Below are 42,277 nucleotides of genomic sequence, written 5' to 3'. Positions count from 1 at the left end.
CGAAGCTTGTGGCTCTGGATCCCGGGTTCACGCTAAGCGTGCCCCGGGATGACGCGCGCTTAGCGCACGTCAATCCGCCACGATCTTCACGCGATCGCGCACCTTCACCTGCGCGGTGCGATCGAGGCCGTTCAGCACGCGAAAACGCTCGGCGGGATGATCGACGCCGGCCATGCGGTGGGAGAGCGATTCCACGGTGTCGCCGGGTTGCACGGTGATGACCTTGATGCGCAGCGGTCGCGCGGCCTGGATCTCGTCCAGCGTCAGGCGGCGGAACGAATTGACGGTCTCGCGCGCATTGCGCTCGCTCTCGGTCGACTTCTGCCGGGCCGCGAAGATGAAGCGATAGACGTCGCTGCCGAAGCGCAGCGCATAGACCTTGAACTGCCACTGGTCGCCCTTGGCGGCGGCGGACGCGGCCGGGAAGCCGTTGATGGTGATGTCTTCGGTGGACGCCTTCTCGACGCCCTCCATCCAGCCGGAATTGAGATAGTCGCCGAGCGACTGCTCGGCCGGCACCCGCACCACGTCGAAACGCATCGCCTGTGCGCCGCCCTCGCGCACGCCGATCACGGCCTGGGCGGTGTTGTCGAGCGTGAAATTGTCCGGCGCCTGGAAAGTGAAGCCCAGCTTCGGATGCAGGAAGCGGCGGCCGCGGACGAAACCTTCGCTGGGGTCTTCGCCGTAGACGAGATTGTCGATCGCAGCGAGATAGGTCTCGCGGTCGCGCTCGGCGCCTTCAGGCGCAGTATATTGCCGCGCAATGGTCTGCGCGTTCTGCACGCGCTCCGGGGTCGCCGGATGCGACGAGGTGAAATCCTGCGCGCGCGGATCGAGCGAGCTCTTGCCGGCCTTCAGCTCGGCATTGCGTTCCATCGCCGAGAGGAAACGCGCCGCGCCGTAGGGGTCGAAATGCGCCTTGGCCGAAATGCCGACGCCGATGCCGTCGGCCTCGAACTCCTGCTTGCGCGAAAAGCTCGCCATGGTGAGCTTGGTCTTGGCCAGCGCCAGCGCGGTGAGGTCGGGGTCGTTGCTCATGTCGGTGACGACGCGGGTGACGATCGCGGCCTGGCGCGCCTGGTCCTCGCGCATCGCGGCGTGCTTGGACAGCACATGGGCCATCTCGTGGCTGAGCACGGAGGACAATTCCGAGGTGTCGCTGGCGAGCGCGAGAAGTCCGCGCGTGACATAGAGCTGGCCGTTCGGCAGCGCGAAGGCGTTCACGGCGCCGGAATTGAGGATGGTGACCTTGTAGCCCTGATCGGGACGGTCGGACGCAGCGACCAGCCGGTCGACGGTCTTGCTGACGAGTGATTCGAGCCTGGGATCGTCATAGGTGCCGCCATAGCTCGCCAGGATGCGCTCGTGCTCCTTCTCGGTGGCGGGTGTCTGCGCGACGGCCGGCTTGGGCTTGGGCATCGCAACGGTCGGCGGGGTCGCGGCGGCCTGGAACCGGCCCATGTCGCCACAGCCGGCGAGGGCCGTACCCAGCACGAGGCAAAGCGCGGCCGGCGCAGCCCGCAGGCGGCGGCCTTCATTCCGTACGTGCCGTTCTAGCACCCCATTCACGTCGCTTAACCCGTGCCTGGCCTGATTTAAGGCCTTACCCCTGTCGGCTCGTTTGCGCCCAGCAACTCGACCTGCCCCACGAGCCGCACATCAATCCGCGGCCCCGTACTTCCCTCGACCCAGCCCCGGACTCGAATACGCTTACTTTCCAATGACTTAAGGGTGATTCCAGCGCTTTCGAACGCCGGCAGCGTGCGCTTTGAAATAGTCACGGCAAAGCCACGTGTCCAGTTCCGTCCGAAGTTGAGGTAGGTCATTGCCCCAGCTTGCCGGACCGACAGGACTTTACCCTCGACCACCACAAAGCGCCCGATCCCCGCCAAAATATCGTCCGGACTTTCCGCGTTTTTTATGGCCGACGGGTCAGCCCAGCTGCCCTTTTTTTGGCGCCGCGCCTCGGCCTCCGACGTCATCAGGGCCGCCGCGCAGTCCTTGTCCGTGATTTCGGCGGAGACCATGGCGTCGCCCTGGGCGAGCAGCACGGCCTGCACCGGGGTGTCGCTTTCGCCGATGAACACCAGTGCGCCTTGCCGGCCGTAGCGGTCGGGCGTGTCGTTGCTATCGCGGAGTGTGACGTCGCGGCCGGCGAGCAGCGCAGCCAGCGCCTGCTTCGTGGTCGCCGTCGGTTCGATTCCGGCGAGGCGGATTTCGCGGCCGTCATCGAGACGCACGCTGCGGGCATCGACGATGGCAGCGACACGGCCTTCGCCCTGTGCTTCGAATTGGCACGGCGTCGCGAACGCGGTGCGACCCGCGATGAGAAGGAATGCGACGATGAGGTGAAGCCGTTGCGCCACGTGACCCGGAAAGGTTGTGTTGTGCGTCGATCTTAACTCAAACGATGCCAACGACGAAGGGGCCTTCGTAGGGTGGGCAAAGGCGCAACGCGCCGTGCCCACGATCTCTTCGTGGCCGTAATCGAAGTCGTGGGCACGGCGCGAAGAGCGCGCCTTTGCCCGCCCTACGGCAGCGCGTGTGGGGATTTGCTGTTACGTCACACGCTCGCAATGACGCGGAAAGATCTTGCGTCATTCCACCATTCCGCTTTGCGGAAAACATGACGCAATCGCAGGACGCGCATCGCAGCCCGCGCTTGCTGCGCTCTTGCGCATGCGGCATGATTGCGGCAACAGCGATTGCCAATAACGATTGCCAAGAGCAACAACCAAGCCGCCATCAGAGTACGGCGCGATAAGGGAGATCGTTTTCCATGAAGACTGTTTTGTCGGGCATTTTTGCCGCCGCGTTTGCCCTCAGTGCGAGCGCCACCGCGCAGGCCCAGGACAAGCCACCTCTCAAGATCGGCGGCATCCTCGACATGTCGAGCCTCTATGCCGACATCACCGGTCCCGGCAGCGAGACCGCGGCCAAGATGGCGGTGGAGGATTTCGGCGGCGAGGTGTTGGGGCGCAAGATCCAGGTGCTGGCGGCCGACCATCAAAACAAGGCCGATCTCTCCGCCAACATCGCCCGCGATATGCTCGACAACCAGGGCGTCGAGATGATCTACGACGTCGCGGCTTCCGCCACTGCGCTTGCGGCCGGCGAGATCGCCAAAGCGCGCAACAAGATCATTATCTTCAACGGCCCGGGCTCGATCCGTCTCACCAACGAGGCCTGCGGTCCCTATACCATCCACTACGTGTTCGACACCTACGGCCAGGCCAATGTGACCGGCCTTGCGGCCGTGAAGTCTGGCCTCGACAGCTGGTTCTTCCTCACCGCCGATTACGCCTTCGGCCAGGACCTGGAGAAGGACACCAGTGCCGTCGTCATCAAGACGGGCGGCAAGGTGCTGGGCAGCGTGCGCCACCCGCTCAACACGTCGGATTTCTCCTCGTTCCTGCTCCAGGCCCAGGCCTCCAAGGCCAAGGTGATCGGGCTTGCGAATGCCGGCGGCGACACAGTCAACGCGATCAAGCAGGCGGCCGAGTTCGGCATCACCAAGGGCGGCCAGAAGGTCTCGCCGCTGCTCGCCTTCGTCACCGACATCGACTCGATCGGTCTGGAGACCGCGCAGGGCCTGCTGCTGGCGGAAGCCTTCTACTGGGACCTCAACGACGACACGCGCGCATTCTCGAAGCGCTTTCAGGAGCGCGTGAAGCGGCCGCCGACCTCGGCACAGGCCGGCGTCTACTCCTCCGTCACGCATTACCTGAAGGCGGTGAAGGCGGCCGGCACGACCGATGCAGCGACCGTCATGAAGGTGATGAAGGAGACGCCGATCAACGACTTCTTCGCCAAGGGTGGCAAGATCCGCGAGGACGGCCGCATGATCCACGACATGTACCTGTTCGAGGTGAAGAAGCCGTCGGAATCGAAGGCCCGCTGGGACGACTACAAGCTGCTCGCCACCGTGCCCGGCAGCGAGGCGTTCCAGTCGCTGGAGCAGTCGCGCTGCCCGCTGGTGAAGAAATGACGCGAAGCGTCATCCCGGGGCGCGCATGAGCGCGAACCCGGGATCCATCGGGCCGCAGTGATCGTCGACAAATGGATTCCGGGCTCGCGCTTCGCGCGCCCCGGAATGACGAAGGAAACAACGAGGGAGGCGCCCCATGAACGACATGGTCCTGCAAAAGCTCGAAGGCGGGCTGCTCACCATCACGATGAACCGGCCGGAGCGGAAGAACGCGCTCAACCCCGAGATGGTGGCCGGGCTGGTCGAAGCGGCACGGCGGGCGGCTGACGATGCGGAGGTGCGCGCGGTGCTGCTCAAGGGCGCTGGTGGCTCGTTCTGCGTCGGCGGCGACGTCAAGTCGATGGCCGCGGGCCGCGCGCCGCTGCCGTTCGAGCAGAAGCTTGCGAATCTGCGCCGCGGCATGGAGGTCTCGCGCATCCTGCACCAGATGCCGAAGCCTGTGGTGGCGCAGCTCGACGGCGCCGCGGCCGGCGCCGGCCTGTCGATGGCGCTGTCCTGCGATCTCCGTATCGCCTCGGAATCCTGCAAGATCACCACGGCCTTTGCCAAGGTCGGCTTCTCCGGCGATTACGGCGGCACCTATTTTCTCACCCAGCTGCTCGGCAGCGCGCGGGCGCGCGAGCTCTATCTGATGTCGCCGGTGCTCACCGCGAAGGAAGCGCATGCGATCGGCATGGTGACCAAGGTCGTGCCCGACGCCGAGATCGACGCCGCGGCCCACGAGCTGGCACTGTCGCTGGCGCAGGGGCCGTCGATCGCGCTCGGCTTCATCAAGCGCAACATCAACAATGCCGAGCATCTGGCGCTGGAGGATTGCTTCGACGGCGAGGCGATCCACCACACCCGCTGCGGCGACACCGAGGACCACAAGGAGGCCGCCAAGGCCTTCGTCGAGAAGCGCAAGCCGACCTTCAGGGGCGCCTGACCATGGCGCCCTATATGCGGTTGCGGCAGATCTGCCTGGTTGCGCCGCAGCTCGCGCCCGTCATCTCCGATATCGCGGAAATCATGGGCCTCGCCGTGTGCTACCGCGACGGCAATGTCGCCAAATACGGCCTGGAGAATGCGCTGCTCCCGGTCGACACGATCATGCTGGAGGTGGTGGCACCCTTCAAGGGCGGTACTACGGCCGGCCGCTTCATCGAGAAGACCGGCGGCCGCGGTGGCTACATGGCGATCTTCTGCTGCAATGATCCCGACGAGCGTGGCCGCAACGCCAATGCGCTTGGCGTGCGCACCGCCAACGTCATCGATCATGCGCCCTATCATGGCGTCCAGCTCCACCCCCGCGACTGCCGTGCCGCCTTCATCGAGTTCAACCACACCGAAGGCAGCGACGACATTCTTGGCGCCTATCCGCCGGCAGGACCGGACTGGCAAAAGTTCATCCGCAAGGATGTGACGCAGGCGCTGACGGACGTGGAGATGCAGAGCCCTGATCCGCAAGGCCTGGCCGAGCACTGGGGCAAGATCATCGGCGTTGCGCCTGAAGGTGCCGAGCTGAAGCTGCCCAATGCGACCTTCCGCTTCGTGAAAGGCGCCAGCGAGATCATGAGCGCGCTCGAGTTTCGGGTGGCGGATCGGGCGAGCGTGCTGCATGCCGCGAAGGCGAGGGGGCTTGCGGTTGCCGGGAGCGAGTTCCTGTTGGGTGGGGTGACGTTCCGCGTCGGTTGATGGTCTTCTCGTTGTCCGCCACCCTGAGGTGCTCGCCTCTTCGGCGAGCCCCGAAGGGCGACGGCCACCGGCGGGGCCGTTCATCCTTCGAGGCTTCTCATGGGACGCGTTGCATCCCATGCCTCGCACCTCAGGATGACGGCGAGAGAGAGCACGTCTCTGCGAAGAAGGACACATCCGCCATGCCACATCCGCTCGACAGCTTCTTCGCGCCCGCCAGCATCGCGCTGATCGGCGCCTCGCGCGATCACGAGAAGATCCCGGGGCGGCTCTTGTCCATGCTGCGCAAGAACGAATATCCCGGAAAGATCTATCCGGTGAACCCGAACTACGCGGATATCGACGGGCTGGCCTGCTACAGATCGATCGGCGACATCGGCGCGCCCATCGACCTCGCCGTCATCATCATCCCGGCCCGTGCCGTCCTGTCCGCGCTCGAGCAATGCGCCGCCGCCGGCGTCAAGAATGCCGTGATCATCTCCTCCGGCTTCGCCGAGGAGGGCGGCGACAGCGCGGCGATGCAGGATGCGATCGCGGCGCTGGCGAGGCGCACCGGCATGCGGATATCCGGGCCGAATGCCGAGGGCTTCTTCAGCCAGGTGCAGCGCGTGGCGGCGACGTTCAGTCCGGCGGTCGATGTCAAGCCAAGTGTAGTGCCGCTTGTCGCCACCAAAAAGCGGATCGGCATCGTCGCGCAGAGCGGCGGCATCGGCTTTGCCTATTATCACCGGGCGCGGGCCCTCGGAATCGCTGTCAGCTATGTCGTCAGCGCCGGCAATGAATCCGATCTCGGCGCCGGCGAGTTCCTGGATTACATGGTGCAGGATTCCTCGACCGAGGTGATCCTGCTGTTCATCGAAGGCATCCGCGACGTCGACAAATTTCTGGTCGCCGCCCGGCGCGCTGCGGAGATGAAGAAGCCGGTGATCGTGACAAAGGTTGGACGCTCCGGCGCAGGCCAGCGCGCGGCGGCCTCGCATACCGCGAGCATGGCCGGCTGGTCGGCCGCCTATGACGCGGTGTTCGCGAAATACGGCTTCATCGTCTCCAACGACCTGGACGAAGCGCTGACGATCGCCGCGGTGCTTGCCAGCAATCCGCTGCCGAAGGGCGATCGCGTTGCCGTCGTCACCGTTTCCGGCGGTGCCGGCATCTGGGGTGCCGATACGGTGGCGCTGCAAGGCTTGCAGGTGCCGGAGCTGTCCGAAAAGGTCCAGGTTGGGATCAAGCAGTTGATGCCGTCCTATGGCACGGCGCGCAACCCGATCGACGTCACCGCGCAAGGCGTCACCTCCGGCGGCTTGCAGAAGAGCGTCGACGTCCTCGCCGCCTCGGACGAGGTCGATGCGATCCTGGTGGTGCTGTCGCTGTCGAGCGAGGTGCGCAGGCCCTTCAAGGAAGAGAAACTGACGCCGGTGCTATCGGCACAGCACAAGCCGGTGGTGTTCTATTCCTACACGGTGCCGTCCGACTTCGCGCGCCGTGAGCTCGCCAAATCCGGCGTCGTGGTACTCTCGGGCCTCACCCATGTCGGCGTCGCGATGCGTCGGCTCGTCGACTTCGCCAAGTTCAGTCTGCCGAAGCCCGTGGACGAAACGCGGCTGCCGGCACGCGACCTTTCTGTACATCTGAAATCGGCGGTCCTGTCCGAGGCCGACAGCAAGTCGTTGCTCCGCACCGCCGGCATTGCACTGCCGGATGAGGTGCTGGTGAGAGACAAGAGCGAGCTCGACGAGGCGGTCGCCCGCGTCGGCTTTCCCCTGGCGATGAAGATCCAGTCGCCTGATATCGCCCATAAGAGCGAAGTTGGCGGCGTGCGCGTCAACATCACCACCAAGGGCGAGGTGTTTCTGGCATTCGAGGCGCTGCTGGACAATGCGCGCCGGCACCGGCCTGAGGCGACCATTCAAGGCGTGCTGGTGGGCCCGATGGCGAAGCGCGGTGTCGAGATCATCGTCGGCACGATGCTGGATGAGACGTTCGGTCCCATGGTGATGGTGGGTCTCGGCGGCATCACCACCGAGCTGTTCCGCGACGTCGTCTACCGCCCCGTGCCGGTCGACGCGGAGGCGGCGGGCGCGATGCTGGCGAGCCTGAAGGCGGCGCCGCTGCTGAATGGATTTCGCGGGGCGGCGAAGGCGGACGTTGCGGCTCTGGCACAGTTGATCGCCGATATCTCCGCGCTCGCCGCGCGGGAGGGAAAGGAGATCGCGGAGATCGAGCTCAACCCGGTGCTGGTGCACGCCGAGGGGCAGGGCGTGACGATCGTCGATGCGCTGGTGGTGGGAAGGAAGTAAGCCGCTAAAGCCGCCGCTGTCGTCCCGGACAAGCGCGCCCTAAGCGCGCGCAGATCCGGGACCCATAGCCACAGGGAGCGGTTTGGCCAAGACGCGGAGTGACCAGCTTGCGCCACAACTTCTCCCTGTGGTTATGGATCCCCGCGTTCGCGGGGATGACAGGGGAGGTTGTGGTCGCTGTGGAGTGATACGGCTAGCGCCGCCGTGATCATCGCCCCTTGAAATTCGCCGCGCGACGTTCTTCCGTGGCCTTCACGCCTTCCTTGAAATCCTCCGTCGCGCGCAGCCGGGTCTGCTCGGCGAGCTCGTGATTGGTCGCGGCCATGACGCGATCGGCCAATCCGGCGCGCATCGTCGCGCGGGTGGAGAGCAGGCCGAGCGGCGAGCATTCGGCGATTTCGCCGGCGAGCTTCATCGCGGCCGCCTTGACCTGGTCCTGCGGCACCAGCTCGTTGGCGAGGCCCCATTTCACGGCTTCCTCGCCGGTGACGCGGCGGCTGGTGTAGAACATCAGCTCGGCATTGTTCTTGCCGATCAGCTCCGGCAGCGTCGTCGTCAGGCCGAAGCCGGGATGGAAGCCGAGTTTCGTAAAATTCGCGGAGAAACGCGCTTCGGGGCAGGTGACGCGGAAATCGGCGGAGACCGCGAGGCCCAATCCGCCGCCGATGGCGGCACCCTGCACGGCGGCAACAATCGGCTTCTTGGCGCGGAAGATGCGCACGGCCTGGATGTAGAGATGGTTGATCGGCCCGAGATTGTCGGCGGGGTCGCCCTTCTTCTCTGCCTCGCGCGCCTCCTGCGCCTGCCGTGCCGGATCGCCGAAATTGGCGCCGGCGCAGAACGCCTTGCCCTGGGCCGAGAGCACCGAGGCGCGGATCTCGATGTCGCGGTCGAATTCGTCGAGCGCATCCGCGATCTGGTTGATCAGCGAGATGTCGAAGAAGTTCAGCGGCGGGCGGCGGATCTCGATGGTGCCGACGTGCCCGACCTTCTCGACGCCGATGTCCTTGTATGTGGTCATGATGATCCTTTGATGATTAGCGCAAACCAAGTCCGCGGGCGATGATGCCGCGCAGCACCTCGGTGGTGCCGCCCTGGATGGTGAGCTTCGGCGCGGTCTTGATGGCGAAGTCGAGCTGCCGCTCCAAGGTCTCGCGGTTGGTCGCGGTCTCCTCGACGAAAGCAGCAAGGTCGCGCACGCGGTGGGGAAGCTGCTGTTCCCAGACCGTGCCGATGTCCTTGACGATGGAGGCCTCGACCACCGGCTCCTTGCCGGCCTGCAGCATGCCGGCGACCGAGACCGACATGCGCCGCATGGTGTGGAGCTGCGCGACCAGGCGCCCGATGCCTTCGGCGCTGCGCGTATCCGGGTTCGGGCCGACCGCGCGAACGAGCTCGGTCAGCACGTAATAGGTCTCGAGGAAACGCTCGGGGCCCGAACGCTCATAGGCGAGCTCGCTCGTCGCCTGCTTCCAGGCGCCGTCGACTTCGCCGAGCACGTGGTCATCGGGCACGAAGAAGTCGGTGAAGACGACCTCGTTGAACTCGTACTGGCCGGTGATCTGGCCGATCGGGTTCACCTTGATGCCCGGCTGCTTCATCTTCACCAGGAATTGCGTCAGGCCGTGACGGCGGTTTTCCTTGGTCGGCTGCGACGTCCGGAAGATCGCGATCATGTAGTCGGCGATGTGCGCCGACGAGGTCCAGATCTTGGTGCCGTTGATCAGATAGCCGCCATCGGTCTTGGTCGCGCGCGTCTTTGCCGCGAACAGGTCGGAGCCGGAATTCGGCTCGCTCATGCCGATCGCAAAGCAGATCTCGCCGCGACAGATCCGCGGCAGGATGTCCATCTTGATGTGCTCGGGCGCGTATTTCAGCAGCACCGGTCCGCTCTGGCGGTCGGCCACGAAGAAGCGCCGCGTCGGCGCGTTGGCGACGCGCATCTCCTCGGTCACCACGTAGCGTTCGAGGAAGGAACGCTCCTGGCCGCCATATTTCTTCGGCCAGGTCATCCCCAGCCAGCCCTTGGCGCCGACCCGTCGGGAAAATTCGGGCGCGTCGGTGTCCTCGCGATTGGGCTTGTGCGGATCGAAGGTGCCGGCGGCGATCTCTTCGGCGAGGAAGGCGCGCACTTCCTTGCGCAGCTGCTCGCACTTCTCGGGCAGGCGGATCGGATCGAAACGGAGTGCAGCGGTCATGTGTTTCTCTCCCTGATCAGCGCGACGCCACGAGCGGCCACAATTCGTCGGCGCCTCTGGTCGCGACCAGCTTGCCGAGTTCGACGGCCCAGTGGCTCTCCGAGCCGAAGTCGTCGCGCCAGGCCAGCGCCCGCAGCGAATAGCGGTGCAGGATGTGCTCGAGGGTGAAGCCGATGGCGCCGTGCACTTGATGCGCGATGGCGCCGCCCTTTTCCGCGGCTTCCGCGCAGCGGATCTTTGCCGAGGCAGCTTCGAGATAGACCTCGTCGTCGAAGCGCGTCGCATTCGCGATGGCGTCGGCGGCCGAGGTCGCAGCCGCAAGAGCCGCGGCGGATTCGCCGGCGAGACGCGCCAGATTGTGCTGCACGGCCTGGAATTTCGAGATCTTCTTCTCGAAGGCGACGCGCTCGTTGGAATAGCGCACGGAGATGTCGAGCATCGATTCCAGCGCACCGGCGATCTGCAGGCTGCGCGCAACGCCGCCCATCAGCATCATCGTGGTCTGGTCAAACTCCCTGGGCGCGGCCTTGCGCGCGACGGGCTGGACCTTGTCGAGCGTCACGGTGTCGCTGTGGTCGTAGCCGACATTGAGGCCGGACTCGATCCGAACCTTGCCGGCATCGACCAGCGCGATCGAGACGCCATCCTTGCCGTGCGCCAGCACCGCAAAATGCTTTGCCGCTTTCGCAAAGGGCACGCCGCGGGCGCGGCCGGAAAGCGAGCCATCGGCATCGAGGGTGATGCGGTCCTTCGGCGAGGCCGGCAGCACCGTCATCTCGCCCTCGGGCGATGCGATCTTCGCTTGCGCCAGCAGCCAGCCGGCCAGCATGGTCTCGGCCAGCGGCACCGCGACGGCGAAACGGCCGGCGGCGTTCAGCAGCGCAAAGCCGTCGGCAAGGCTCGCGCCGGAGCCGCCGAGATCATCGGGCACCCAGGACAATGGCAGGCCGGCTTCGCTCAGCGCCCGCCACAGCGGCGCCTGCCAGGAATCCTTCTTGTCGTTGTTGATGGTTTGCGGATCGGCAAGATCGGCGAAGATCTTCTCCGCGGTCTCGACGACGATGTTATCACTCTCCGCCACAGCGTTCCCCGTGTTTTGCCGTTGGCGCGTCCCGCCTGGTGGAGCGAACCGCGCAGGTCTTCTTGCGCCCGATGATCCGAAAAAGCCATGGCCCTGACAAGCGTTGATCGCAGGTCAACCTGCGGCGCGGGCATGGGGGATAAGCTAATTCCGCTTAGCGGAGTTTGCTTGATTTGCAGGGCGCGGCAAACTCGCTAAACAAGGCCAGCGACTTAAGGCTCGCATCAGATACAGGGGAAGGGAAATCCGGATGGCCAAAGATAGTCTGTGCGCAATCGTGACGGGGTCCGCATCCGGACTTGGCGCAGCAACCGCGGAAATCCTCGCGCGAAGCGGGGCGCGGCTCGTCATCAACTATTCCTCTAGCCAGAAAGAAGCCGAGGCCACCGCGGACGTCTGCCGCAAGGCGGGCTCTCCGGAAGTCCTGGTCGCGCAGGGCGACGTTTCAAAGGACGACGATTGCCGCAAGATCGTCGCGGCGGCCGGCGCCTGGGGCCGGCTCGACATCCTCGTCAACAATGCCGGCACCACCAAGCATGTCGCCCATGCCGATCTCGACGGATTGTCGGCTGAAGATTTCCAGCGCGTGTATGGTGTCAACACCATCGGCCCGTTCCAGATGGTGCGTGCCGCGCGCAGCCTGCTCGAAGCCGGCGCCAAGGCCTCGGAGCGGCCCTCCGCCGTGGTCAACGTGTCCTCGGTCGCCGGCATCAGCGGCGTCGGCTCGTCGATCGCCTACGCCGCGAGCAAGGGCGCGCTCAACACCATGACGCTCTCGCTGTCGCGCGCGCTGGCGCCGCTGATCCGCGTCAACACGGTCTGCCCCGGCTATATCGACACGCCCTGGTTCACCAAGGGCCGCGGCGAAGCCGGCGCCAAGCAGGTGCGCGACAGCGTGGTGGCGAAGGTGCCGCTCAGGGTCGCGTCGACCGCCGAGGACATCGCGCAGCTCGTCTGCTTCCTGGCGATGCCGGCCTCCAGCAACATGACCGGCGAGGTCGTGCGCATGGATGCGGGGATGCATTTGATTACGTGAGATCGCGCTCCAATCTCCGCTGTCATCCCCGCGAACGCGGGGATCCATAACCACAGGGAGAAGTTGCCGCGCGACTCTGGTCACTCCGAGTCTTCGCCAAACCACTCCCTGGGGTTATGGGTCCCGGATCTGCGCTTCGCTTGTCCGGGACGACAGGGAGTTTGAGAAGCGAGATCAGCGCTTCGTGACAGTGCCTACCCCTTGATCACGCCGCTCGCCACCAGCCGGTGCCAGATGAACAGCACCACCACCGCGCCGAGCGTGGCCATGATGAAGCCGGCGCCCTGGTCGGGGCTGTAATGGCCGATGGCCTGACCGATGAAGGTCGCGAGAAACGCGCCGGCGATGCCGAGGATGGTCGTGAGGATGAAGCCGCTCGGGTTGTTCGGTCCCGGCGCCAGCCAGCGCGCGATGAGGCCGGCGATGAAGCCGACGACGATGATCCACAACAGGCCGCCCATGCTCATGACTGTGCTCCCCTTCCCGAAAGCGCGTCGATCAACGTCCGATTAAAGTTTGCCGGAGAGCTCGGTCTCGGTCGGCAGCCGTCCGTCCGGCGTCAGATGGTCGATCACCTGCGGCAGATACTGGCTGAGGCCGTTGAGCAATTCGTCGCGCGGCAGGCCGCTCTGGGCGGACAGACTCTCGATCTGGTCGGCGCCGAGTGCGCTGGCAAGGTCGCCGGGCGCGATCGGCTTGTTCTCGCCCTTGCCGACCCAGGAATTCGCAGCCTCGCCGTGGCCGCCCTGCTGGAGCTGGTTGAGGAGATCGCCGAGGCCGCCGCTCAGCACGGTTCCGGCCGCGCCGCCGGCGAGCAAGCCGCCGAGCCCGCCCTTGAGCAAATCGCTGAGGCCGCCGCTGCTGCCGGTATTCACGGGCGTCGGAGGCGGCAGCGGAGAGCGCTGCTGCGGGGCAGGCGCCGCGCCGGGCTGGCCTGCCGTGAAATGCTTGAAGGCCTTCCACCCAAGCAGGGCAATGATCGCCATGGTCATCGGCGACATGCCGCCGGAGGATTTCTCGGAGCTGGGTGTGGAGGGGCCGCGGGGGCCGTTCTGCATGCCGTTGAGGACGTCGAGTAGACCCATGGTGCTCTCCTTTGGCGTCTCGTTCGGCGAGCGCTCGCCGCTGGCTGCCCCCGGGCCGAAAACATATGGGGCTCTCATGACGGTTACAAGGCGGATGCGCCGCGATTGGTTGCCGGCCTCGCCTCTGCTATCGAGGGCGGGTCGTTCAGGGAGCAAGGCGAGGTGATGACGGATCGACCGATCGTGGTGGCCGGCGCGGGCGCCATCGGCTGTTTCGTCGGCGGCATGCTGGCGGCCTCGGGCCGCCGTGTCGCGCTGCTGGTGCGGCCGCGGGTGAAGACCGAGATCGAGCGGTTCGGCCTGCGATTGACGGATTTCGACGGCTCCGAGACGAAGCTTGGCGCAGGGCAGCTCGCGCTGTCGGAGGACCCCGCGATCTTCCACAGCGCCGGCATCGTGCTGGTCACGGTCAAGAGCGCCGACACCGCCGATGTCGCGGATCAGATCGCGCAGCATGCGCCTGAGGATGCCGTCATCGTTTCGCTGCAGAACGGCATCGGCAATATCGCGGTGCTGCGCGACCGCCTCGGTGGCCGCCACGTGCTCGCGGGCATGGTGCCGTTCAATGTGATCGCGATGGGCGAGGGCCGTTTCCACCGCTCGACCTCCGGCGACATCCATGTCGGAGAGGACGCTGGGAACACGGCCGCGGCGCTCTCGGTGCTCGGCCTCACGGTGCGCGCGAGCGGTGACATCACCGGCGTGCAATGGGGCAAGCTGATCATCAATCTCAACAATGCGCTCAGCGCATTGTCCGACTTGCCGCTCGCCGCGCAACTGTCAAACCGCGACTGGCGCAGGCTGTTCGCCGACCAGATGGCCGAGGGGCTCGCCGCGCTGAAGGCCGCCGGCATCGCGCCGGTCTCGGCAACGCCGATCCCCATGAACTGGACGCCGGCCTTGCTGCGGCTGCCCGACACGATCTTCAGCGCGATCCTGGGGCGGACCATGAAGATCGATCCCGAGGCGCGCTCCTCGATGTGGCAGGATTTGAAGCAGGGACGCAAGACCGAGATCGACTATCTCCAGGGCGCCGTCATCGCGCTCGCCGAGCAAAACCATGTCGAGGTGCCGCTGATGCGCCGCATTGTTGCGCTGATCAATCAGGCCGAGGCAGCCGGCAACGGTCCGCCGCGTCTGACGCCGCAGCAGATTCGCGCGGTGGTTTGAGTGCAAGGAGGGATCGATGAAACGTAGCTTGATGATCGGGCTCGCGCTTGCCGCGCTTTGCGGCGCATCGACGCTCGCTCTTGCGAGACCGCCGACGGTCGTGAACTCGCCCGGCTATGATAGGCGGTTGCAGGAGAGCAGGTCGCAGTTGGGCAGTTCGCCGACGACTGCGCCGGTGGATGTGCCAACGGTCAAATCGAAGCGCGGCAAGAAGAAGCAACCGAACTGACGTTCCACACCCCGCTGTCGCAGGGTGGGCAAAGCGGAGCGTGCCCACCAACTCTCTTAATCACAAACGAATGGTGGGCACGGCGCTTTGCGCCTTTGCCCACCCTACGATCATCGCGCAATGACGGCTGTAGCTCAGCCCTTCTTCGCCGGCTTGCTCGGGGTCGGATTGAACAGCTTCTTCAGATCGTTCAAGCTTTCCGACAGCCGCGGCCATTCGCAGGAGAATGAGCCTTTGGTGCACGCGCCCTTCGAGCGCTGACCGACCGTCTGCTGCACCTTTGGCCGCTCGACCGGGACGGGCACGCGCGCGACGTCGGTTCGCAGCGCGACCTGCTGGAGTTGCCGCGCTTGCAGTTCCTGCTGCTCGCGCTGTTGACGGGCGGCGGCCTCGGCCGCTTCGTTGCTGCGGCGCTCTTTGGCGAGATAGGCGGTATAGGCTGCGTCGATCTTCTTCTGCTCCTCCGGCGTCGGATTGGGTCCGGCGATGTCGAAGGTGCGATCCTGCAGGAAGTCGTAATAGGAGTATCCGCCGCCTGCCTTGCGGCGGCCGGCGAACTTGGCGTTGCAATCGGCAAGTGCGGATGTCTTCTCGGACTTGGTGGCGGCCTTCTCGGCGGCGTCGGCGCATTCCTCGAAATCGACCGGCGCGCGTTTCCACCATTGCGCCTGGGCATGCGCGTGCGTCAGCAGGAAAAATCCTGCCGCGGCAACGAGAACCAGCGCCGCACGACGCAATGCTATCACGGACGACATTCTACGAGAGCATTCCTTGCAAAACTCAACCCGAACTGAGTCGAGCCAGATTTTTGCCTCTTTATCGCCGGCTTGTCACCCATGGAACTCGGGAATTTCATGGCTGGGATGCTGACATTTTGTGCTTGACGTGGCGCATGAGTCACAGCGCCGCCTCGGCGGGCTGCTACACTTCGCCTTGCGAGCGCCTCATCTGAGGCGACGCCAAAAAAGACGCCAAGAAAACGAAATGGAAACGCCCGATGCTGCTGCCCCTGTCCGACGTGCCGCGCTGGTACGCTGAACGCAAACCACATGGCACGATCGCCGTCCGTCACGGGCAGGACACGCTGACCTGGGACGAGCTCGAGCGCGGCGCCAACCGGCGCGCGCGGGCATTTATGGCCAAAGGCGTCAAGCCCGGCGATTTCGTCGCAATCGGACTGCCCAACGGCAATACGTTCTTCGAGACCTCCTTTGCGGTGTGGAAGTGTGGTGCGACGCCGACCTCGCTGTCATGGCGGCTGCCGCGCGGCGAGGCCGCGGCCGTGCTCGACATTCTCAGGCCGTCGCTGGTGGTCGGCGGCGAGGCCGACTGGAACGCCCCGAACCGCCTCCCGGCGGATTTCGTACCGGCAGGATTTTCGGACGAGCCGCTCAATCCGCCGGTGGCGCGCTACTGGAAGGCCATGACCTCGGGCGGCTCGACCGGCCGGCCAAAGGTGATCCTCGATCATCAGCCGGCCGTGACCGACACGGTCGCCGCGCCGCCGCTCAATATCCCCTTCGGGGTCTCGCTGCTCAATCCGGGTCCGCTCTACCACAATGCGCCGTTCATCGTGTCGCACTACGCGCTGTTCACCGGCGGCCAGCTCACCGGTCTCGTCAAATTCGACGCCGAGGAGACGCTGCGGCAGATCGAACGCGAGCGCGTGCAATGGGTCAATTTCGTGCCGACCATGATGCACCGGATCTGGGCGCTGCCGGAGCAGGTGCGCAACGCCTACGATCTGTCGAGCCTACAGACCGTCTTCCACATGGCAGCTCCGATGCCGCCCTGGCTGAAGGAGAACTGGATCGCCTGGCTCGGGCCGGAGCGGGTCTGGGAGCTCTATGGCGGTACCGAGCGGCAAGGCTCATGCATCATCTCCGGCACGGAATGGCTGACGCACAAGGGCTCGGTCGGCAAGATCGGCGAGATGGCGAAGCTGCGCATCATCGGCGAGGACGGCAACGACGTCGCGCCCGGCGAGACCGGCGAGATCTATTTCCTCAACAACGACGGCAGGGACGCGACCTATCACTATCTCGGCGCCGAGCCGAAGCGCCGCAGCGACGGCTGGGAATCGCTCGGCGATATCGGCAGGCTGGATGCGGAAGGCTATCTCTATCTCGGCGACCGCCTCGCCGACATGGTGCTGCGCGGCGGCGCCAACATCTATCCGGCCGAGGTCGAGGCTGCCGTGTCCGAGGCTCCCGGCGTGCGGTCCTGCGTGGTGGTCGGGTTGCCCGATCCGGAATTGGGCCAGCGCGTGCACGCCATCATCGAGCCGGAGGGCGACGCCGACGGCCAGGCGATCGCCGACGCCATGGCGGAGTTCTTGAAGGACAGGCTTAGCCGCTACAAGCATCCGGAAAGCTTCGAGATCGTCGGCGCCCCGCCGCGCGATGATTCCGGAAAAGTCCGCCGCACGCTGTTGCGCGACGAGCGCGCAACGTGGATGAAGGAAGGGCGCGCCTTCCGGATTTGGCCGGCAAAGGCGCGGGCGCATGCCGATTGATTGACGGAAGGACTCCAGGACATGACCATTAACATCGCTGCGAACAGCGTGCCGAAGCCGCCGGCCGAGATCATCGCGGGCTTTCGCGGTGCGCCGACCTCGGTCATCTCGGACAATCTCGCGCGGCTGCCCGGCGCGGTCGGGCTAAAACCCTATCACCGCGGGGCTAAGCTGGTGGGCACGGCCTTCACGGTGCGCACCCGCCCCGGCGACAATCTCGCCATCCACCGCGCGCTCGAGCTGGTCGGCCCCGGCGACGTCATCGTGGTCGATGGCGGCGGCGACGAGACCCGCGCGCTGGTCGGTGAGATCATGAAGAACATCGCGCAGTGGCGCAAAGCCGAGGGCTATGTGATCGACGGCGCGATCCGCGATGTCGCGGCGTTCGCGGCCGACGACTTTCCCTGCTACGCCCGTGCCGTGATCCATCGCGGTCCCTACAAGAACGGCCCCGGCGAGATCAACGTGCCTGTCACGATCGGCGGCAGCGTGATCTCGCCCGGCGACATCGTGGTCGGCGACGAGGATGGCGTGGTGTCGTTTCCCGCCGCGGGCGCCGCCGCGCTGCTCGAAGCCGTGCGCGCCCAGGTCGCGCGCGAGGAGGAGACCATGAAGGCGATCCGCGAGGGCCGCTACCAGGGCTCGTATGGCAAGTCCTGATCAGGCGAGAGCGAAGGGGAGGATGGCGTGAGTCAGAAGGACGAATTCCACAATATCGATGATCCCGGCGACGGGCTGTTCCGCGAGCTCGCGGCAGGGGTGACCACCCGCATCTTCTCCGGCGAGCAGGCGATGCTGTCGGTGGTGACGCTGGCGCCGCATGCGCAGGGCACGCTGCACCATCATCCCGAGGAGCAATGGGGCGTGCTGCTCGACGGCTCGGCCATCCGCGTCCAGGGCGATGAGGAGATTGCCGTGAAGAAGGGCGATTTCTGGCGCACGCCGGGCAATGTGCCGCACACCATGCGCGCCGGCCCCAATGGGGCCCGGGTGCTGGACATCTTCAGTCCGCCTCGGCCAGAATACAGAAAAGCGGGGTCGGGCTTCGGGACGACCTAAGCGCTTCGCGCTTAGGGTATCTTCTTGAGCATGATCTTATCGGAAAACCGCTGCACACTTTTCCGGATCATGCTGTAGCGCCAAAGAGCAAAAAGCCAGGCGCTGAAAGCAAAAAGGGAGGGGACCATGACGATCACACGACGTACGCTGCTGGCTGCACCGGCCATTCTCGCAATGGCACCGACGGCGGCGCAGGCTGGCAAGATCACGCTGGTCGTGCCGTTTCCGCCGGGCGGCTCGACCGATGCGATGGCGCGGCTGTTGCAGGCCAGCCTGCAAACCAAGCTCGGTCGCATCGTCGTGGTCGAGAACAAGTCCGGCGCCGCCGGCGCGCTCGGCGCGGCGCAAGTCGCCAAGAGCCCGGCCGACGGCACCTCGTTCCTGGTCACCTTCGATTCCCACGCGGTGATTCCGTCGATCCTCGACAAGCCGCCGGTCGATGTCGAGCGTGAGCTGATGCCGGTGCTGCTGATCGGCACCGCACCCTATGTGATCGCGGCCGGCGCCGGCCGCCCCTACAAGAGCTTTGCCGACGTGGTGGCCGCCTGCAAGGCGACCCCGGGCGCGGTGAAATATGCCTCCGTCGGCATCGGCACGCTCGGCCATCTCGCCATGACCGTGCTCGGCAGCAAGGCCGGGGTCGAGATCATGCACGTGCCTTATCGCGGCGGCGGTCCGGCCATGAACGACGTGCTCGGCGGCCATGTCGATCTCATCGCGGGATCGGCGGCGCTGGTCGCCGCCCAGCTCGGCACCAACATGCTGCATCCGATCCTGCAGCTCGGCCGTGAGCGGCTGCCGGCCCTGCCGGATACGCTGACCGCGATCGAGGCGGGCTTTCCCGATTTCGAGACGCTGGCCTGGTGGGGCATCTTCGCGCCCGCAGGCACGCCGCCCGATATCGTCGCAGCCATGGCGACGGCGTCCAAGGAAATCCTCAGCGAGCCCGCGACCGCCGCCCAGCTCAAGGACACCCAGCACATGACGCTGCTGCTCCAGGACGGCGCGGCCTTCAAGACCTTCTTCGACAAGCAGGTCGCCTATTGGGGCAAGGTGGTGAAGGACAACAATATCAAGGCGTGAGGCCGAGCGGCAGCCCTTCGTATTGGGCAACGTGGAGGGCTTCCGATCCCGTCTCCGCTTTGATATGTACACCTCCAGGCAACCCGCCTGACTTGCGGGTTCCGCGGTCCCGTAGCTCAGCCGGATAGAGCGACGGTTTCCTAAACCGTAGGTCGGAAGTTCGAGTCTTCCCGGGATCGCCAATCTTCATAGTCTCTTGCCGGTCATTACAGCCCTGGGGCCTCCCTGCCAACTGCAGGCGTGTGGTCACGGGTGTACGCGAGCCGGCACGCAGGACGTCATGGCCGTGTGGCCGGACGCCCCTCGGCAGAGATCGGAAATCCGCGGAAGTCATTCTCGTTTCGAGAGACGAGGTTCGGGCAGGCGTCCGCGACGTCGCTAGAGTCGGCGGCGCCGATTGATGTGTGCAGCCCGCCGTCGATGATTGGCGAAGCGAAGGCACGCGACGTGAGGGCGCAATACATATTGGTGTTGACGAAGACCGCACAGGTTCGTCGCCGATTTAAATAGTGCGCTCGATCGAAATTAAATTGCGAACATTAATTATCAGTCCAGTGATAATATTAATTTTGGACGGCGGCGGGAACTGCGGCTGCGCGATTTAAAAACTCCATCCTCGGGTCAATGAATCGTCTCAAAAAAGGCGCGTGCGAATTCGAACACGCTCCCGATGGGGCGGCAAAGAAGCAGTCGAGTTGGACTGAGCCGCGACATATCGAACCGTATGCGCAAGAGACTCAGTCTGCGCGTGCACTGCAGAGGGGATGAACAAACATGGCAATTGCTGGATTTCCAGACGCGAATACCACCGGTCTTCCTGATGGCGTTATCCTGACTCCATCGGGCGATATAACTGTCACTCAACCAGGTACCGTCATCGACGCTCTCGATGTCAAAGGCACGATTTCGGTCCTCGCCGATAACGTCACGATTCAGAATAGTCGCATCACGTCCAGCGATTGGACAGGGATCTGGATCAAGGATGGCATTACAGGAACTGTCGTCAAGGACAGCGAGATTTTAAATGTTGGAAGCAGCCCGGATGGTGCGAACGGCATCGTCGGTTCAGGCACATTCCTGCGTAACGATATCCATGACGTGGAGAATGGTATTATTGTCACCGGGTCGAGCCTCGTTCAGGACAATTATATCCATGCCATGAATGCGCCCGATGTGCGTCTCGGCACGTCATTGGGTGGTCCGCACTATGATGGCATCGAGATCGACGGCGGCGTTTCAGACGTCATCATTCGGCACAACACCGTCATCAACGAGAACAGCTACGTCTCGGCCGTGATGATCAATAATGACTTCGGTCCGGTTTCCAACATTCAGGTGGACGGCAACTATCTTGCAGGGGGCGGCTATACCCTTTACTCCGATGGCAGCTTCAGCAGCACCGACAAGATTTCCGGCGTCTCGTTCACCAACAACGAACTTGGTGAGGGCAAGTGGGGTTACTATTACTTCAGGAACAACACGCCCGTCCTGACGAACAACGACGAACTCGGCACGGGATGGCAGACGTCGTCTCCGACGCCCCCCGCAACGCCCGATGTCCCGGCAGCGCCGAGCATCGCATCCTGGTCACCCGATACGGGCAAGACTGGCGATGGCATCACTGACGCCAGTCAGATCACGCTGCACGGTACCGCCGCGGCTGGCAGCACCGTGAAAGTCTATGACGGTTCGACGCAGATCGGCACGGCGACCGCGACTTCGACCGGAAGCTGGGACTACATCACCAAGGTCTTGACCGATGCGAAGCATACGCTGACGGCGACCGCGACCAACTCGTCGGGGCAAACCAGCGTGGCATCGGCTGCGGTGGCGGTCACCGTCGATACCAAGGCGCCAGCTGCACCGACGATCGCGAGTGACACCGTCAACACCGCCAATCAGGTCGTGATGTCGGGGACTGCCGAAGCGAACAGCGCGATCAAGGTGTTCGACGGAACGACCCAGGTCGGCACCGCGACGACCAACGCGAGCGGCGCGTGGAGCGTCACGACGTCCGCACTGTCGGCCGGTTCGCACGCCCTGACGGCAAAGGCGACCGACGTTGCCGGCAACGTCAGTGCTGCGTCGGCGGCTGTGGATGCGGTCGTCGGTTCTGGAACCCCGGGCTCCACCGGTTCGGGCACCACTGCGCCCGCCGCGCCGAAGATCGCCTCGTTCTCCAGCGATACCGGCACCGCCGGTGATCACATCACGAGCGACAAAACGGTGACCCTGGCGGGGACTGCGGTTGCCAACAGCACGGTCAAGGTGCTCGACGGCACGACCCAGCTCGGCACCGTCACGGCGGATGCGAACGGAGCATGGCACTACACCACCGTCGCACTGCCTGACGGCAAGCACAGCTTCACCGCGACCGACACGGTCTCCGGCGCCACCAGCAAGGCATCGGCTGCGCTGGATGTCACGGTGGATAGCGCTGCCCCCGATGCTCCGATCCTGTTGAGCGATCCCACCACGCATAACCGCGCAACGGTATCCGGTACGGCGGAAGCGGGGAGCTCGATCAAGCTCTATGAGGGCACGACCCTGCTTGGCACCGCGACCGTCGCGAGTGATGGCGACTGGAGCGTGACGACCCCGAATCTCAAGCACGGGTCCCACACCTTCACCGCGACCGCGACCGATGCCGCCGGCAACACCAGCGCCTTGTCGCAGCCGATCGATCCGCCGATTGGTCATGGCGGCACCAAGGACGCTGCGACCGTCGAGGTTACCAATGTGCGCCAGCACTGGGATCACACCGCGACGATCAAGGGCACGGCCGATCCCAACAGCGAGATCAAGCTGTATGACGGCACGACCTCGGTCGGTTCGGCCACGACGAATGCCGACGGCAAGTGGAGCTTCCAGACCTCCGACCTGTCGGGCAAGTCTCATGCCTTCACCGCGGAACAGGTCGACACCACGGGCCACGTGGTCGGCACCAGTTCGGGCGAGGCTATCATCGGCTCGGGCCGCAGCAACACGCTGACCGGCACCACCGGCAACGATGTCATGGTGGGCAAGGCGGGTGCGGATACGTTCGCGTTTGCGTCGAACTTCGGCCAGGACGTCATCAAGGACTTCGCTGCCCGTGGACCCACGCACGACACGATCGAGTTCAGCAAGAGCGTGTTCGACAGCTTTGCGAGCGTTCTCTCCCACGCGGCCCAGTCAGGCCACGACGTCGTGATCGCGACGGGGAGTGACACCCTCACGCTGAAGAACACGCAGCTCGACAAGCTGAACAGCCACGACTTCCACTTCGCGTAGGAGACGGGTCAGCCAGCACAAGCTGGTACTCGACAAACTGCCTCGGAGGATCCTTTGGGGGATCCTCCGACAAGGCCACGACTGAAGCTCGACGGCGGGGTGATCCCCCGCCTACGGCTTCCTAAACCGTAGGTCGGAAGTTCGAATCTTCCCGGGATCCCCATTTTTCATGGGCCACCGTTACGGTTTGCCGCGCCATTCGGCGTGAATATTGCTAGAAGCGAACGGCTTCCTTCCTCGCTGGCCCGGCTGCCATGCCGCCGCACCTCACTGCCTCATCCGGAGACGACGATGCCTTTCGACTTGATCCTGCGCGGGGGGCGGGTGATCGACCCCTCCCAGAAGCTCGATGCCGTGACCGATGTCGCCTTTGCCGGCGGCAAGGTGGCGGCGGTCGGCGGCGCCCTCAAGGCCGACCCGGGCACCGAGGTGCGCGACGTCTCGCAGCTCATCGTGACGCCGGGGCTGATCGATCTCCACACCCATGTCTATTGGGGCGGCACCTCGCTCGGCATCGATGCCGAGGAGTTCTGCCGCCTCTCCGGCGTCACCACGGCGGTCGACACTGGCAGCGCCGGACCCGGCAATTTCGCCGGCTTCCGCAAGCATGTGATCGAGCCGAGCGAGGTCCGCATCCTTGCTTATCTGCACGTGTCGCATGCCGGCATCTTCGGCTTCTCGCACCGGATCATGGTCGGCGAGAGCGAGGAATTGCGGCTGATGAATCCGATCGAGGCGGCCAAGGTGGCCGATGCCAACCGCGATGTCATCGTCGGCATCAAGGTGCGCGTCGGCCTGCATTCCTCGGGCACGTCGGGGGTGGTGCCGCTCGACATTGCGCTCGAGGTTGCCAACGAGGTCGGCATGCCCCTGATGGCGCATATCGACCATCCGCCGCCGAGCTATGAGGAGGTGCTGGCACGTCTGCGTCCCGGCGACGTGCTGACCCATGCGTTCCGCCCCTTTCCCAACACGCCGGCGACCGCGCAAGGCACGGTGAAGAAGGCGGTGCTGGACGCGCGCGAGCGCGGCGTGCTGTTCGATATCGGCCACGGCAAGGGCTCATTCGCGTTCAAGACCGCGCGCGCGATGCTCGCCAACGGCTTTTATCCGGACACCATCTCCTCCGACATCCACCAGCTCTGCATCGACGGCCCCGCCTTCGACCAGGTCACGACCATGTCGAAGTTCCTGTGCATGGGCATGGAGCTGTCCGACGTGATCGCGGCCTCGACGGTGAATGCGGCAATGGCGCTGCGTCGCCCCGAGCTCGGCAGCCTCAAGCCGGGCTGCGTCGGCGACGCCACGCTGATCTCGGTCAAACAGGGCCAGTTCGACTACGAGGACGTCGTCGGCGAGCACCTGATCGGCAACCGCAAGATCGTGTCCGAAGGCGTCGTCATCGGCGGCCGCTGGTGGCATCCGAATTGAGTCGGCGCTAGCTCTGCTCGCGATAGTATTGCAGCAGGCGCGTGCCCGCCGGCGACAGCCAGTCCGGCGCACCGGTGATGTAGCCTTCGACGCGCCCGCCCGTTCCGACGAGATAGGTGATGGGCATGCCGACGATCGAGAACATCTCGGTCGAGGCCTGGGCCGCCGCGCCATGAGCATCGACATAGCAGGCGAGGTTCTGCAACGAGAGGCCGCCGAGAAATGTGCGGGCCTTGCGCAGGTCTTTGGTGTCAGTGCAGATCGCGACCACGTCAAGCCGCTCGGGTCGCGAGGCCGCAAGGCTTGCCAGCATGGGCAGGTCGAGCTTGCAGGCCGCGCACCAGGTGGCCCAGAAGTTCACCAGGGTGATACTGCCCGGCTTGGCAGCCACGACAACGTCCTTGCCGTGCGGGTCCTGAAGCCGCAGTTGTGGCATCAACGCGTGCGGCCGCACCACTGTGAACTGGCTGCGGCCGGCTTCGAACACCGGCGGCCAGCTGTCCTGCGCGCCGGCGGTGCGCAGGACAGTGAGATAGGCCGGCGCGGCGATCAGGAGCGATCGCCGCGACAACGCGCGAGGCTTCTCACGCATGAATATAGGCCCAGCCTTTGAGTTGCAGGTCGACCACGCGTCCGATGCCGAACGGGACGAGGTTCGCGCCCGCAATCAGCGGGATCGAGACTTGCTCCTTGGCTTCCGCGATCACCTTGGATGAGGCGCACATGCTGTAACTGAGGCTCGGCAGCGATTGCCGCAGCGTCACCAGCGGCTCGATCAGTGGCGTCTTGTCGGCGCGGAAGATGTCGATGCCCTTGCCGTTGGCCACGACCTCGATCAGCATTTTCGCGCCCTTGTCGGCAAAGTGCTTGGCGAGATTGGCCGAGTAACTGATCGCGTGGCCCATGACATAGGGCTCGTTGCTGTCGATCAGGATCACGACGCCCTCGGTGAGGCGATCCTCCTTGGCCGCGGCGGTGCCGGCGGCCGTGAGGATCGATGCGCCCGCCAGCAGCCCCCTGCGAGACCATCCATTGGCAGAGATCATGGTGCGGCGTTCCCGTCGATCAGAACTGACGCGGCGCGATCGGCGCCTTGCCGTTGCGTCCCCACAGCACGAACAGGCTGAGCGCAAGCAACACGACGTTGAGCGGTGCAACGTCAGCTTCGCCGCGCGAGAGGTGGAAGACCAGCGCAATGACCTGCAACACCGCGCAGCCGAGCGCGGCCAGCACCGTCAGCCGCGGCAGGATCCGCGTCAGGGCCGGCAGCAGGATGCCGATGCCGCCGGCGAGGTCGACCAAGGCAATGGAGCGGACGAAGGTCTCCGAATACTGGCCGGCCCAGGGCATCATCGCGGCCAGCTGGGGAATCGGCGTGGTCAGCTTTACCAGCCCCGCCGAGATGAAGACGAAGGCGAGGAGGACCTGCGCGGCCCAGAGGCCGATGCGGAGGGCGCGGCCGGGGGCGGGGGTCTCGAAGGTGGCGGTGGACATGGTGGTTCTCCGGAATGTGAGGGTTGCCACCATTTGATAGTTTCACCGTTTTTGATCATTATCGGCTTTGGGATTAGTTCATTTCCTGGATGTTGATGATCTCATGGATTCTCTGGTCAGCATGAGGGTGTTTTGCCTGGTCGCCGAGCTGAAGAGCTTCGCGACCGCGGCACAGCGCCTGCGCATCTCCCCGGCCATGGCGAGCAAGCATGTGATGCAGCTCGAGAAGCGCCTGGGCACGCGGCTGCTGAACCGGACCAGCCGGCGCGTCAGCCTGAGCGAAAGCGGCGCGCTCTATTTCGAGCAGGCGCGGCAGATGCTGGATTCGCTCGACGAGGTCGAGGCCGCCGTCAGCAATGCCACCGTCGTTCCGCACGGCACGCTGCGCCTGACCGCACCGGTGTGGATGGCGAACGCGATTTTTGCGGGCGTGCTGGCGGACTACCAGGCGCGCTATCCCGAGGTCCGTCTCGACGTCGATCTCAGTGGCCGCCTGGTCAACCTCGTCGAGGAGGGTTTTGATCTTGCACTTCGCGCGACCGGCACGCCGGACGAGGCGCTGATCGCGCGTCCGATCACCAGCGTCCCGTTCTACATGGTGGCGGCTCCCGCCTTCCTCAAACGCGCGGGCCGTCCATCGGCCTTCGCCGATCTCGCCGGCCAGCCGCTGCTGCACTACGCGCTTTACCCGGGCGAGAGCTTCTCCTTCACGGGCGAGCACGGCCCCGAGACCGTCAAGCTCAACCCGGTGCTGCGCAGCGGCAACGAAACGCTGCTGCACATGGCAGCAATCGAAGGCATGGGCCTCGTCTTTCTGCCGAAATGGCTAGTCGCCGAGGACATCGCCAGCGGTCGTCTGGAGCACGTCATGCCTGGCCACATCATCTTCGCCGGAAAGCTGTTTGCGGTCTATCCGAGCCGCAAATATCTCTCCGCGAAGGTCAGGACCTTCATCGACTTCATCGCCGCCGACAGGCGGATGAAGTAGCTGCTCACAGCAACCGGATCACAGTGACCTCGCGATCAGCAGCTTCATGATCTCGTTGGTGCCGCCATAGATCTTCTGGATCCGGGAATCGATGAAGATGCGCGAGATCGGGTATTCCTGCATGTAGCCGTAGCCGCCGAACAGCTGGAGGCATTCGTCGGCGGTCTCGACCTGCTTCTCCGAACACCAGTATTTCGCCATCGACGCGGTGACGGTGTCGAGATCCCCGGCGACCAGGCGCTCGATGCACCAGTCGACGAAGACGCGCGCGATCATCGCTTCGGTCTTGCGCTCGGCCAGCTTGAAGGCGGTGTTCTGGAAATCCATCAGCGGCTTGCCGAACGCCTTCCGCTCCTTGGTGTAGTCGGTGGTGAGCTTGACCGCGCGCTCCATCGCGGCGACGGCGCCGACCGCGAGCGCAAGCCGCTCCTGCGGCAATTGCTGCATCAGTTGCACAAAACCCTGGCCTTCCTCCTTGCCGAGCAGGTTTTCCGGCGGCACGGTCACGTTGTCGAAGAACAGTTCCGAGGTGTCGGAGGCATGCAGGCCGATCTTGTCGAGGTTGCGCCCGCGCTTGTAGCCGTCCGCGCCCGTGGTTTCGACCACGAGCAGCGAGATGCCCTTGGCACCAGCATCGCCGGTGCGCGCGACCACGATGACGAGATCAGCGGCCTGGCCGTTGGTGATGAACGTCTTCTGGCCGTTGATGACGTAGGAATTGCCCTGTTTCTTGGCCGTGGTCTTGACGGCCTGCAGATCCGAGCCGGTGCCGGGCTCGGTCATGGCGATGGCGCCGACCATCTCGCCCGAGGCCATCTTCGGCAGCCAGCGCTTCTTCTGCTCCTCCGAGCCGTAGTTGAGGATGTAATGCGCGACGATGGCGCTGTGCACGGAGACGCCGGTCGTCAGCTCCGGCACCGTGCTTTCGAGGTCGTCCAGCACCGCCGCGTCATAGGCGAAGGTCGCGCCCAGCCCGCCATATTCCTCCGGCACGCTCGCCAGCAGCGCGCCCATCTCGCCGAGCCCGCGCCAGGCGAAGCGGTCGACCATCTTCTGCTCGCGCCATTTTTCGGCATGCGGCGCCAGATCCTTGGTGAGATATTTACGGAACTGGTCGCGGAAGACATCGAGCTCTTCGGTCATCCAGGAGGAGCGGTAGGACATGGTTACCTCGGTTGATGCGCGTTTCCGGCTTGGTAGGCCAGTCGGCCGCGGCAATTATTGTGTTTTCAGGCTGCGCCGGTGACGCTACCAAGGCGGCCGGGGCGGCGTCTGTCGGGATGTCTGATTTTGGCGACCAAAACACAAGAGCTCAAGCTCGAGATCGAGCGCATCGGCACGGTCTCGGCGATTCTGACGCAGCCGGACAATGCGCGTGCCTGTTACGTGCTGGCGCATGGCGCGGGCGCCGATATGCGGCATGCTTTCATGGAGAAGGTCGCGGCCGGCCTTGCCGATCGCGGCATCGCGACCTTTCGCTTCAATTTCCCCTACATGGAAGAGAAGAAGGGACGTCCCGACCAGCCGGCGGTCGCGCACGCTGCGATCCGCGCGGCAGTCGCGGAGGCGGCGCGGCTGTGCCCCGGGGTGACGCTCGTCGCAGGCGGCAAATCATTCGGCGGACGCATGACCTCGCAGGCGCAGTCCAAGGCGCCGTTGCCTGACGTCAAAGGGCTCGCCTTCCTCGGCTTTCCCCTGCACGCCGACAAGAAGCCGTCGTCCGAGCGCGCCGAGCACCTCGCCGGCGTCACCATCCGCATGCTGTTTCTGCAAGGCACGCGCGATGGGCTTGCCGATCTGAGCTACCTCAAGCCTGTCGTCGAGAAACTCGGTCCGAAGAAGGCGACGCTGCATGAGATCGAAGGCGGCGATCACTCGTTCGCGGTGCTGAAGAAATCCGGCCGTAGCAATGACGAGGCGCTTACAGAGGTACTGAACGCGCTCGTAGCCTGGATCGACACGCTCGCCTGAGGCTCACGCCGAATAAAGCCCCTTGTCGCGGGCCTTCTGGATCGCGAGCGCGGCAATGAGATCGAGCGTCGGTGTCGACAGGCCTGCCGTGCGCGCGAAGGCGGCGGGCGCCTTCACCAGAACGTCGATCTCCATGGCGCGGCCAAGCTCGTAGTCCTGCAGCAGCGATGGCTTGTGATTGGGGGCGGGTCCGCTGCGCGTCACGCGCTTGACCTCCGGGATGAAATGCTGCGCGATGTCGTTGGCCTCGTTCAGCATGCGCGGGATGACGTCCGCAAAGGCGGCGTCGTCGCGCACGCCGCGTGCGGTCTGGCCGGTGAGCAGGCACAGCACCGACAGCGACATGTTGGTCAGCAGTTTCGACCAGATCGCCTCGCGGATTTCCGCGACCGGCGGGGACTCCAGCCGCGCGTCGTTCAAGACGCCGCGCAGCTTGGTGATGCGCTCGCAATTGCGGTCGTCGCATTCGCCGATCAGGAGGCGGTTGCGGTCCGGGGTGAGGTTGTGCACCACGCCGGGCGCGGTCACCTCGTTGGAGGAGAAGACGACGCCGCCGATGATCCGCTCCTTCGGGATGCAGGCGCGCAAGCGTCCGCCGGGGTCGAGGAAGGAAATGTCCGGCGGTGTCGGGTGCCGCGGTGGCAGGCCGATCCCGTACCACCAGGGAATACCGTTCTGGGCAAAGACGATGGCGGTGTCGTCCTGAAGCAGCGGCTTGATGCTGGCGACCAGCCCCGGGAGCGCCGTGGCCTTCAGCGTCGAGATCACGACGTCCTGCGGACCGAGCTGGGCTGGGTCGCCCGAGGCGTTCACCTTGGCGGAGACCTCGGAATCGCCGACGCGCAGTTTGAGGCCGCCCGCCCGGACCGCCTCCAGATGCGCTCCCCGCATCACGCACGAAACGTCATGACCAGCGCGCGCCAGCCGGACCGCGATATGGCTGCCGACGGCGCCCGCGCCGAAAATGCAGATGCGCATGATGATTCCGTCCCTGGTCCCAAACTGTCGCCCGGCGCCACCATGACACATGCCGCCATGCGATGGGCGCGACCGCCCCACGCTGGAAAGATATGGATCGCGATGCGTTGCCTCGGCCATAGTGCAGGGCCAACAATGACCCGGAGGACCGCCGATGACCGCCAGCCCCGTGCTGTGGACCCTCGATGAGCGTGGGGTTGCGACCGTCACGTTGAACCGGCCCGAGGTCAACAACGCCTACGACGGCGCGCTGATCGCGGGCGTGCTCGCGGCAATGGACGATCTCGGCAAAAAGTCGAATCTTCGCGTCGTCGTGCTGAGGGGCAATGGCAAGCATTTCCAGGCCGGCGCCGACCTGAAATGGATCAACGGCGTGCGGCCGCAATCGACTGATGCGAACGAGGCGGCCTCGCGCGCGACCTTCGAGGCCGTGCAGCGGCTCAACACGCTGCCGATCCCGACGGTCGCACTGGTGCAGGGCGGCTGCTTCGGTGGGGGCACCGGCGTGATCGCAGGCTGCGACGTCGTGATCGCCGCGGACAACGCCCTGTTCTCGATCACCGAAGTGCGTTGGGGCCTGACCGCGGCGATCATCATCCCGCAGCTTTGCGACGCCATCGGCGTCCGGCAAGTGCGGCGTTACGCGCTGACCGGCGAGCGTTTCGGCGCCGAGGACGCCCGCCGCATCGGCCTCGTCCACGAGGTGGTGCCGCTCGCCGATCTCGAAGCCGCAGGCGCGAAGGTCGTCGAGCAGTTGCTCGCCAACGGGCCGGAGGCGATGGCCGAGACCAAGAAGCTCGCGCTGGAAAGCTCGTTCGGCGGCATGGCGGTGGACGATGCCGCGTATGCGCGGCTCGTCCACCTGCATTCGCTCAAGCGCCAGAGCGCGGAAGCGGCGGAAGGGCTGGCGTCGTTCGCCGAGAAGCGGGCGGGGAATTGGGGCGGTGGGAAAGGTTGAGTGTCAGCAGCCGCGGCAGATGTTGTTGATGCTGCGATAGACGGCGTCGTCGTCCTGCCGCATCTGGCGCAGCGTTTCGAGTGTCTGACCGTCGTTGGCGGGTGCAACGGGCCTGCGCTTCGCGGCGAGTTCGTCCTCCTGCCGCTTGTAGCAGGCCTCGCGCTCGGGCTTGGCCTGAATGAAGCGGCAGTTTTGCTCCACGGCTGCGGCGGGAGCGGCGGAGATCGCGAGAGCGATCACGGCGGGCAGGGCGAATTTCAAGAGCGTCGAATCCATGCGGCCACTTCTGTCAGGTCCGCCATTCCCGGGCAACCGTCTTTTGGCGGGCTACGGCACCGCACTTCACAGCGACGGCGCCAGTGACGTTTTCAGCAGCGTCAGCAGCGCCTGCACCGCGGCGGCATTGCGCCGCCGCTCGGGGATCGTGGCTTTCACCCACAGCTCCGGAATTGGAAAGTCGCGCAGCACCGGCTTGAGCGTGCCGTCGCGCAAGGCGTCCGCGACGAGATAATGCGAGATCAGCGCGATGCCGTTGCCGGCGATCGCGCTGCGCGCCAGCACGTGTCCCTCATTGGTGGAGAGCAGCGGGCTGACCTGGATGCTGATGCGGCCGCGTGGTCCGTCGAAGATCCATTCCGGGCCGGTCGGCATGAAGCTGAGGCAGCGATGCTCGACGAGGTCGCGCGGATGTTTTGGCGTGCCATGTTTCTTCAAATAAGCGGGCGAGGCGCAGAGCAGCCGCCTCAGCGCGCACAGCGGCTCGTCGACCACGCCGCCGAAGGAATGCGGGAAAGCGCCGATGGCGATGTCGAAACCTTCGGTGACGGGATCGACCGGGCGGTCGATCAGTACGATATCGAGCTTCAGCTTCGGGTTCTGGGTCTGGAATGCGCTGAAGGCATCCGCGAGCCGCGCCACCGTCAGCGACGTCGGAGCCTTGATGCGCAGATGATCGACGAGGTCGTGGCCCTTCTCGCCCATGCGCGAGAGCAGATCGGTCGCATCGGTCACCACGCCGCGTGCGCGATGCACATAGCGCTGTCCGGCTTCGGTCAGCCGCAATTGCCGGGTCGAGCGGTGAAACAGCGCCGTGCCGATCCGCGCCTCCAGCTGCGTGACGCGTTTTGCCACCACCGAGGTCGAGACGCCGAGCTTTCGCGCGGCGGCCGAGAAGCCGGTGGCGTCGGCGGTCGCCAGGAACGCTTGCAGGTTCACCAGGATGTCCATGTCGACCTTTCTCGATTCGCGAAAGATGATCGCGTATTTTGGTGGATTGTAGCCTGTCTCGCGTTAATTCATATTCGAACCCAAGCAAGAGATTTGGGAAGGGACGTGCCATGCGGGCCATGATGATCGAAGAACCGGCACGACAGGTGCCGCTCTATGGCGAATATGAAGTCGTCGTGCTTGGCGGCGGCCCGGCCGGCATCGTTGCCGCGGCCTCAGCCGCGCGCGCGGGGCGAAAGACGCTTCTGATCGAGCGCTACGGCTTTCTCGGCGGCATGGGCACCGCTGCCGGTGTCACAAATTTTTGCGGTCTGCATGGCAATGTCTACGGCCAGGCCCATCGCCTCGTGCAGGGCATGGCGTCCGAGCTGCTGGCGCGGATCGATCGGCTCAACGGCCTCAACACGCCGCATCTGATCCTCGGCAAGGTTTTTGCGCAGGCCTACGACACCGCGGCCTACAAGATCGCGGCCGATCAGTTGCTCGCAACCCACAAGGTGCACATCCTCTTCCACGCGCTCGGCGCCGGCGTCGTGATGGGTGACGACAGCCGCATCGACGCGCTGATGGTCGAGACCAAGGCCGGGCGGCAGGCGGTGCGATCAGAGATCTTCATCGATTGCTCCGGCGACGGTGATCTCGCCGTCTGGGCCGGCGCGCCGTTCGAGATCGGTGACGCGCATGGCCATCCGATGTACCCCTCGATGATGCTCCGCCTCAACGGCATCGATCCCGCAAAGGCGGGCGAAGCCTGGCGCACCATTCCGCAATTGATGGAGAAGGCGCTCGCCGCCGGTACCCACACATTCCCGCGCAAGAGCGCCATCGTGCGGCCGCAGAAATCCGGCATCGAATGGCGGGTGAACTTCACGCAGGTGGCGCGCGAGGACGGCCATGCCATCAACGGCGTCGAGCCTGACGATCTCACCCGCGGCGAGATCGAGGGCCGCAAGCAGGCGCTCGCCGCCTACGAGTTCCTACGCAGCACCGTGCCGGGCTTTGAAAAATCCTACATCGTCGATTTGCCGCCGCAGCTCGGCATCCGCGAGACCCGCCGCATCAAGGGCGGCTACCAGCTCAGCGGCGAGGACGTGCTCGGCTGCGCCTCGTTCGAGGATTCGATCGGCGTCAATGGCTGGCCGATCGAGGCCCACGTGCCCGGCGACGTCGTCTTCACCTTCCCGCCGATCCCGGAATCGCGCGGTTATAACGAGCTGCCCTACCGGATGCTGGTGCCTGAAGGCGTCGACAATCTCCTGGTCGCCGGCCGCTGTGCCTCCATGACCCATGAGGGCCAGTCCGCGGCGCGGGTGTCGGGGGCCTGTTTCGTGATGGGCGAGGCGGCCGGTTCCGCCGCCGCGCTGGCGCTGTCCGGAAACCGCGTCCCCCGTGATATCCCCATTGAAAAATTGCAGGAAACGTTGAAACAACAGGGCGCCTTCATCGGCCGGGACCAGATGGTGCCCGAAGGCCTGTAACGCACTGCAAGACAACGACGGCGGAGGAAACGGAATGACCGGGATAATGCGGCTCGCGCTTGCGGGACTGGTGGCGATCACGGCGATGGGCACGGCGCGGGCCGAGGACGCGCTGAAGGCCAGGATCGGCGTGCTCCGTCTGTCCTCCTCCGCGCCGGTCTTCATCGCGCAGGACAAGGGCTATTTCCGCGAGGCCGGCCTCGAGGTCGAGCTGAAATTCTTCGACGCGGCCCAGCCGATCGCGGTCGCGACGACCTCGGGCGACGTCGATTTCGGCATCACCGCCTTCACCGCCGGTCTCTACAATCTCGCCGGCAAGGGCGTGCTGAAGGTGATTGGCGGGATGAGCCGCGAAAAGGCCGGCTATCCCCTGATCGGCTATTTCGCCAGCAACAACGCCTACGCGGCCGGATTGAAGACGCCGAAGGACCTCGCCGGCAAACGCGTGGCGATGACGCAGGTCGGATCGAGCTTTCATTATTCGCTCGGCCTGCTCGCCGACAAATACGGCTTCAAGCTCTCTGAGGTGAAGATCGTGCCGCTGCAATCGTTGTCGAACGCCGCCGCCGCGCTGAAGGGCGAGACCGTCGATGCGGCGCTGCTGCCGATCTCGACCGCGCGAAAGCTCACGGACGAAGGCGGCGCGAAATTCTTAGGCTGGGTCGGCGACGAGACGCCGTGGCAGCTGGGCGCCGTGTTCGCCTCGCCGAAGACGCTGACCAACAAGGCGCTGGTGACGAAGCTGCTCGGCGCACTCGCCAAGGCCGACCGCGAATATCACGACGTCATCCTCGCCTCGATGAAGGACGGCGTCGCCCCGATCAACGACAAGACCAAGCCATTGCTGGAGATCATCGCCAAATACACCAACCTGCCGGTCGAGCAGGTGGTCGGCAATTGCGCCTATATCGATCCCGACGGCAAGCTCGACGTGAAGAACGTCGACAACCAGATCAAATGGCTGCAGGAGCAGGGCTTTGCCGACAAGGGCTTCGACGCCAACGCGATCATCGCCAAGGAATTTGTGAAGGCGGATTGATTGATGCGAGCGCCACACTCTCCCCGTCATCCCCGCGCAAGGACGAAGCCGTTGTCGCTGGAGGCTCGCTTCGCGAGCACCTCAGGATGACGGGGGAGAGAACAGGGCATAGCTCATGGACCTGATCGCCAACCACATCAGCCACCGCTTCGGCGACCTCGCCGTGCTCGACGACGTCTCCTTCACGGTCAGCGCCGGGGAGGTGGTGGCGATCGTCGGGCCCTCCGGCTGCGGCAAGAGCACGCTGCTGTCCATCCTCGGCGGGCTGTTGCAGCCGACCTCAGGCGAGCCCGAGCTGCGCGGCGCGCCGCCGGCGGACAGCCTCAATCCGCTGACCTTCGTATTCCAGGATTTTGCGCTGCTGCCCTGGGCGAGCGTGGAGGAGAACGTCGAATTCCCGTTGCTGCACACTCAGCTCTCGGCCACTCAGCGCCGTGAGCTGGTCGAGGATGCCTTGCGCCGCACGGGGCTGACTGATTTTCGCAAAACCTATCCCAAGCAGCTCTCCGGCGGCATGCGCCAGCGTGTCGGCATCTCGCGCGCGCTCGCGGTGAAGCCCGCGATCCTCTTGATGGACGAGCCGCTCTCCGCGCTGGATTCGCAGACCCGCGAACTCCTGATGGAGGATTTCGTCCGCCTGCTCGCCGATGGCGGCATGGGCGCGGTCTATGTCACCCATAATCTCGAAGAGGCTGCGCGGCTGGCCGATCGCATCGTGGTGTTGTCACGGCGGCCCGGCCGCATCCGCGAGGTCGTGACCGTGCCGATGACGCGCACTGAACGCGGCGAAGCGGCGGCGCGCGAAAAACTGCTGGCGCTGCAGAACCAGATCTGGTCGCTGATCCGCAACGAAGCCATCGATGCCGAGCGCGAGGTCCAGCATGCTTGATCGCGCGGCGACTGACACTGCGAAGGATAGCGCGACGCGGCGCGTCCGCTTTCGTGGCGCCGGCTTCGTGCCCGCGTCGAGCCGTTTCGGCGGCTGGATCGCGCTCGCACTGGTCATCGCGATCTGGCAGGCGGCGGGCAGCACCGGCCTCGTCAATCCCCTGTTTCTGCCTGCGCCGTTGGCGATCGCGCGCGCGATCTATCAGCTCGCGATCTCAGGCGCGCTCTGGCAGCATTTGTCGGCATCGCTGCTGCGCATCGGCGTCGGCTGGCTGTTGGGGACGGCGGCTGGCGTCGCCGTCGGCTTTGCCATCGGCCTGTCGCGGCTCGCGCGCAGCGTCGGCATCACCTTCATCTCGGCGCTGTTCCCGATCCCGAAGATCGCGCTGCTGCCGCTGTTGATCCTCTGGCTCGGCATCGGCGAAGAGCCGAAGATCGCGACCATTGCACTGGGGGTGTTCTTCTCCACCGCGATCTCGGTCTATAGCGGCGTCGATGCGGTACCGCGCAACCTCATCCGCATGGCGCAGAGCTTCAACGTTCCCTTCGCGACCATCGTGCGCAAGGTGGTCTGGCCGGGCGCGCTGCCCGCGATCCTCGCCGGCTTCCGGATCACGGCGTCAGTGGCGCTGCTCCTCGTCGTCAGCGCCGAGATGATCGGCGCCCAATACGGCATCGGCGCCTTCGTGCTCCAGGCCGGCAATCTGATGCAGACCGATCAGCTGCTCGCGGGCGTGGTGATCCTGTCGGTGTTCGGGTTGGCGGTGGGGAAGGTGATCGGCTGGCTGGAGATAAGGCTGCTGCACTGGCGGTAGGCACAGCCGCAATGTGGCTGGAAGCGCGCGCTACAACCTCCGTCGTCGTCCCGGCGAAGGCCGGGACCCATAACCCCAGGGAGGAGTTTGGCGAAGATCAGGCGTTCGGTACGTCTACCTTCCGCAATTGATAGATCACGCGGTATGGGTCCCGGCCTTCGCCGGGACGACACCGAATGTATGGCCAGCAGAGCACCTCACGCGTTGCCGCGATCTTCCCGGAACAAATCCAGCTTCTGCTGCACGGGACGATCCGAGAAGCTGAACAGCACGGCATCGTCCTCCGCCTCGTGGGTGACCCATTGCCAGCTCGGCACCACGAACAGATCGCGCGGGCCCCATTCGAAGACGGCATCGCCGATCCGGCTGCGGCCGCGGCCTTCGATCGGGCAGAACACGGTCGCATCGGTCGACCGGTAGCGCGCGGTCTTGAAACCCTTTGGCAGCAGCTGGATGAAGGTGCCGATGGTCGGCATCGCGAAATCGCCGGTCTCGGGGTTGCTGAACTTCAGCTTGAGGCCGTGGCAGGCGTCCCACTCCTGGCTCGTTCTGGCTTTCTCCAGCGCCTCGCGCGTGTAGGCGTAGGGATAGCTGAAGATCGGCGAGGTCTTCGAGCTCCGCTTGACGTCGACCGGCAGCAGGTTGTGGCCGTAGCGGGCAAAGCTGTCGCCGGCCGGCTTTGTGATCCTCTGCTGATCTTCCTTGGAGCCTTCCGCAAAGGAGCAGTCGAAGAACTGCACCAGCGGAATGTCGAGGCCATCGAGCCAGAACATCGGCTGATCGGTCTCGTTGGAATGATCGTGCCAGGTCATCGACGGCGTGATGATGAAATCGCCGGGCTCCATCGCGGTGCGCTCGCCGTCAACGGCGGTATGGGCGCCCTTGCCTTCGAGCACGAAGCGCAGCGCCGACTGGCTGTGCCGGTGCGCTGGCGCGACATCGCCGGGCACCACCATCTGCACGCCGGCATACAGCGAGGTCGTGATCTTGGATTGCCCGCGCAGGCCGGGGTTCTCCAGCACCAGCACGCGCCGCTCGGCTTCCTTGGCGGTGATCAGCTTGCCGGCTTCCGTCATGTAGTCGCGGATGACGTCAAATTTCCAGAGGTGCGGCCGACAGGCGCTCTTCGGCTCCGGCGTGATCAGATCGCTCATCACCGTCCACAGCGCGGTGAGGTTTTCGCCGTCGATCTTCTTGTAGAACGCCTCGCGTTCCGGCGTCTTGGTCACGGCTTCCATGGCGGCGCTCCCGTTCGTTTTGTTGATTGACAGTATACTGACGATCTAGGTAGCGTCAATGCGAGGGGTGACGTGTAAGGTCGTCGTCATTCCGGGGCGACGCGCCAGCGTCGAGCCCGGAATCCATAACCCCGATCGGGAGTATGGATTCCGGGCGCTCGCTTCGCGAGCCCCGGAATGACGGAGAAAAACTAACAGGGAGGGTCCCAATGAAGCTGCACGGCTATTTCCGCTCCAGCGCCGCCTATCGGGTGCGGATCGCGCTGAACCTCAAGGGACTTGGTGCCGAGCACCTGCCGCATCATTTGCGCAAGGGCGAGCAATGCGCGCCCGCCTATCTTGCCATCAACCCGCAGGGCCTGGTGCCGGCGCTGGAGAACGACGGCGGGGCGGTGCTGACGCAATCGGTCGCCATCATCGAATGGCTCGACGAGACCCATCCCAACCCGCCGCTGCTGCCGAAGGATCCGCTGCGGCGCGCCAAGGTGAGGGCGTTCGCAATGGCGATCGCCTGCGACACCCATCCGGTGCAGAACCTGAAAGTGCTGGCGCGGCTGCGCGAGCTCGGCCTGCCTGAGGAGAAGGTCCAGGACTGGGCGGCCTGGGTCAACCGCGAAGGGCTGTCGGCTTGCGAGGCTCTGATCAAGGACGAGCCCGGCCCGTTCTGCTTCGGCGATGCGCCGACGCTCGCCGATCTCTGCCTGGTGCCGCAGCTCGCCAATGCCCGCCGTTTCGGCGTCGACGTGTCGGCCTATCCGCGTCTGCTCGCGGCAGAGGCGGCCGCAAAGGCGCTCGCCGCGTTTGCCAACGCTGCGCCGGAGAAGCAGCCCGATGCCGAGTAAGCCTCCTCCTCCGATCACGATCGACGCGGTTTATGCCGCGCCGGGCTATCTGTTCCGGCGCATGCAGCAGATCGCGGTCTCGATCTTCATGGAGGAGTGCAAGACGTTCGACCTGACCCCGGTGCAATATGCGGCGCTGATCGCGATCCACACCCATCCCGGCATCGACGCGACGCGGCTGTCGGCGGTGATCGCCTTCGACCGCTCCACGCTCGGCAGCGTGATCGAGCGGCTGCAGGCCAAGGACTATGTCGAGCGCAAGCCGGCCCCCGAGGACAAGCGGATCAAGCTGCTCTATCTAACCAAATCCGGCGCCGCGATCCTGCGCGAGATCATTCCCGCCGTCGAGCGCGCCCAGGCGAGGATGCTGGAGCCGCTGAAGCCCGCCGATCGCAAGACGCTGATGGGGCTTTTGGTGCAGCTCGTCGATCTCAACAACGAGGCCTCACGCGTGCCGCTGCGCGCGGAGGATGCGCTGGAGCATCTGGGGAAGGCGGGGTGAGGGTGGTGTGAGCGATACTCACGTCTCATCCCCGCTGTCGTCCCGGGGCGCGCGTAGCGCGAGCCCGGGACCCATAACCCCAGGGAGAAATTTGGCGAAGACTCGCGGTTACCAGTCGCGCACCAAACCACTCCCTGTGGTTATGGGTCCCCGCCTGCGCGGGGACGACACCTGTGGTGTGGCGACGTCTCGTCTTCACATCCGCAGCAACGCCTGCCGGTCGATCTTCCCCGTGCCGGTCTTCGGCAGCTCGTCGGTGAAGATCACTTCGCGCGGATATTTGTAAGGAAGCAGCTTGCCCTTGACGTAGTCCTGCAACCGTCGCGTCGCGTCACCCCGGTCGACCGTGCGGCTGTTCATCACCACCACCGCCTTCAGCGTCATGCGCCGGTCCGGCAGTTCGGCGGCGAACACCGCGCATTCGCGGATATCGGGATGGTCGGCGAGGCACAGCTCGACCTCGAGCGGGTAGACCCACTGTCCGGAGATCTTGATGAGATCGTCGGCGCGGCCGCGGAAGAAGTGGAAGCCGTCGGCATCGCGCACGAAGCGGTCGCCGGTGTAGATCCAGCCACCCTGCCGTATCGTCTCCGCGGATTTGTCCGGCCGGTTCCAGTACAGCGGCGTGTTGGAATCGCCGCGCACCCACAAGATACCTTCCTCGTTGTCGGCGACATCGCGTCCGTCCTTGTCGCGCAGCGCGACCTCGTAGCCGGGCACGCGCAGGCCTGCGGCCCCTAACTTCTTCTGCTCGGGCCTGTTGGAGAGATAGATGTGCAGCACCTCGGTCGAGCCGAGCCCTTCGACGATCTCCAGGCCCGTGAGCGTCTTCCAGCCGTTGAAGACCTCGGCCGACAGCACCTCGGCCGCGGAGAGCGACATGCGCAGCGACGAGAAGTTGGTCTGTTGCGCGCCCTCGGCCTTGGTCAGGGACGTGTAGAGCGTCGGCAGGCCGAAGAAGACCGTCGGCTTGTGCTGCTCGATCGCCGCGAAGATCGTGGCCGGCTTCGGCTGGCCCGGCAGCAGCAGCGTTGCCGCGCCCGCCGAGAACGGGAAGGTGACGGAATTGCCGAAGCCATAGGCGAAGAAGATCTTTGGCACCGAGAAGCAGATGTCGTCGGGCGTCAGCTTCAGCACGTTCTGCGCAAAGGCGAGCTCGCTATAGGCCATGTCGTGCTGGAGATGCACGATGCCCTTGGGCCGGCCGGTCGAGCCGGACGAATACATCCAGAACGCCATCTCGTTGCGATGCGTCTCCGCTTCCGCCAGCTCGGCCGGGAATTGCCTGAGCCAGTCCGTCGCCGCGAGCGCGCTCGGCGCGGCGTGATCGCCCCCCTCGCCATTGGCGACAATCAGCGTGCGTAGGCGCGTGTCCTTGCAGGCCTCGGCATTGAAGCGTGGCGCGAATTCGGCATCCGCCACCGCAACCCTGGCGCCGGAATCGGCGAGGTAGAATTGCAGCAAATCCGGCGGCGTCAGCGTGTTGATCAGGAGCGGCACGAAGCCGGCCCGCACCGCGCCGAAGAACGCGGCCGGGTAGGCCGGGGTGTCGTCGAGAAACAGCAGCACGCGGTCGCCGCGCTTCAGGCCGAGCGATGCAAAGCCGTTGCCCCAGCGGCAAGTCTCGTCGCATAGCTCGGCGTAAGTCCGCGTGCCTGCCGGACCCATGAGCGCGACCCTGTCGCCACGGCCCTTGGCGAGATTGTCGAACAGCACGCGGCTTGCGTTGTAGATTTCAGGAACGGCAAAGCCGATCTCGCGCGCCCCCTCGCTATCGGCGGGAACCTGGTCGAAGATCTCGTTGCTCATGCCTCGTCCCCGCCGTTCTTGGCAGCCTCGTAACGCGCCATGAAGCCCGGCGACATGTGGCGCAGGCGTGCATCGTCGATGCGGCCGGAGCGGGTGATGTAGCTGTAGGCGAAGTCCATCAGACCCTGCTGCATGTGCTGGGCAAAATGCTCGTACCAGAAGGCGCTGGTGCGCGCCGCGTTGACGAGCTTTTGTACCACCGGTTTTCGCGCGGCCTGGTACCGGTGCAGCGCGGTTGCAAGATGCGCATCCGATTCCAGCGCCTTGACCAGCGCGATGGCGTCCTCGATCGCGAGCCGCGTGCCCGAGCCGATCGAGAAGTGCGCCGAATGCAGGGCGTCGCCGATCAGCACCATGTTCTTGAACGACCAGTGCTCGTTCCAGACCCAGGGAAAGTTGCGCCAGACCGATTTGTTGGAGACGAGGCAATGGCCGCCAAGCGTGTCCGCGAACACCTCTTCGCAGACGCCCTTGGACTGCTCGACGTCCTTGTAGGCGAAGCCATAGGCCTGCCATGTCGCGTGGTCACATTCGACCAGGAAGGTGCTCATGGCGGGCGAGTAGCGGTAGTGATGGGCGTTGAAGGCACCGCGATCGGTCTTCACGAAGGTCTGCGACAGCGTGTCGAAGCGCTTCGAGGTGCCGTACCAGACGAACTTGTTGGAGGAGTAGGACAGCGAGGTGCCGAAATCTCCCTCGAAGGCGCGGCGCACCTGCGAGTTCAAACCGTCGGCGGCGACGATCAGATCGTGGCCGTTGAGCTGGTCGATCGCATTTATCTGCGTGTCGAAGCGCGGGGTGACGCCAGCGTCGAGCGCGCGCTGCTGCAGGAACCGCAGCAGCTCGAGCCGCCCGATCGAGGAGAAGCCGACCCCGTCGATGGCGACGCTGTCGCTGCCGAGGTTCAGCGTGATGTTCTGCCAGCTCTCCATGTGCGGCGCGATCGCATCGACCGTCTCGGGGTCGTCGGCACGCAGAAATTCCAGCGCCTGGTCGGAGAACACGACGCCAAAGCCCCAGGTCGCGTCGGCCGGGTTCTGTTCGAACAGGTCGACTTGATCCTCGGGGTGACGCTTCTTCCAGAGATAGGCGAAGTAGAGCCCACCGGGCCCTCCGCCAATCACGGCGATCCGCAACGTCTGCCTCCCTAATTGACAGTATACTTACTATCTAGGGGTAGACTAATGTGCTCCGGCGTCCCGCGCCAGCGGAATTATCGGCCAGCGCAGGCGCGCCAAATCGCACCTCGGCCACACGTTTTACGCGTGTCCGAAACCTCAGGTCCGAATCATAGCCAAACCGCGCCGGCTTGGCCATCCGCACCGTCAGACGCAGCGCTTCACGTAAACCCCGTTCACCAGCACCCGGGTACAGCGCACGGCTGGAACCGGCTTGCGGACCACGACGGCCGCGTTCGGCCCGGCGCAGCCGGCGCGATAGACCCCGCGTGCGCAGACCACCGCATTGGCGTCGGTGGCCTCGAACGTCATCGTCGCTCCGAAGGCGAGGAGCGCAGAAGCAACGAGCAGCAATGAACGCATGTTGTCCTCCCGGTCTTGCCGTGATCGAAATCGGATATCTGCAAAAGATCTGTCGTTGCAGGCGTGCGGAAATTCATGCGCACGCCGTTCGTCGTTGCGGCTTTGGCGCCTGCGCCGTGTTACCTCGCCGCGAATGGGGCGAGCACGTCCTTGCACGCCGGCGACAGCGAGGCAGCCCTGTTGGAAATGCATTGAATGATGCGGCCGCCTCCGGGCGCGACGCCGGCGCAGAGCGTGCGGATGTCGGCGCCGCAGGCCGAGCGCGCGATGAACAGCTCTTCGCGCGGCAGCAAGGGACGCAACACGATCACGGCTGGCGGTGCCGCCGGCGCGGCTCCCGCCGCGGGGGCTGCTGCTGCGGGAGCCGCACCCGCGGGCGCCGCCGTTGCG

General features: G+C 65.2%; 41 protein-coding genes, 1 tRNA gene and 1 pseudogene. 23 read left to right on the top strand and 20 right to left on the bottom strand.

The annotated features are described in order from the left end of the window. Positions 1-69: 69 nt before the first annotated feature. Positions 70-1,461 carry a M48 family metalloprotease gene (locus tag XI04_RS09660; RefSeq protein WP_240536542.1) on the bottom strand — a complete coding sequence of 464 codons (1,392 nt, stop codon included), beginning with the start codon at positions 1,459-1,461 and terminating at the stop codon, positions 70-72. Positions 1,462-1,595: 134 nt separating this feature from the next. After that, a complete protein-coding gene (locus tag XI04_RS09655; RefSeq protein ID WP_370157264.1) occupies positions 1,596-2,366 on the bottom strand; it encodes a thermonuclease family protein in 771 nt (256 codons plus the stop codon). Between the two features lie 413 nt (positions 2,367-2,779). Between XI04_RS09655 and XI04_RS09650 the strand changes: the two genes are divergently transcribed. The 4 genes from XI04_RS09650 to XI04_RS09635 all read left to right on the top strand — a co-directional run bounded on the left by XI04_RS09650 (position 2,780) and on the right by XI04_RS09635 (position 7,959). After that, a complete protein-coding gene (locus XI04_RS09650; RefSeq protein WP_028141831.1) occupies positions 2,780-3,988 on the top strand; it encodes an ABC transporter substrate-binding protein in 1,209 nt (402 codons plus the stop codon). A 136-nt stretch (positions 3,989-4,124) separates the two neighbouring features. Beyond that, entirely contained in the window at positions 4,125-4,913 is a 789-nt protein-coding gene (locus XI04_RS09645) for an enoyl-CoA hydratase (protein WP_095425350.1), read from the top strand. Positions 4,914-4,915: 2 nt separating this feature from the next. Further along, positions 4,916-5,662, top strand: coding sequence for a hypothetical protein (locus XI04_RS09640; RefSeq protein ID WP_173015733.1), 747 nt, complete (start codon positions 4,916-4,918; stop codon positions 5,660-5,662). Positions 5,663-5,844: 182 nt separating this feature from the next. Then, positions 5,845-7,959 (top strand): acetate--CoA ligase family protein, encoded by a 2,115-nt coding sequence (locus XI04_RS09635; RefSeq protein WP_271609602.1) that lies wholly within the window; start codon positions 5,845-5,847, stop codon positions 7,957-7,959. Positions 7,960-8,167: 208 nt separating this feature from the next. On the opposite strand, the gene XI04_RS09630 is transcribed toward XI04_RS09635, so the two are convergent. From XI04_RS09630 to XI04_RS09620, 3 genes are read right to left on the bottom strand one after another with little or no spacing between them, the layout of a single operon-like run. Then, positions 8,168-8,980 (bottom strand): enoyl-CoA hydratase/isomerase family protein, encoded by an 813-nt coding sequence (locus tag XI04_RS09630; protein WP_028141827.1) that lies wholly within the window; start codon positions 8,978-8,980, stop codon positions 8,168-8,170. A 16-nt stretch (positions 8,981-8,996) separates the two neighbouring features. Beyond that, positions 8,997-10,157 (bottom strand): acyl-CoA dehydrogenase family protein, encoded by a 1,161-nt coding sequence (locus tag XI04_RS09625; RefSeq protein ID WP_018316466.1) that lies wholly within the window; start codon positions 10,155-10,157, stop codon positions 8,997-8,999. Positions 10,158-10,173: 16 nt separating this feature from the next. Further along, positions 10,174-11,238, bottom strand: a complete 1,065-nt coding sequence (locus tag XI04_RS09620) for an acyl-CoA dehydrogenase family protein (protein ID WP_152102048.1) — start codon at positions 11,236-11,238, stop codon at positions 10,174-10,176. 250 nt (positions 11,239-11,488) lie between these two features. Here XI04_RS09620 and XI04_RS09615 point away from each other — a divergent pair, with 250 nt between their 5' ends. Beyond that, complete coding sequence (locus tag XI04_RS09615; RefSeq protein WP_038973551.1) at positions 11,489-12,274, top strand: SDR family NAD(P)-dependent oxidoreductase; 786 nt, start codon at positions 11,489-11,491, stop codon at positions 12,272-12,274. A gap of 194 nt (positions 12,275-12,468) precedes the next feature. On the opposite strand, the gene XI04_RS09610 is transcribed toward XI04_RS09615, so the two are convergent. Both XI04_RS09610 and XI04_RS09605 read right to left on the bottom strand, forming a co-directional pair. After that, on the bottom strand, positions 12,469-12,741 hold the full coding sequence (locus tag XI04_RS09610; protein WP_080670147.1) for a GlsB/YeaQ/YmgE family stress response membrane protein: 273 nt from the start codon (positions 12,739-12,741) through the stop codon (positions 12,469-12,471). Positions 12,742-12,783: 42 nt separating this feature from the next. Further along, positions 12,784-13,359: a YidB family protein gene (locus XI04_RS09605; protein WP_038973550.1), complete on the bottom strand. Its 576-nt coding sequence runs from the start codon at positions 13,357-13,359 to the stop codon at positions 12,784-12,786. Between the two features lie 162 nt (positions 13,360-13,521). On the opposite strand from XI04_RS09605, the gene XI04_RS09600 reads away from it, so the two are divergent. Further along, positions 13,522-14,529 carry a 2-dehydropantoate 2-reductase gene (locus XI04_RS09600; RefSeq protein ID WP_038973562.1) on the top strand — a complete coding sequence of 336 codons (1,008 nt, stop codon included), beginning with the start codon at positions 13,522-13,524 and terminating at the stop codon, positions 14,527-14,529. A gap of 16 nt (positions 14,530-14,545) precedes the next feature. After that, entirely contained in the window at positions 14,546-14,758 is a 213-nt protein-coding gene (locus XI04_RS09595) for a hypothetical protein (RefSeq protein WP_038947385.1), read from the top strand. Positions 14,759-14,892: 134 nt separating this feature from the next. Here the strand turns inward: XI04_RS09595 and XI04_RS09590 are convergent, their stop codons facing one another. Then, positions 14,893-15,513 (bottom strand): hypothetical protein, encoded by a 621-nt coding sequence (locus XI04_RS09590; protein WP_038973549.1) that lies wholly within the window; start codon positions 15,511-15,513, stop codon positions 14,893-14,895. A gap of 242 nt (positions 15,514-15,755) precedes the next feature. Here XI04_RS09590 and XI04_RS09585 point away from each other — a divergent pair, with 242 nt between their 5' ends. The 7 genes from XI04_RS09585 (at position 15,756) to XI04_RS09555 (ending at position 24,119) form a co-directional block, all read left to right on the top strand. Further along, a complete protein-coding gene (locus tag XI04_RS09585; RefSeq protein WP_028141818.1) occupies positions 15,756-17,273 on the top strand; it encodes an AMP-binding protein in 1,518 nt (505 codons plus the stop codon). Positions 17,274-17,294: 21 nt separating this feature from the next. Continuing rightward, the gene (locus XI04_RS09580; RefSeq protein WP_271609601.1) at positions 17,295-17,933 is read left to right on the top strand and encodes an RraA family protein; all 639 of its coding nucleotides are present in this window, start codon (positions 17,295-17,297) and stop codon (positions 17,931-17,933) included. A gap of 27 nt (positions 17,934-17,960) precedes the next feature. Continuing rightward, positions 17,961-18,332, top strand: a complete 372-nt coding sequence (locus XI04_RS09575; protein ID WP_028141816.1) for a dimethylsulfonioproprionate lyase family protein — start codon at positions 17,961-17,963, stop codon at positions 18,330-18,332. 126 nt (positions 18,333-18,458) lie between these two features. Further along, a complete protein-coding gene (locus XI04_RS09570; RefSeq protein WP_028141815.1) occupies positions 18,459-19,415 on the top strand; it encodes a tripartite tricarboxylate transporter substrate-binding protein in 957 nt (318 codons plus the stop codon). Between the two features lie 105 nt (positions 19,416-19,520). Beyond that, positions 19,521-19,597, top strand: a tRNA-Arg gene (locus tag XI04_RS09565). Positions 19,598-20,189: 592 nt separating this feature from the next. Further along, the gene (locus tag XI04_RS09560) at positions 20,190-22,688 is read left to right on the top strand and encodes an Ig-like domain-containing protein (protein ID WP_271623628.1); all 2,499 of its coding nucleotides are present in this window, start codon (positions 20,190-20,192) and stop codon (positions 22,686-22,688) included. A 291-nt stretch (positions 22,689-22,979) separates the two neighbouring features. Beyond that, positions 22,980-24,119, top strand: a complete 1,140-nt coding sequence (locus XI04_RS09555; protein ID WP_028143848.1) for an amidohydrolase/deacetylase family metallohydrolase — start codon at positions 22,980-22,982, stop codon at positions 24,117-24,119. A 7-nt stretch (positions 24,120-24,126) separates the two neighbouring features. Here the strand turns inward: XI04_RS09555 and XI04_RS09550 are convergent, their stop codons facing one another. Genes XI04_RS09550 through XI04_RS09540 form a run of 3 tightly spaced genes read right to left on the bottom strand, consistent with a single transcriptional unit; the run spans position 24,127 to position 25,613 of the window. Beyond that, positions 24,127-24,711 (bottom strand): TlpA family protein disulfide reductase, encoded by a 585-nt coding sequence (locus XI04_RS09550; RefSeq protein WP_028143847.1) that lies wholly within the window; start codon positions 24,709-24,711, stop codon positions 24,127-24,129. Beyond that, a complete protein-coding gene (locus tag XI04_RS09545; RefSeq protein ID WP_028143846.1) occupies positions 24,704-25,165 on the bottom strand; it encodes a DsrE family protein in 462 nt (153 codons plus the stop codon). Before XI04_RS09545 ends, XI04_RS09550 begins: the two co-directional genes overlap by 8 nt. Before the next feature lie 19 nt (positions 25,166-25,184). Then, positions 25,185-25,613 (bottom strand): DoxX family protein, encoded by a 429-nt coding sequence (locus XI04_RS09540; RefSeq protein ID WP_038947392.1) that lies wholly within the window; start codon positions 25,611-25,613, stop codon positions 25,185-25,187. Between the two features lie 103 nt (positions 25,614-25,716). Here XI04_RS09540 and XI04_RS09535 point away from each other — a divergent pair, with 103 nt between their 5' ends. Next, complete coding sequence (locus XI04_RS09535; protein WP_271609670.1) at positions 25,717-26,601, top strand: LysR family transcriptional regulator; 885 nt, start codon at positions 25,717-25,719, stop codon at positions 26,599-26,601. Between the two features lie 18 nt (positions 26,602-26,619). On the opposite strand, the gene XI04_RS09530 is transcribed toward XI04_RS09535, so the two are convergent. Next, positions 26,620-27,765 carry an acyl-CoA dehydrogenase family protein gene (locus XI04_RS09530; RefSeq protein WP_028143843.1) on the bottom strand — a complete coding sequence of 382 codons (1,146 nt, stop codon included), beginning with the start codon at positions 27,763-27,765 and terminating at the stop codon, positions 26,620-26,622. A 126-nt stretch (positions 27,766-27,891) separates the two neighbouring features. Between XI04_RS09530 and XI04_RS09525 the strand changes: the two genes are divergently transcribed. Then, positions 27,892-28,572 carry an alpha/beta hydrolase family protein gene (locus XI04_RS09525; protein ID WP_212476605.1) on the top strand — a complete coding sequence of 227 codons (681 nt, stop codon included), beginning with the start codon at positions 27,892-27,894 and terminating at the stop codon, positions 28,570-28,572. 3 nt (positions 28,573-28,575) lie between these two features. Here XI04_RS09525 and XI04_RS09520 read toward each other — a convergent pair whose 3' ends face one another. Beyond that, positions 28,576-29,550 carry a ketopantoate reductase family protein gene (locus XI04_RS09520; protein WP_212476607.1) on the bottom strand — a complete coding sequence of 325 codons (975 nt, stop codon included), beginning with the start codon at positions 29,548-29,550 and terminating at the stop codon, positions 28,576-28,578. A 154-nt stretch (positions 29,551-29,704) separates the two neighbouring features. Here XI04_RS09520 and XI04_RS09515 point away from each other — a divergent pair, with 154 nt between their 5' ends. Beyond that, on the top strand, positions 29,705-30,508 hold the full coding sequence (locus tag XI04_RS09515) for an enoyl-CoA hydratase-related protein (protein WP_028143840.1): 804 nt from the start codon (positions 29,705-29,707) through the stop codon (positions 30,506-30,508). 3 nt (positions 30,509-30,511) lie between these two features. Here the strand turns inward: XI04_RS09515 and XI04_RS09510 are convergent, their stop codons facing one another. Both XI04_RS09510 and XI04_RS09505 read right to left on the bottom strand, forming a co-directional pair. After that, a complete protein-coding gene (locus tag XI04_RS09510; protein WP_038974703.1) occupies positions 30,512-30,784 on the bottom strand; it encodes a hypothetical protein in 273 nt (90 codons plus the stop codon). 66 nt (positions 30,785-30,850) lie between these two features. After that, positions 30,851-31,735, bottom strand: coding sequence for a LysR family transcriptional regulator (locus XI04_RS09505; protein ID WP_028143838.1), 885 nt, complete (start codon positions 31,733-31,735; stop codon positions 30,851-30,853). 110 nt (positions 31,736-31,845) lie between these two features. On the opposite strand from XI04_RS09505, the gene XI04_RS09500 reads away from it, so the two are divergent. The 4 genes from XI04_RS09500 (at position 31,846) to XI04_RS09485 (ending at position 35,955) form a co-directional block, all read left to right on the top strand. Further along, positions 31,846-33,213, top strand: coding sequence for an FAD-dependent oxidoreductase (locus tag XI04_RS09500; protein WP_271609667.1), 1,368 nt, complete (start codon positions 31,846-31,848; stop codon positions 33,211-33,213). 34 nt (positions 33,214-33,247) lie between these two features. After that, on the top strand, positions 33,248-34,252 hold the full coding sequence (locus XI04_RS09495) for an ABC transporter substrate-binding protein (protein ID WP_038973037.1): 1,005 nt from the start codon (positions 33,248-33,250) through the stop codon (positions 34,250-34,252). Positions 34,253-34,367: 115 nt separating this feature from the next. Then, the gene (locus XI04_RS09490; RefSeq protein WP_038947402.1) at positions 34,368-35,141 is read left to right on the top strand and encodes an ABC transporter ATP-binding protein; all 774 of its coding nucleotides are present in this window, start codon (positions 34,368-34,370) and stop codon (positions 35,139-35,141) included. Next, entirely contained in the window at positions 35,134-35,955 is an 822-nt protein-coding gene (locus tag XI04_RS09485) for an ABC transporter permease (protein ID WP_038973035.1), read from the top strand. Before XI04_RS09490 ends, XI04_RS09485 begins: the two co-directional genes overlap by 8 nt. Before the next feature lie 197 nt (positions 35,956-36,152). On the opposite strand, the gene gtdA is transcribed toward XI04_RS09485, so the two are convergent. Further along, positions 36,153-37,193, bottom strand: coding sequence for a gentisate 1,2-dioxygenase (gene gtdA, locus XI04_RS09480; protein WP_028143833.1), 1,041 nt, complete (start codon positions 37,191-37,193; stop codon positions 36,153-36,155). 209 nt (positions 37,194-37,402) lie between these two features. Here gtdA and maiA point away from each other — a divergent pair, with 209 nt between their 5' ends. Together maiA and XI04_RS09470 are read left to right on the top strand one after the other, a co-directional pair. Continuing rightward, a complete protein-coding gene (maiA, locus tag XI04_RS09475) occupies positions 37,403-38,035 on the top strand; it encodes a maleylacetoacetate isomerase (RefSeq protein ID WP_038947404.1) in 633 nt (210 codons plus the stop codon). Further along, the gene (locus XI04_RS09470; RefSeq protein WP_028143831.1) at positions 38,025-38,537 is read left to right on the top strand and encodes a MarR family winged helix-turn-helix transcriptional regulator; all 513 of its coding nucleotides are present in this window, start codon (positions 38,025-38,027) and stop codon (positions 38,535-38,537) included. The genes maiA and XI04_RS09470 overlap by 11 nt, the downstream gene beginning before the upstream one ends. A 195-nt stretch (positions 38,538-38,732) precedes the next feature. Here the strand turns inward: XI04_RS09470 and XI04_RS09465 are convergent, their stop codons facing one another. The 4 genes and pseudogenes from XI04_RS09465 to XI04_RS09450 all read right to left on the bottom strand — a co-directional run. Then, a complete protein-coding gene (locus XI04_RS09465; protein WP_271609665.1) occupies positions 38,733-40,346 on the bottom strand; it encodes a benzoate-CoA ligase family protein in 1,614 nt (537 codons plus the stop codon). Next, positions 40,343-41,482 (bottom strand): FAD-dependent monooxygenase, encoded by a 1,140-nt coding sequence (locus XI04_RS09460; protein WP_028143829.1) that lies wholly within the window; start codon positions 41,480-41,482, stop codon positions 40,343-40,345. Before XI04_RS09460 ends, XI04_RS09465 begins: the two co-directional genes overlap by 4 nt. Positions 41,483-41,671: 189 nt before the next feature. After that, complete coding sequence (locus XI04_RS09455; RefSeq protein ID WP_028143828.1) at positions 41,672-41,887, bottom strand: hypothetical protein; 216 nt, start codon at positions 41,885-41,887, stop codon at positions 41,672-41,674. 119 nt (positions 41,888-42,006) lie between these two features. After that, a pseudogene (locus XI04_RS09450) lies at positions 42,007-42,277 on the bottom strand (hypothetical protein); the annotation flags it as partial.

This window comes from Bradyrhizobium sp. CCBAU 11430 (genome assembly GCF_028128855.1).
GTDB lineage: Bacteria > Pseudomonadota > Alphaproteobacteria > Rhizobiales > Xanthobacteraceae > Bradyrhizobium > Bradyrhizobium ottawaense.
The sequence above is the reverse complement of the archived record's forward strand: the minus strand, read 5'-3'. Positions and strand labels throughout refer to the sequence as shown.

Coding starts and splice junctions, on each gene's coding strand:
- XI04_RS09630 (WP_028141827.1), bottom strand. CDS start 8,980: ATGACCACATACAAGGACATCGGCGTCGAGAAGGTCGGGCACGTCGGC.
- XI04_RS09465 (WP_271609665.1), bottom strand. CDS start 40,346: ATGAGCAACGAGATCTTCGACCAGGTTCCCGCCGATAGCGAGGGGGCG.
- XI04_RS09595 (WP_038947385.1), top strand. CDS start 14,546: ATGAAACGTAGCTTGATGATCGGGCTCGCGCTTGCCGCGCTTTGCGGC.
- XI04_RS09635 (WP_271609602.1), top strand. CDS start 5,845: ATGCCACATCCGCTCGACAGCTTCTTCGCGCCCGCCAGCATCGCGCTG.
- XI04_RS09570 (WP_028141815.1), top strand. CDS start 18,459: ATGACGATCACACGACGTACGCTGCTGGCTGCACCGGCCATTCTCGCA.
- XI04_RS09500 (WP_271609667.1), top strand. CDS start 31,846: ATGCGGGCCATGATGATCGAAGAACCGGCACGACAGGTGCCGCTCTAT.
- XI04_RS09540 (WP_038947392.1), bottom strand. CDS start 25,613: ATGTCCACCGCCACCTTCGAGACCCCCGCCCCCGGCCGCGCCCTCCGC.
- XI04_RS09490 (WP_038947402.1), top strand. CDS start 34,368: ATGGACCTGATCGCCAACCACATCAGCCACCGCTTCGGCGACCTCGCC.
- XI04_RS09515 (WP_028143840.1), top strand. CDS start 29,705: ATGACCGCCAGCCCCGTGCTGTGGACCCTCGATGAGCGTGGGGTTGCG.
- gtdA (WP_028143833.1), bottom strand. CDS start 37,193: ATGGAAGCCGTGACCAAGACGCCGGAACGCGAGGCGTTCTACAAGAAG.
- XI04_RS09560 (WP_271623628.1), top strand. CDS start 20,190: ATGGCAATTGCTGGATTTCCAGACGCGAATACCACCGGTCTTCCTGAT.
- XI04_RS09505 (WP_028143838.1), bottom strand. CDS start 31,735: ATGGACATCCTGGTGAACCTGCAAGCGTTCCTGGCGACCGCCGACGCC.
- XI04_RS09645 (WP_095425350.1), top strand. CDS start 4,125: ATGAACGACATGGTCCTGCAAAAGCTCGAAGGCGGGCTGCTCACCATC.
- XI04_RS09495 (WP_038973037.1), top strand. CDS start 33,248: ATGACCGGGATAATGCGGCTCGCGCTTGCGGGACTGGTGGCGATCACG.
- XI04_RS09555 (WP_028143848.1), top strand. CDS start 22,980: ATGCCTTTCGACTTGATCCTGCGCGGGGGGCGGGTGATCGACCCCTCC.
- XI04_RS09590 (WP_038973549.1), bottom strand. CDS start 15,513: ATGTCGTCCGTGATAGCATTGCGTCGTGCGGCGCTGGTTCTCGTTGCC.
- XI04_RS09605 (WP_038973550.1), bottom strand. CDS start 13,359: ATGGGTCTACTCGACGTCCTCAACGGCATGCAGAACGGCCCCCGCGGC.
- XI04_RS09625 (WP_018316466.1), bottom strand. CDS start 10,157: ATGACCGCTGCACTCCGTTTCGATCCGATCCGCCTGCCCGAGAAGTGC.
- XI04_RS09550 (WP_028143847.1), bottom strand. CDS start 24,711: ATGCGTGAGAAGCCTCGCGCGTTGTCGCGGCGATCGCTCCTGATCGCC.
- XI04_RS09455 (WP_028143828.1), bottom strand. CDS start 41,887: ATGCGTTCATTGCTGCTCGTTGCTTCTGCGCTCCTCGCCTTCGGAGCG.
- XI04_RS09580 (WP_271609601.1), top strand. CDS start 17,295: ATGACCATTAACATCGCTGCGAACAGCGTGCCGAAGCCGCCGGCCGAG.
- XI04_RS09510 (WP_038974703.1), bottom strand. CDS start 30,784: ATGGATTCGACGCTCTTGAAATTCGCCCTGCCCGCCGTGATCGCTCTC.
- XI04_RS09470 (WP_028143831.1), top strand. CDS start 38,025: ATGCCGAGTAAGCCTCCTCCTCCGATCACGATCGACGCGGTTTATGCC.
- XI04_RS09530 (WP_028143843.1), bottom strand. CDS start 27,765: ATGTCCTACCGCTCCTCCTGGATGACCGAAGAGCTCGATGTCTTCCGC.
- XI04_RS09545 (WP_028143846.1), bottom strand. CDS start 25,165: ATGATCTCTGCCAATGGATGGTCTCGCAGGGGGCTGCTGGCGGGCGCA.
- XI04_RS09610 (WP_080670147.1), bottom strand. CDS start 12,741: ATGAGCATGGGCGGCCTGTTGTGGATCATCGTCGTCGGCTTCATCGCC.
- XI04_RS09640 (WP_173015733.1), top strand. CDS start 4,916: ATGGCGCCCTATATGCGGTTGCGGCAGATCTGCCTGGTTGCGCCGCAG.
- XI04_RS09485 (WP_038973035.1), top strand. CDS start 35,134: ATGCTTGATCGCGCGGCGACTGACACTGCGAAGGATAGCGCGACGCGG.
- XI04_RS09520 (WP_212476607.1), bottom strand. CDS start 29,550: ATGCGCATCTGCATTTTCGGCGCGGGCGCCGTCGGCAGCCATATCGCG.
- maiA (WP_038947404.1), top strand. CDS start 37,403: ATGAAGCTGCACGGCTATTTCCGCTCCAGCGCCGCCTATCGGGTGCGG.
- XI04_RS09650 (WP_028141831.1), top strand. CDS start 2,780: ATGAAGACTGTTTTGTCGGGCATTTTTGCCGCCGCGTTTGCCCTCAGT.
- XI04_RS09535 (WP_271609670.1), top strand. CDS start 25,717: ATGGATTCTCTGGTCAGCATGAGGGTGTTTTGCCTGGTCGCCGAGCTG.
- XI04_RS09615 (WP_038973551.1), top strand. CDS start 11,489: ATGGCCAAAGATAGTCTGTGCGCAATCGTGACGGGGTCCGCATCCGGA.
- XI04_RS09585 (WP_028141818.1), top strand. CDS start 15,756: ATGCTGCTGCCCCTGTCCGACGTGCCGCGCTGGTACGCTGAACGCAAA.
- XI04_RS09660 (WP_240536542.1), bottom strand. CDS start 1,461: ATGGGCCGGTTCCAGGCCGCCGCGACCCCGCCGACCGTTGCGATGCCC.